The 54,456-nt window shown below is 64.7% G+C and carries 60 protein-coding genes and 1 pseudogene (1 of these 61 only partly in view); 41 read left to right on the top strand and 20 right to left on the bottom strand.

All coding sequences use genetic code 11. The features are described 5' to 3' along the window. A protein-coding gene (gene gap, locus ACE3OV_RS17480) for a type I glyceraldehyde-3-phosphate dehydrogenase (protein WP_374328777.1) crosses the window boundary here: on the bottom strand, positions 1–28 show its start. 1,001 nt of this gene lie to the left of the window's left edge; the window shows 28 of its 1,029 coding nt (coding positions 1–28); it begins with the start codon at positions 26–28; its stop codon lies off the left edge, out of view. A 35-nt stretch (positions 29–63) separates the two neighbouring features. Further along, positions 64–2,067 carry a transketolase gene (gene tkt / locus ACE3OV_RS17475; RefSeq protein WP_374328776.1) on the bottom strand — a complete coding sequence of 668 codons (2,004 nt, stop codon included), beginning with the start codon at positions 2,065–2,067 and terminating at the stop codon, positions 64–66. A 207-nt stretch (positions 2,068–2,274) separates the two neighbouring features. Here tkt and ACE3OV_RS17470 point away from each other — a divergent pair, with 207 nt between their 5' ends. Next, the gene (locus ACE3OV_RS17470; protein WP_374328775.1) at positions 2,275–2,877 is read left to right on the top strand and encodes a TRAP transporter small permease subunit; all 603 of its coding nucleotides are present in this window, start codon (positions 2,275–2,277) and stop codon (positions 2,875–2,877) included. Further along, the gene (locus tag ACE3OV_RS17465) at positions 2,877–4,625 is read left to right on the top strand and encodes a TRAP transporter large permease subunit (RefSeq protein ID WP_374328774.1); all 1,749 of its coding nucleotides are present in this window, start codon (positions 2,877–2,879) and stop codon (positions 4,623–4,625) included. Before ACE3OV_RS17470 ends, ACE3OV_RS17465 begins: the two co-directional genes overlap by 1 nt. Positions 4,626–4,742: 117 nt before the next feature. Here ACE3OV_RS17465 and ACE3OV_RS17460 read toward each other — a convergent pair whose 3' ends face one another. The 3 genes from ACE3OV_RS17460 to ACE3OV_RS17450 all read right to left on the bottom strand — a co-directional run bounded on the left by ACE3OV_RS17460 (position 4,743) and on the right by ACE3OV_RS17450 (position 9,574). Continuing rightward, positions 4,743–5,882, bottom strand: coding sequence for a TRAP transporter substrate-binding protein (locus ACE3OV_RS17460; RefSeq protein ID WP_374328773.1), 1,140 nt, complete (start codon positions 5,880–5,882; stop codon positions 4,743–4,745). A 144-nt stretch (positions 5,883–6,026) separates the two neighbouring features. Then, positions 6,027–7,040, bottom strand: a complete 1,014-nt coding sequence (locus tag ACE3OV_RS17455; RefSeq protein ID WP_374328772.1) for a class 1 fructose-bisphosphatase — start codon at positions 7,038–7,040, stop codon at positions 6,027–6,029. A gap of 32 nt (positions 7,041–7,072) precedes the next feature. Then, positions 7,073–9,574, bottom strand: coding sequence for an EAL domain-containing protein (locus ACE3OV_RS17450; RefSeq protein WP_374328771.1), 2,502 nt, complete (start codon positions 9,572–9,574; stop codon positions 7,073–7,075). Between the two features lie 128 nt (positions 9,575–9,702). Here ACE3OV_RS17450 and ACE3OV_RS17445 point away from each other — a divergent pair, with 128 nt between their 5' ends. Genes ACE3OV_RS17445 through ACE3OV_RS17430 form a run of 4 tightly spaced genes read left to right on the top strand, consistent with a single transcriptional unit; the run spans position 9,703 to position 13,565 of the window. Next, on the top strand, positions 9,703–10,440 hold the full coding sequence (locus ACE3OV_RS17445; RefSeq protein WP_374328770.1) for a 16S rRNA (uracil(1498)-N(3))-methyltransferase: 738 nt from the start codon (positions 9,703–9,705) through the stop codon (positions 10,438–10,440). Positions 10,441–10,443: 3 nt separating this feature from the next. Continuing rightward, positions 10,444–11,946, top strand: coding sequence for a polyphosphate:AMP phosphotransferase (gene pap / locus ACE3OV_RS17440; RefSeq protein ID WP_374328769.1), 1,503 nt, complete (start codon positions 10,444–10,446; stop codon positions 11,944–11,946). Beyond that, positions 11,943–13,262, top strand: coding sequence for an amino-acid N-acetyltransferase (gene argA / locus ACE3OV_RS17435; protein WP_374328768.1), 1,320 nt, complete (start codon positions 11,943–11,945; stop codon positions 13,260–13,262). Before pap ends, argA begins: the two co-directional genes overlap by 4 nt. A 30-nt stretch (positions 13,263–13,292) precedes the next feature. After that, a complete protein-coding gene (locus tag ACE3OV_RS17430) occupies positions 13,293–13,565 on the top strand; it encodes an oxidative damage protection protein (protein ID WP_374328767.1) in 273 nt (90 codons plus the stop codon). Between the two features lie 45 nt (positions 13,566–13,610). On the opposite strand, the gene ACE3OV_RS17425 is transcribed toward ACE3OV_RS17430, so the two are convergent. Next, positions 13,611–13,748: a hypothetical protein gene (locus ACE3OV_RS17425; RefSeq protein WP_374328766.1), complete on the bottom strand. Its 138-nt coding sequence runs from the start codon at positions 13,746–13,748 to the stop codon at positions 13,611–13,613. Between the two features lie 176 nt (positions 13,749–13,924). Between ACE3OV_RS17425 and ACE3OV_RS17420 the strand changes: the two genes are divergently transcribed. Next, a complete protein-coding gene (locus tag ACE3OV_RS17420) occupies positions 13,925–15,709 on the top strand; it encodes a GGDEF domain-containing protein (RefSeq protein WP_374328765.1) in 1,785 nt (594 codons plus the stop codon). 24 nt (positions 15,710–15,733) lie between these two features. Here ACE3OV_RS17420 and ACE3OV_RS17415 read toward each other — a convergent pair whose 3' ends face one another. From ACE3OV_RS17415 to ACE3OV_RS17370, 10 genes are read right to left on the bottom strand one after another with little or no spacing between them, the layout of a single operon-like run. After that, a complete protein-coding gene (locus ACE3OV_RS17415) occupies positions 15,734–16,366 on the bottom strand; it encodes a type II secretion system protein (RefSeq protein WP_374328764.1) in 633 nt (210 codons plus the stop codon). 28 nt (positions 16,367–16,394) lie between these two features. After that, on the bottom strand, positions 16,395–17,084 hold the full coding sequence (locus ACE3OV_RS17410) for a type II secretion system protein (protein WP_374328762.1): 690 nt from the start codon (positions 17,082–17,084) through the stop codon (positions 16,395–16,397). Further along, the gene (locus tag ACE3OV_RS17405) at positions 17,065–18,969 is read right to left on the bottom strand and encodes a hypothetical protein (protein ID WP_374328761.1); all 1,905 of its coding nucleotides are present in this window, start codon (positions 18,967–18,969) and stop codon (positions 17,065–17,067) included. The genes ACE3OV_RS17410 and ACE3OV_RS17405 overlap by 20 nt, the downstream gene beginning before the upstream one ends. Next, complete coding sequence (locus tag ACE3OV_RS17400) at positions 18,966–19,277, bottom strand: hypothetical protein (RefSeq protein WP_374328760.1); 312 nt, start codon at positions 19,275–19,277, stop codon at positions 18,966–18,968. Before ACE3OV_RS17400 ends, ACE3OV_RS17405 begins: the two co-directional genes overlap by 4 nt. Beyond that, the gene (locus ACE3OV_RS17395) at positions 19,274–19,777 is read right to left on the bottom strand and encodes a hypothetical protein (RefSeq protein WP_374328759.1); all 504 of its coding nucleotides are present in this window, start codon (positions 19,775–19,777) and stop codon (positions 19,274–19,276) included. Before ACE3OV_RS17395 ends, ACE3OV_RS17400 begins: the two co-directional genes overlap by 4 nt. Then, positions 19,774–21,111 (bottom strand): hypothetical protein, encoded by a 1,338-nt coding sequence (locus tag ACE3OV_RS17390; RefSeq protein WP_374328758.1) that lies wholly within the window; start codon positions 21,109–21,111, stop codon positions 19,774–19,776. The genes ACE3OV_RS17395 and ACE3OV_RS17390 overlap by 4 nt, the downstream gene beginning before the upstream one ends. After that, complete coding sequence (locus ACE3OV_RS17385) at positions 21,108–22,304, bottom strand: type II secretion system F family protein (protein ID WP_374328757.1); 1,197 nt, start codon at positions 22,302–22,304, stop codon at positions 21,108–21,110. The genes ACE3OV_RS17390 and ACE3OV_RS17385 overlap by 4 nt, the downstream gene beginning before the upstream one ends. After that, a complete protein-coding gene (locus ACE3OV_RS17380) occupies positions 22,301–23,920 on the bottom strand; it encodes a GspE/PulE family protein (RefSeq protein ID WP_374328756.1) in 1,620 nt (539 codons plus the stop codon). The genes ACE3OV_RS17385 and ACE3OV_RS17380 overlap by 4 nt, the downstream gene beginning before the upstream one ends. Then, positions 23,917–24,357, bottom strand: coding sequence for a tetratricopeptide repeat protein (locus ACE3OV_RS17375; protein ID WP_374328755.1), 441 nt, complete (start codon positions 24,355–24,357; stop codon positions 23,917–23,919). Before ACE3OV_RS17375 ends, ACE3OV_RS17380 begins: the two co-directional genes overlap by 4 nt. Then, positions 24,354–25,928, bottom strand: a complete 1,575-nt coding sequence (locus tag ACE3OV_RS17370; RefSeq protein WP_374328754.1) for a type II secretion system protein GspD — start codon at positions 25,926–25,928, stop codon at positions 24,354–24,356. The genes ACE3OV_RS17375 and ACE3OV_RS17370 overlap by 4 nt, the downstream gene beginning before the upstream one ends. A gap of 144 nt (positions 25,929–26,072) precedes the next feature. On the opposite strand from ACE3OV_RS17370, the gene ACE3OV_RS17365 reads away from it, so the two are divergent. The 19 genes and pseudogenes from ACE3OV_RS17365 to ACE3OV_RS17275 all read left to right on the top strand — a co-directional run bounded on the left by ACE3OV_RS17365 (position 26,073) and on the right by ACE3OV_RS17275 (position 40,224). Further along, on the top strand, positions 26,073–26,894 hold the full coding sequence (locus ACE3OV_RS17365; protein WP_374328753.1) for an ABC transporter ATP-binding protein: 822 nt from the start codon (positions 26,073–26,075) through the stop codon (positions 26,892–26,894). Next, complete coding sequence (gene mlaE, locus ACE3OV_RS17360; RefSeq protein WP_374328752.1) at positions 26,878–27,672, top strand: lipid asymmetry maintenance ABC transporter permease subunit MlaE; 795 nt, start codon at positions 26,878–26,880, stop codon at positions 27,670–27,672. Before ACE3OV_RS17365 ends, mlaE begins: the two co-directional genes overlap by 17 nt. Further along, the gene (mlaD, locus tag ACE3OV_RS17355) at positions 27,669–28,139 is read left to right on the top strand and encodes an outer membrane lipid asymmetry maintenance protein MlaD (protein WP_374328751.1); all 471 of its coding nucleotides are present in this window, start codon (positions 27,669–27,671) and stop codon (positions 28,137–28,139) included. The genes mlaE and mlaD overlap by 4 nt, the downstream gene beginning before the upstream one ends. Next, positions 28,136–28,858: a VacJ family lipoprotein gene (locus ACE3OV_RS17350; protein WP_374328750.1), complete on the top strand. Its 723-nt coding sequence runs from the start codon at positions 28,136–28,138 to the stop codon at positions 28,856–28,858. Before mlaD ends, ACE3OV_RS17350 begins: the two co-directional genes overlap by 4 nt. Positions 28,859–28,873: 15 nt before the next feature. Continuing rightward, a complete protein-coding gene (locus tag ACE3OV_RS17345; protein ID WP_374328749.1) occupies positions 28,874–29,503 on the top strand; it encodes a phospholipid-binding protein MlaC in 630 nt (209 codons plus the stop codon). Continuing rightward, a complete protein-coding gene (locus ACE3OV_RS17340) occupies positions 29,500–29,778 on the top strand; it encodes a lipid asymmetry maintenance protein MlaB (RefSeq protein ID WP_374328748.1) in 279 nt (92 codons plus the stop codon). Before ACE3OV_RS17345 ends, ACE3OV_RS17340 begins: the two co-directional genes overlap by 4 nt. An 11-nt stretch (positions 29,779–29,789) precedes the next feature. Beyond that, positions 29,790–30,476, top strand: a pseudogene (locus tag ACE3OV_RS17335) (ABC transporter ATP-binding protein); the annotation flags it as partial. Positions 30,477–30,505: 29 nt separating this feature from the next. Continuing rightward, a complete protein-coding gene (locus ACE3OV_RS17330) occupies positions 30,506–31,276 on the top strand; it encodes an ABC transporter permease (RefSeq protein WP_374328746.1) in 771 nt (256 codons plus the stop codon). Between the two features lie 6 nt (positions 31,277–31,282). Then, a complete protein-coding gene (locus ACE3OV_RS17325) occupies positions 31,283–31,525 on the top strand; it encodes a BolA family protein (RefSeq protein WP_374328745.1) in 243 nt (80 codons plus the stop codon). Continuing rightward, positions 31,518–32,771 (top strand): UDP-N-acetylglucosamine 1-carboxyvinyltransferase, encoded by a 1,254-nt coding sequence (murA, locus tag ACE3OV_RS17320; protein ID WP_374328744.1) that lies wholly within the window; start codon positions 31,518–31,520, stop codon positions 32,769–32,771. The genes ACE3OV_RS17325 and murA overlap by 8 nt, the downstream gene beginning before the upstream one ends. 211 nt (positions 32,772–32,982) lie before the next feature. Next, on the top strand, positions 32,983–33,189 hold the full coding sequence (locus ACE3OV_RS17315) for a cold-shock protein (RefSeq protein WP_374328743.1): 207 nt from the start codon (positions 32,983–32,985) through the stop codon (positions 33,187–33,189). A 124-nt stretch (positions 33,190–33,313) separates the two neighbouring features. Continuing rightward, complete coding sequence (locus ACE3OV_RS17310; RefSeq protein ID WP_374328742.1) at positions 33,314–34,336, top strand: DctP family TRAP transporter solute-binding subunit; 1,023 nt, start codon at positions 33,314–33,316, stop codon at positions 34,334–34,336. 57 nt (positions 34,337–34,393) lie between these two features. Further along, a complete protein-coding gene (locus ACE3OV_RS17305) occupies positions 34,394–34,876 on the top strand; it encodes a TRAP transporter small permease (protein WP_374328741.1) in 483 nt (160 codons plus the stop codon). After that, on the top strand, positions 34,873–36,156 hold the full coding sequence (locus ACE3OV_RS17300; RefSeq protein ID WP_374328740.1) for a TRAP transporter large permease: 1,284 nt from the start codon (positions 34,873–34,875) through the stop codon (positions 36,154–36,156). Before ACE3OV_RS17305 ends, ACE3OV_RS17300 begins: the two co-directional genes overlap by 4 nt. A gap of 90 nt (positions 36,157–36,246) precedes the next feature. Beyond that, entirely contained in the window at positions 36,247–36,891 is a 645-nt protein-coding gene (gene hisG, locus ACE3OV_RS17295) for an ATP phosphoribosyltransferase (RefSeq protein WP_374328738.1), read from the top strand. Then, positions 36,892–38,196, top strand: coding sequence for a histidinol dehydrogenase (gene hisD / locus ACE3OV_RS17290; protein ID WP_374328737.1), 1,305 nt, complete (start codon positions 36,892–36,894; stop codon positions 38,194–38,196). Between the two features lie 24 nt (positions 38,197–38,220). Next, positions 38,221–38,778 (top strand): chromate transporter, encoded by a 558-nt coding sequence (locus ACE3OV_RS17285; RefSeq protein WP_374328736.1) that lies wholly within the window; start codon positions 38,221–38,223, stop codon positions 38,776–38,778. Continuing rightward, positions 38,775–39,293 carry a chromate transporter gene (locus ACE3OV_RS17280; protein ID WP_374328735.1) on the top strand — a complete coding sequence of 173 codons (519 nt, stop codon included), beginning with the start codon at positions 38,775–38,777 and terminating at the stop codon, positions 39,291–39,293. Before ACE3OV_RS17285 ends, ACE3OV_RS17280 begins: the two co-directional genes overlap by 4 nt. 37 nt (positions 39,294–39,330) lie before the next feature. Then, positions 39,331–40,224, top strand: a complete 894-nt coding sequence (locus ACE3OV_RS17275; RefSeq protein ID WP_374328734.1) for an HDOD domain-containing protein — start codon at positions 39,331–39,333, stop codon at positions 40,222–40,224. Here the strand turns inward: ACE3OV_RS17275 and hisC are convergent. Beyond that, positions 40,186–41,262, bottom strand: coding sequence for a histidinol-phosphate transaminase (gene hisC / locus ACE3OV_RS17270; RefSeq protein WP_374328733.1), 1,077 nt, complete (start codon positions 41,260–41,262; stop codon positions 40,186–40,188). The genes ACE3OV_RS17275 and hisC overlap by 39 nt on opposite strands. A 78-nt stretch (positions 41,263–41,340) precedes the next feature. Between hisC and hisB the strand changes: the two genes are divergently transcribed. From hisB to tatC, 10 genes are read left to right on the top strand one after another with little or no spacing between them, the layout of a single operon-like run. Continuing rightward, positions 41,341–41,928 carry an imidazoleglycerol-phosphate dehydratase HisB gene (hisB, locus tag ACE3OV_RS17265; RefSeq protein WP_374328731.1) on the top strand — a complete coding sequence of 196 codons (588 nt, stop codon included), beginning with the start codon at positions 41,341–41,343 and terminating at the stop codon, positions 41,926–41,928. Continuing rightward, the gene (gene hisH / locus ACE3OV_RS17260) at positions 41,928–42,569 is read left to right on the top strand and encodes an imidazole glycerol phosphate synthase subunit HisH (protein WP_374328730.1); all 642 of its coding nucleotides are present in this window, start codon (positions 41,928–41,930) and stop codon (positions 42,567–42,569) included. The genes hisB and hisH overlap by 1 nt, the downstream gene beginning before the upstream one ends. Positions 42,570–42,609: 40 nt before the next feature. Then, on the top strand, positions 42,610–43,350 hold the full coding sequence (gene hisA, locus ACE3OV_RS17255) for a 1-(5-phosphoribosyl)-5-[(5-phosphoribosylamino)methylideneamino]imidazole-4-carboxamide isomerase (RefSeq protein ID WP_374328729.1): 741 nt from the start codon (positions 42,610–42,612) through the stop codon (positions 43,348–43,350). Beyond that, entirely contained in the window at positions 43,347–44,108 is a 762-nt protein-coding gene (gene hisF / locus ACE3OV_RS17250) for an imidazole glycerol phosphate synthase subunit HisF (RefSeq protein WP_374328801.1), read from the top strand. The genes hisA and hisF overlap by 4 nt, the downstream gene beginning before the upstream one ends. Continuing rightward, positions 44,108–44,506, top strand: a complete 399-nt coding sequence (gene hisI, locus ACE3OV_RS17245; protein ID WP_374328728.1) for a phosphoribosyl-AMP cyclohydrolase — start codon at positions 44,108–44,110, stop codon at positions 44,504–44,506. The genes hisF and hisI overlap by 1 nt, the downstream gene beginning before the upstream one ends. Beyond that, positions 44,503–44,832, top strand: coding sequence for a phosphoribosyl-ATP diphosphatase (locus tag ACE3OV_RS17240; protein WP_028994443.1), 330 nt, complete (start codon positions 44,503–44,505; stop codon positions 44,830–44,832). The genes hisI and ACE3OV_RS17240 overlap by 4 nt, the downstream gene beginning before the upstream one ends. After that, on the top strand, positions 44,829–45,179 hold the full coding sequence (locus ACE3OV_RS17235) for a histidine triad nucleotide-binding protein (RefSeq protein ID WP_374328727.1): 351 nt from the start codon (positions 44,829–44,831) through the stop codon (positions 45,177–45,179). The genes ACE3OV_RS17240 and ACE3OV_RS17235 overlap by 4 nt, the downstream gene beginning before the upstream one ends. A 9-nt stretch (positions 45,180–45,188) precedes the next feature. After that, positions 45,189–45,419 (top strand): Sec-independent protein translocase subunit TatA, encoded by a 231-nt coding sequence (tatA, locus tag ACE3OV_RS17230; protein ID WP_374328726.1) that lies wholly within the window; start codon positions 45,189–45,191, stop codon positions 45,417–45,419. A gap of 54 nt (positions 45,420–45,473) precedes the next feature. Then, positions 45,474–45,848 (top strand): Sec-independent protein translocase protein TatB, encoded by a 375-nt coding sequence (gene tatB / locus ACE3OV_RS17225; protein WP_374328725.1) that lies wholly within the window; start codon positions 45,474–45,476, stop codon positions 45,846–45,848. Continuing rightward, positions 45,845–46,675, top strand: coding sequence for a twin-arginine translocase subunit TatC (gene tatC / locus ACE3OV_RS17220; RefSeq protein ID WP_374328724.1), 831 nt, complete (start codon positions 45,845–45,847; stop codon positions 46,673–46,675). Before tatB ends, tatC begins: the two co-directional genes overlap by 4 nt. Positions 46,676–46,678: 3 nt before the next feature. Here tatC and ACE3OV_RS17215 read toward each other — a convergent pair whose 3' ends face one another. Further along, positions 46,679–47,479, bottom strand: coding sequence for a class II glutamine amidotransferase (locus ACE3OV_RS17215; RefSeq protein ID WP_374328723.1), 801 nt, complete (start codon positions 47,477–47,479; stop codon positions 46,679–46,681). A gap of 5 nt (positions 47,480–47,484) precedes the next feature. Further along, on the bottom strand, positions 47,485–48,636 hold the full coding sequence (locus ACE3OV_RS17210) for a Do family serine endopeptidase (RefSeq protein ID WP_374328800.1): 1,152 nt from the start codon (positions 48,634–48,636) through the stop codon (positions 47,485–47,487). 14 nt (positions 48,637–48,650) lie between these two features. Here ACE3OV_RS17210 and ACE3OV_RS17205 point away from each other — a divergent pair, with 14 nt between their 5' ends. Next, positions 48,651–49,397, top strand: a complete 747-nt coding sequence (locus tag ACE3OV_RS17205; protein ID WP_374328722.1) for a Nif3-like dinuclear metal center hexameric protein — start codon at positions 48,651–48,653, stop codon at positions 49,395–49,397. Here ACE3OV_RS17205 and ACE3OV_RS17200 read toward each other — a convergent pair. Further along, on the bottom strand, positions 49,372–50,289 hold the full coding sequence (locus ACE3OV_RS17200) for a FimV family protein (protein ID WP_374328721.1): 918 nt from the start codon (positions 50,287–50,289) through the stop codon (positions 49,372–49,374). The two genes, ACE3OV_RS17205 and ACE3OV_RS17200, sit on opposite strands and share 26 nt — an antisense overlap. Positions 50,290–50,407: 118 nt before the next feature. Between ACE3OV_RS17200 and ACE3OV_RS17195 the strand changes: the two genes are divergently transcribed. The 4 genes from ACE3OV_RS17195 to sucD all read left to right on the top strand — a co-directional run. Beyond that, complete coding sequence (locus ACE3OV_RS17195; protein ID WP_374328720.1) at positions 50,408–51,067, top strand: fumarylacetoacetate hydrolase family protein; 660 nt, start codon at positions 50,408–50,410, stop codon at positions 51,065–51,067. A 10-nt stretch (positions 51,068–51,077) separates the two neighbouring features. Continuing rightward, positions 51,078–52,424, top strand: a complete 1,347-nt coding sequence (locus ACE3OV_RS17190; protein WP_374328719.1) for an MATE family efflux transporter — start codon at positions 51,078–51,080, stop codon at positions 52,422–52,424. A gap of 141 nt (positions 52,425–52,565) precedes the next feature. Continuing rightward, complete coding sequence (gene sucC, locus ACE3OV_RS17185) at positions 52,566–53,726, top strand: ADP-forming succinate--CoA ligase subunit beta (protein ID WP_374328718.1); 1,161 nt, start codon at positions 52,566–52,568, stop codon at positions 53,724–53,726. Between the two features lie 11 nt (positions 53,727–53,737). Continuing rightward, on the top strand, positions 53,738–54,456 hold a 719-nt coding region (gene sucD, locus ACE3OV_RS17180; RefSeq protein ID WP_374328717.1), incomplete at its 3' end, for a succinate--CoA ligase subunit alpha.

The following is a 54,456-nucleotide window of genomic DNA, read 5'->3' as shown; positions in this document are numbered from 1 at the left end:
AACCGTTGATTGCAACCTTGATAGCCATGGATCTATTTCCTCTCTGCATTGACGTTTTTGAAATCAGGACAACAGGCTTTTCGCCGTGGCGACGACGTTGCCGACGGTGAAGCCGAACATTTCGAACAACTGGCCGGCCGGTGCCGATTCGCCGAAGCGGTCGATGCCGATCACCGCACCGTGCAGGCCGACGTACTTGCGCCAGAAATCGGGATGCGCCGCTTCAATGGCGATGCGCTTCCTGCAGGCACCGAGTACCGAAGTCTTGTAGTCGTCGCTCTGGCGGTCGAAGACATTGCTGCAGGGCATCGACACGACGCGCGCGGCGATGCCTTCGCCGGCCAGCGCGGCCTGGGCGTCGAGCGCCAGCTTGACTTCGGAACCGGTGGCGATCAGGGTGATCTGCGCGTCGGCGTTTTCGGCCAGCACGTAGCCGCCACGGGCGATGTCGGCGTCAGCGGCATTCTGCGTCACCGTCGGCAGGTTCTGCCGTGACAGGGCGAGAAGGGTCGGGCCGTCCGCGCGTTCGACGCCCGAGATCCAGGCGATGGCAGTTTCGGTCGCGTCGGCCGGGCGCCAGACATCCAGATTCGGGATGATGCGCATCGACGGGATGTGCTCGACCGGCTGGTGGGTCGGGCCGTCCTCGCCGAGACCGATGGAGTCATGGGTGTAGACCATGATCTGGCGCTGCTTCATCAGCGCCGCCATGCGGATGCCGTTGCGCGCGTAATCCGAGAAGACCAGGAAGGTGGCGGTGTAGGGAATCAGGCCGCCGTGCAACGCCAGGCCGTTGGCGATCGCAGTCATGCCGAATTCACGGACGCCGTAGTAGCAGTAGTTGCCGCCGGCAGTCTTGGTGACGCCCTTGCTGCCCTTGACGAAGGTCAGGTTGGAACCGGCCAGGTCGGCCGAGCCGCCGAAGATTTCCGGCACCGCCGGGACCAGCGCGGCGATCGCGTTCTGCGAGGCCTTGCGGGTGGCGATGTTCTCGGCTTTCTCGCGGCAGGCGGCGAGGTAGCTGGCCTTGGTGTCTTCCCAGCTGGCCGGCAGTTGGCGCTGCATGACGCGGCGTTCGAACTCGGCGGCGAGTTCCGGGAATTCGGCCTGGTACTTGGCGAAACGACGCTGCCAGTTTTCCTCGAAGGCTGCGCCGCGCACCTTGCCGTTCCAGGCGGCGTAGACGTCGCCCGGGATTTCGAAGGGCGGGAAGTTCCAGCCGATGTAGGCGCGGGCAGCGGCGATCTCGTCCTTGCCGAGCGGCGCGCCGTGGCAGTCGTGGCTGCCCTGCTTGTTCGGCGAGCCGGCGCCGATCACGGTGCGGCAGCAGATCAGGCTGGGTTTGTCATGCACCGCCTTGGCGGCGAGCAAGGCGCGTTCGATGGCTTCCGGGTCGTGGCCGTCGACATTGGCGACGACGTGCCAGCCGTAGGCTTCGAAACGCTTCGGCGTGTCGTCGGTGAACCAGCCTTCGACGTGGCCGTCGATCGAAATGCCGTTGTCGTCCCAGAAAGCGATCAGCTTGCCCAGGCCGAGCGTGCCAGCGAGCGAGCAGGCTTCGTGCGAGACGCCTTCCATCAGGCAGCCGTCGCCGAGGAAGGTGTAGGTGTAGTGATTGACGATTTCGTGGCCGGGGCGGTTGAACTCGGCGGCCAGCACCTTTTCGGCCAGCGCGAAGCCGACGGCGTTGGTGATGCCCTGGCCGAGCGGCCCGGTGGTGGTTTCGACGCCCGGCGTGTAGCCGTATTCCGGGTGGCCCGGGGTCCTGGCGTGGAGCTGGCGGAAGTTCTTCAGGTCGTCAATGCTGAGGTCGTAGCCGGTCAGGTGCAGCAGCGCGTAAACCAGCATCGAGCCGTGGCCGTTCGACAGGATGAAGCGGTCGCGGTCGGGCCACGCCGGATTGGCCGGATTGTGGCGCAGGTGGCGCCGCCACAGGACTTCGGCGATTTCGGCCATGCCCATCGGCGCGCCCGGGTGACCGGAGTTGGCCTGCTGGACGGCGTCCATGGCGAGGGCGCGGATGGCGCCGGTCAGGGGGTTGAACTTGGGAGGAATGCTCACGCTCATGATCCGGAATCCAGCCTGCTGAAAAGCCGTAATTATCGGCGAAAAGCCGGCTTTTGGATAGCTGGCCAGCGGTTTACCGGTGCTTGTGGGGGCTATTCGCCGATCATCAACCCGCCTCTCAGGGCTATCCCTAATTTTTGCCCAGTCGGCCGACGGGTAGACTGCAGCGCAGTGATGCCGCCCTTCGTGCGGCGGAGGAGGATGACAATGCAGCTATTACTCGGACTGTCGCGTTTGATCGACGCGTTCAGCGAGCGTCTGGGAAAACTGATCTACTGGCTGGTCCTGTTCGCCGTATTGATTTCTGCCGGTAACGCGGTCGTGCGCAAGACGCTGAACATCGGTTCCAATGCCTTCCTGGAAATCCAGTGGTACCTGTTCTCGGCAGTGTTCCTGCTCGGGGCGGGTTATGTGTTCATGAAGAATGCCCACGTCCGTATCGATTTCCTGTCCAACCGTTTTTCGCCCAGGGTGCGCAATGTCATCGACATCATCGGCATCCTGCTCATCCTCTGGCCCTTTTGTGTGGTTTTCATCGACCTTTCCTGGCCGCTGTTCACCGGCGCCTGGGTGAGCGGGGAAATGTCGCAGAATGCCGGTGGCCTGATCCGCTGGCCGGTGTACCTGATGATGCCGGTCGGGTTTGCCCTGCTGATGCTGCAATCGGTTTCCGAACTGATCAAGCGCTTCGCCTTTCTCGCCGGGCTGATTCCCGATCCGATCGGCCACAATCCCCATTCACCGGAGGAAGAGGTGCTTTCCTACGAAATCGAAGAGCACGCCGGTCGTGCCCGTGAGGAGCAACGCTAATGGCTTTCATCGCGGAATACTTCGTCCCCCTGATGTTCGTGGGCTTGATCTTTTTCCTCATCTCCGGTTTTCCGGTGGCCTTCGCGCTGGCTGCCACCGGCCTGCTGTTCGGTACCATCGGCATGGAGGCCGGGCTGTTCCCGGCCACCCTGTTCCAGGCCCTGCCGTTACGCCTGTTCGGCATCATGCAGAACGATACCCTGCTGGCCATTCCCTTCTTCACGCTGATGGGCATCATCCTGCAGAAGAGTGGCATGGCCGAGGATCTGCTGGAGTCGATCGGTCAGGTCTTCGGTCCGCTACGCGGCGGGCTGGCGCTGGCGGTGATCATCGTCGGCGCCCTGCTGGCGGCGACCACCGGGGTGGTCGCCGCGTCGGTGATTGCAATGGGGCTGATCTCGCTGCCGATCATGCTGCGCTACGGCTACAACCGCGCCATCGCCGCCGGCACGATCACCGCCTCAGGTACCCTGGCGCAGGCGATTCCGCCTTCGCTGGTGCTGATCGTGATGGCCGACCAGCTTGGTCGCTCGGTCGGCGACATGTACGCCGGGGCGATGATTCCGGCCTTCATGCTGGTCGGGTTGTACGTGATCTTCCTCGTCGGCCTGGCGATTTTCAAGCCGGACTGGGTACCGGCGCTGCCCCCTGAAGCTCGCATCTACCGTCAGCCGAACGGCAGCAGCGGACAACTGTCACTGTGGCTGCTGTCGGCCGGCTCGTGGTCGATCGGTCTGGTGCTCTTCTTCAATTACGACGCGGTCGCCGCCAGCCTGTTCGGCAGGAACGGGGCAGCGCCGTTCGACGAGCGCGCCATCTTCACCCTGTCGGTGATCGGCATCACTGCCCTGCTGCTGGCGATCATCAACAAGCAATTGAAACTCGGCCTGCTCTCGGTTCTCGCCGAGCGCGTCACCTTCGCCCTGATCCCGCCGCTGGTGCTGATCTTCCTGGTGCTTGGCACGATCTTTCTCGGCATTGCCACGCCGACCGAAGGCGGGGCGATGGGCGCGGTGGGGGCGCTGATCATGGCGCTGGCCCGGCGTCAGCTGTCGCTGGTCTTGCTCAAGGAGGCGCTCGACAACAGCGCCCGCTTGTCCTGCTTCGTGTTGTTCATCCTGATCGGCTCGACGGTGTTCTCCTTCACCTTCAACGCCGCCGACGGTCACATCTGGGTCGAGCATCTGTTCGACAAGCTGCCGGGGGGGCAGATCGGTTTCCTGGTGTTCGTGAACCTGCTGGTCTTCGTTCTCGGCATGTTCATCGACTTCTTCGAGATTGCCTTCATCGTCGTCCCGCTGCTGGCGCCAGTGGCGGAGAAGATGGACATCAACCTGATCTGGTTCGGCGTCTTGATCGCGATGAACCTGCAGACCTCCTTCCTCACCCCGCCTTTCGGTTTCGCCCTGTTCTACCTGCGTAGCGTCGCCGCTCGCACGGCCTACAAGGATGTGGTGACCGGCAAGCAGATCGAACCGCTGACGACGCCACAGATTTACAAGGGGGCGGTCGCCTTCATCATCCTGCAGTTGATCATGGTGGCGGTGCTGATCATGTACCCCGGCCTGGTGACCGGCAGCCTGGAGGAAAAGGTCAAGGTCGATCTCAATACCATCGAACTCGATGCCGGCAGCAGTTCCTGGGGCGATCAGCCCGCGCTGCCGGACCCGGTTGCGCCACCGAGCGATCCTGCGGCCGACCCGGCGGCGGCGCTGATGGAGGAGATGCGTCGGGAAGGCAAGCGCTGACGAGCTGGTCTGCGACACAAGAAAAACGCCCGGATTGTCCGGGCGTTTTTCTTTGCGCGCAGCGAGCGCCCATAAAAAACCCGCAGACTGGCTGCGGGTTGCTGGGCGGGAATTGCCTCAGAGTTTCTGCGACTGCATGTAGCTGTCGAAGCCGGCTTCCGAGAAACGGAACCACTGGTGCTGTTCGCGGCGGAAGACTTCGTAGTCGGCGTAGATCTTCTTCCAGTTCGGGTTCTTCGCCGACAGTTCGGCGTAGTGTTCCTGCGAGAACTTGAAGGCGGCGTCCATGACGTCCTTCGGCAGGCGGAACAGCTTGGTGCCGCCGGCAACCAGTTCCTTCAGCGCGGTCGGGTTGCGGGCGTCGTACTTGGCCTGCATGTCGACGTGGGCAAAGGCTGAGGCGCACTCGATGATCGCCTTGTATTCGGCGGACAGCGAGTTGTAGGCCTTGTCGCTGACGTACAGGGTCAGTTGCGGGCCGCCTTCCCACCAGGCCGGGTAGGCGTAGTAGCCGGCGACCTTGTTGAGGCCGAGCTTCTGGTCGTCGTAGGGACCGATCCATTCGGTGGCGTCGATCGTGCCCTTTTCCAGCGACTGGTAGATTTCACCGGCCGGGATGTTCTGCGGCACGCCGCCGATACCGGCGAGGATGCGGCCACCAAAGCCGCCGATGCGCATCTTCAGGCCGTTGATGTCGGCCAGCGACTTGATCTCCTTGCGGTACCAGCCGCCCATCTGGGCGCCGGTGTTGCCCATCGGGAAATTGACGATGTTGTACTGGGCGTAGAGTTCGCGCAGCAGCTTGAGGCCGTTGCCCTGGAACATCCAGGCCGTGGTCTGGCGGGAGTTGAGGCCGAACGGGATGGTGCAGTCCATCGCGAAGCTCTCGTCCTTGCCGAAGAAGTAATACGGGGCGGTGTGGGCGCATTCGACGGTGCCCTGCTGCACGGCGTCGAGAACGCCGAACGGGGGAACCAGTTCGCCGCCGGGGTGGACGGAAATTTCAAACTTGCCACCGGACAGTTCCTTGACCTTGGCGGAGAAGGTTTCGGCCGCACCGTAGATGGTGTCGAGTGCTTTCGGGAAGCTGGAGGCGAGGCGCCAGCGGATCGTCTCGCCGCCGGTGACGACGGCGGGGGCGGCCGGGGCGGCGGTCTGCGGGGCGGCTTCTTCCTTCTTGCCGCAAGCGCTGAGCAGCATGCCGGCGCCGGCAGCGGCGCCCAGTGAAGCGGTGGTCAGAAATTTGCGTCTTTCCATGAATGGTCTCCTCGTTTTGATGCCCCGCCGAAGCGGGGCGGATGGATGCACTATCGATCTATTCGGGGTCGATAGTCCTCATGGTCGGCCCATTTGCCGGAATGCCGAATTAGGAGAATCCCTAATCGCCAGACGGCCGTCGCTTCATTCGGCGTGGTAGGCGGTGACGCGGTCGACTTCGTTCTGCGAACCGAGGATCACCGGCACGCGCTGGTGCAGGCCGTCCGGGGCGATGTCGAGGATGCGCTGGCGGCCGGTGGTGGCGGCGCCGCCGGCCTGCTCGACGAGGAAGGCCATCGGGTTGGCTTCATACATCAGGCGCAGCTTGCCGCCCTTGCTGCGCAGTTTTTCGTCGATCGGATACATGAAGATGCCGCCGCGCGTCATGATGCGATGCACGTCGGCCACCATCGAGGCCACCCAGCGCATGTTGTAGTCCTTGCCCAGCGGGCCTTCGCGGCCGGCAGTCATTTCCTCGACGTAACGTTGCACCGGCGCTTCCCAGAAGCGGCGATTCGACATGTTGATGGCGAATTCCCTGGTGTCTGCCGGGATGCGGACGTTTTCCTGGGTCAGCACGAACTGCCCCTGCTCGCGGTCGAGGGTGAACACGGCGACGCCGTCGCCGACGGTCAGCACCAGCAGCGTCGTCGGGCCATAGACGGCGTAGCCGGCGGCGACCTGCGCGGTGCCGGGTTGCAGGAAGGCGGCCTGGGCGGCTTCCGGGGTGGACAGGTCGGCGCCTTCCGGGCACTTGAGGACCGAGAAGATGGTGCCGATCGAGACGTTGACGTCGATGTTCGACGAGCCGTCGAGCGGGTCAAAAGTAAGCAGGTATTCGCCCTTCGGGAAACGGTGCGGCACCAGGTGCGGCAGGTCCATTTCCTCGGAGGCCATGGCGGCAAGGTGGCCGCCCCATTCGTTGGCTTCGAGCAGGATTTCGTTGGACAGCACGTCGAGCTTCTTCTGTGCTTCGCCCTGCACGTTGTCGCTGCCGGCTTCGCCGAGCACGCCGCCAAGACCGCCCTTGCCGATGGCGATCGAGATGGCCTGGCAGGCGCGGGCGACGACTTCGATCAGGAACTTGAGATTGGCCGGGATGCGGCCCTTGTTGCGGTGCTCTTCGGTCAGGTAGCGGGAAAGGGTGCGCTGGGCCATGGCAATTCCAGAAGAAAATAAAAAAGCGGATTTTACGCCGGGCGATCCTTGGCGTGCAGGAAGGCGAAGGCGGCGGCGCTCGACAGCGGTTTGCTGAACAGGTAGCCCTGCACTTCGTCGCAGCCGTTGCTGCGCAGCAGTTCGAGCTGGTCTTCGGTTTCGACGCCTTCGGCGATCACGTTGAGACCGAGCGAATGGGCCAGGGCGATGGTGCCGAAGGCGATCGCCCGGTCGTTGAGGTCGTGCTCGATGTCGCGGACGAAGGAGCGGTCGATCTTCAGGTGGTCGATCGGGAACAGCTTGAGGTAGGCGAGCGAGGAATAGCCGGTGCCGAAATCGTCGATCGCCAGGCTGACGCCCATGCGGCCGAGGCGTTCGAGGATGTGGATGGCTTCCTGCGGGTTTTCCATCACCGAGCTTTCGGTGATTTCCAGTTCCAGCAGTTCGGCCGGCAGGCCGGATTCGGCGAGCGCGCCGGCGACCGTTTCGCAGAAGTCGCGGCGGCGCAACTGACGGGCCGAGACGTTGACGGCGACGCGCAGGGGGGCGAGACCGCCGTCGATCCAGTGCTTCATGTCGCGGCAGGCGGTGAGCATGACCCAGTCGCCGATTTCGACGATCATGCCGGTTTCTTCGGCGATCGGGATGAAACGGTCGGGGGCAATCAGTCCGTCGACCGGGTGGTGCCAGCGCAGCAGGGCCTCGACGCCGGTCGGCTGGCCGCTGGCGCTGAACTGGGGCTGGTAGACCAGCGCCAGCTCGTTGCGGCCGATGGCGTGGCGCAGCTTGCGTTCGATGTCCAGGCGCTCGGTCGCCTGCTGGTTCATGTCGGCGGCGAAGAACTGGTAGTTGTTGCGACCGGCCGATTTGGCGTGATACATCGCGGTGTCGGCGTTCTTCAGGATGGCGTCGCCGTCCGGCCCGTCGTCGGGGAAGAGGCTGATGCCGATCGACGGGCTGGTGTGCAGTTCGTGGCCTTCGGCCTCGATTGGCGCGGCCAGCGCATTGACGATCTTGCTGGCGACCAGTGCCGCGTCGGCCGGCGAGTTGATGCCGGGCAGGATGACGACGAATTCGTCACCGCCCAGACGGGCAACGAAATCAGTCTCGCGGACGACGCCGGAGAGGCGGCAGGCGACTTCGCGCAGCATTTCGTCACCGACCTGATGGCCGAGGGTGTCGTTGATGATCTTGAAGCGGTCGAGGTCGATGAACATCATGCCGACCTTCCAGCCATGGCGACGCGCTTCCGGCAGCAACTGGCCGAGGCGCATGAGCAGCGCCAGGCGGTTGGGCAGGCCGGTCAGCGAGTCGTGCTGGGCGATGTGGCGCATGCGCGCCTCGGCTTCCTTGCGCTCGGTGATGTCGGCGAAGATCCAGATGTAATGGCAGGGCAGGTTGCCAGTGTTTTCCTCGACCCGGTTGATGCGCAGGCTGGCCGGGAAGCTGCCCTGTTCGCCACGTCGCACCGCCACCTCGCCGCGCCAGGCGCCGTGCAGGCCGAGGCTGGCGAGCAGTTGTTCGCGCGACCAGCTGTCGTCGGCGTGGATCAGGTCAAAGACGCTGGTTTCGAGCAGGGCGGCCGGAGCCAGCCCGGTCATTGCCGAAACCGCCGGGTTTACCGAGAGCAGGCGGTGCGCCTCGTCGGTGACGGCGATGCCGGCCGGCGTGTGATCGAAGACCACCTGCGCCAGCTTTTCCCGTTCGGCGGAGGCGAGCCGTTCGCTGACGTCGCTGTAGATGGTGACGAAGCTGCCGTCGGCTAGCGGCACGCCGCGCACGTCGATGGTCCTGCCGTTCGGCCGGGTGCGCTCGAAATGATGCGGCACCGGGTGGCGGGCACGCGCCATCAGCGCGCGGACGATTGATTCCGGCTCGCCGGGGCCGTATTCGCCGCGTTCGGCATTGAAGCGGTAGATGCGTTCGATCGGCACCGGCGGTTCGGCGAACAGGCTGTCCGGCAGGTCGAGCAGACGCTGGAATTCGCGGTTGTGCAGCAGCAGGTCGAGGTTCTTGTCGAACATCGTGACGGCGCTGGGAATCGCTTCGACGACGGTTTCCAGCAAGGCGTGCTGGTGACGCAGTTCCTCCTCGGCCTGCTTGCGTTCGGTGATGTCGGTGTAGGTGGTGATGAAGCCGGCCAGCTTGCCGTTGATCAGCAGTGGTTCGCTGTCGACCAGGCGGGTGCGGCCGTCCGGGCGAGTCCGTTCGAAGCGGTGCGGGCTGAACTGGCTGGCCTGCTCGGTGATGCGTTTGACATGCTCCTCGGCGTCGCCGGGGCCGTACTCGCCGCGTTGTGCCGGGATGCGGATGATGTCCGAAAAGTGTGCGCCTTCCCTGACAAGAGGCGGCGGCAGGTCGAGCAGTTCGATGAACCCCCGGTTCCACACGCGCAGCTGCAGATGTTCGTCGAACACGCTGATGCCTTGCGGCAGGCTGGAGACGACCGCCTGCAGGTAGGCTAGGCGCAGCCGCGAGTCTTCGGCGGAGGAGGGGGGCGTGTCGATGTTCAAGGCGCGGGCGGGGAACTTCACAGTATTGCCGGATGATACTCCATGCCTTGCCTGCGTCACGCCAGCGTTTGGCCCGATTCGCCGCCTGGCGGTTGGCGTGCGCCCATGAGGCTCCCTGTGACGACAGGTTTCACCGCATAATAGCGCCGATGAATCTGCCCCGTTTTTATTGCCGGGAGGCCCTGTCGCCGGGCGCCCACGTCGATCTGCCCGAGCCGGTGGCCCGCCATGCCGTGCGCGTCCTGCGCCTGCCGCCGGGGGCGCCGATGGTCCTGTTCGACGGTCGCGGTGGCGAATATCTGGCCCATATCCAGCGCATCGAGCGCGACCGGGTGGTGGCCGAGCTGGCGTCGTGGACCGAGGTCGAGCGCGAATCGCCGCTGCAGGTGACCTTGGTGCAGGCGCTGCAGGCCGGCGACAAGATGGATTTCACGATCCAGAAGGCGGTCGAGCTTGGCGTCAGCGGCATCGTCCCGGTGGATAGCCGGCGCAGCGTGCTGAAGCTGGCTGGCGAGCGCGCCGCCCGGCGCGTCGCTCACTGGCAGGGCGTGGCCGCTTCGGCTTGCGAGCAGTGCGGGCGCAACCAGGTGCCGATCGTTGCGCCGCTCGAGCGCCTCGATCAGTGGCTGGCGCGGCCGGCGGACGGCGTGCTGCGCCTGATGCTGGCGCCCGATGCCGAAATGACGCTGGCCGATCTGGTGCCGGCGCAGCAGGTGCAGTTGCTGATCGGTGCCGAAGGGGGGCTCGATCCGCAGGAGGTGATCGCCGCGCGCCAGGCAGGCTTCCAGGCAGTGCGCCTGGGGCCACGGGTGTTGCGCACGGAAACGGCAGGGCTGGCGGCGCTGGCCGCGCTGCAGGCCCTTTGGGGAGATTTCAGGGAGGGATAGGCGATGTTCGAATCGGCGGAACTCGGTCACAAGATCGACAAGGAAGTTTTCAAGAAGGAAGTGCCGAAGCTGCGTGCGGAACTGCTTGATGTCCAGTACGACGTGCTGCAGAGGAAGGAGTTTCCTGTCGTCATCCTGATTTCCGGGGTCGACGGCAGCGGCAAGGGCGAAACCATCAACCTGCTCTACTCGTGGATGGACCCGCGCCACATCTCGACGCTGGCGTTTTCCGCGCCGAGCGACGAGGAAGCGGCCCGCCCCTACATGTGGCGCTACTGGCGCGCGCTGCCGGCCAAGGGCAAGGTCGGCATCTTCGCCGGCTCCTGGTATTCGCAGCCGATCACCGACCGCATCACCGGCGCCATGCGCCGTGCCGAACTCGACGAGCGGCTCGACGACATCAACCGTTTCGAGGCGATGCTGGTCAACGAGGGGGCGCTGGTTCTCAAGTTCTGGTTTCACCTGTCCAAGGACGCCCAGAAGAAACGCCTGAAGGCGCTGGAAAAGGACCCGCGTACCGCCTGGCGGGTGACGCCAGCCAGTTATGACCGCCTGAAGACCTACGACAAGCTGCAGGAAGTCGCCGGCCACGTGCTGCGCGTCACCAATACCGCCAAGGCACCGTGGATCATCGTCGAGGGTACCGACGACGCCTACCGCTCGCTGACCGTTGGCCGCATTGTTCTCGACGCCATGCGCCGCCGCCTGCAGCAGCCCTTGCAGCAGGTGCCGGTGGCACCGCCGATCGTTCATCCGATCGATGAGAAGAATGTGCTGACCACGCTCGACCTGACGCAGAAGCTGGGCAAGAAGGATTACGAGAGCCAGCTCGCCAAGTACCAGTCGCGCCTTTCCGAACTGGTACGCGATCCGCGTTTCACCGGCCGGCATTCGCTGGTGCTGGTCTTCGAAGGTGCGGATGCCGCCGGCAAGGGCGGCAGCATCCGCCGCGTCGGCGCGGCGATGGATGCCCGTCAGTACCAGATCGTGCCGATTGCCGCGCCGACCGAGGAAGAGCGCGCCCAGCCCTACCTCTGGCGCTTCTGGCGCCATCTGCCGCGCACCGGCCGGGCCACCATCTTCGACCGTTCCTGGTATGGGCGTGTCCTGGTCGAGCGGGTCGAGGGTTTCTGCAGCGAGGCCGACTGGTTGCGCGCCTACGCCGAGATCAACGATTTCGAGCACCAGCTAGTGGCCTCGGGAACGATCGTCGTCAAGTTCTGGCTGCAGATTTCCGCCGAGGAGCAGTTGCGCCGTTTCAAGGAACGCCAGGACACCGAATTCAAGCGTTTCAAGATCACCGACGAGGACTGGCGCAACCGGGAAAAGTGGGACACCTACGTCACCGCAGTTTGTGACATGGTCGATCGCACCTCGACCGGACTGACACCGTGGACGCTGGTCGAAGCCAATGACAAGAACTTCGCCCGCGTCAAGGTCCTGAAGACCGTCTGCGAGCGCCTCGAAACTGCCCTCAAGGGCGAAGGAAAATCCGAAACAAGATGAGCGACACCGCCTACGACGAAAATTTCGTCTCCTGGTTCCGGGCCGTCACGCCCTATATCAATGCCTTCCGCGGCAAGACCTTCGTCCTCGCCTTCGGCGGCAAGGCAATCGCCAGCGAGTTCATCCGTACCCTGGCCTACGACGTGAACCTGCTGGCCAGCCTGGGCATCCGCCTGGTGCTGGTGCACGGGGCGCGGCCGCAGATCGAGGAGGAGTTGCGCGAGAAGAACATCGAGTCGAAGTATCACCGTGGCTACCGGGTCACCGATGCGGCAGCGCTCGACTGCGTGCTCGATGCCGTCGGCAGCGTCTATCTCGAGATCGAGGCGCTACTCTCGCAGGGCCTGCCCAACACGCCGATGGCCAACAGCCGGATTCGCGTGATCGGCGGCAACTTCATCACCGGCCAGCCGATCGGTGTGCTCGACGGCATCGACATGCACTACGCCGGCAAGGTGCGCAAGGTCGATGCCGAAGGGATCAACGCCCAGCTCGGCCTCGGCAACATCCTGCTGCTCAACTGCGAAGGGCCGTCGCCGACCGGCGAAATCTTCAACCTGCAGATGGAGGAAGTTGCCGAGGCCGTTGCCAATGCGATCAAGGCCGACAAGCTGGTCTATCTCACCGACAGCCGCGGCGTTACCGACCAGTCGGGCGAGTTGCTCGACGCGATGACCGCCGACGAAGCCTCGCAACTGCTGCGCGATGCCGACTGGCTGACCAGCGACATGATGCGTTACCTGCCGTGCGCGGTACGCGCCAGCCGCGCCGGTGTCGGCCGGGTGCACCTGATCGGCTACGAGCAGGACGGCGCGCTGCTGCGCGAATTGTTCACCCATGATGGCGTCGGCACCGTGGTCACCCGCGAATCGCTGGAAAACATCCGCGAAGCCAAGCCCGACGACATCGCCGCGCTGATCGCGCTGATCGAGCCGATGGAGCAGGAAGGCATTTTGGTGCATCGGCCGCGCGAACTGCTCGAACGCGAGATCGAGCGCTTCTCGATCATGCTGCACGACGGCATCATCGTCGGCTGCGCGGCGCTTTACCCGCACTCCGACGACGAGGCCGAACTGGCCTGCCTGGCGGTCAATCCCGATCACCGCGAATGGGGCTACGGCGAGCAACTGATGGAGCGCATCGTGCGCCGGGCAAAGAAGGCCGGCATCAAGCGCCTGTTCGTTCTGACCACGCGCACCGAGCACTGGTTCGTCGAGCGCGGTTTCAAGCTTGGCACCGTCGACGATCTGCCGACGGCGAAAAAGGAAATGTACAACTACCAACGGCGTTCGAAGGTTCTGTTCAAGCCTTTATAATCCGCTCCATCAATCCCCAAGGAGAAGCGCATGGCAAGGATGGTCAATTGCATCAAACTCGGTCGCGAAGCCGAAGGCCTCGATATGCCGCCCTACCCGGGCGAGCTGGGCAAGCGGATTTTCGAGAGCGTCTCGAAGGAAGCCTGGCAGCAGTGGATCCGGCTGCAGACGATGATCATCAACGAAAACCGTCTCAACCTGGTCGACGCGCGGCATCGCAAGTATCTGTCCGAGCAGGTCGAGAAGCACTTCTTCGGCGACGGTGCCGACCAAATCCAGGGCTATGTGCCGCCACCGGCCTGAGCCGGCATGCAACGAGCAACCCCGCTGCGGCGGGGTTTTTTGTTCCTAAAACAGGACGAAAGCGATCGCCAGGGCGGCGGCGATGCCGGCCAGCCAGCGAACCCGGCTCAGTTGCTCCGAGCAGAAGGCTTCCAGGTCGTCGAACAGCGGGGGGAAACTGGCGATGTCGGCGGGGCGGTTCATGGTTCGCGTTCCTCGGTGGGGTTGCGGCGAGGATGCCCAGCGTTGATTACAGGCGGATGACGCGAAACGACGCCGCATCGTTTCACCGAACTGCAACACGCGCTCCCTAGACTGGCTGGCCCGACTATCCCGCTAGCCCGTTTATGCTGCCCGTGACCGACGACGAAATATCCGAATTGAGGCGAGTCCTGACAGACGGCCTGCTGCTGCCCGTTTTTCAGCCGATTGTCGATTTACGGGCGCGGGCGATCCTCGGCTACGAAGCGCTGATCCGCGGCCCGCGCGACAGTGCGCTGCACCTGCCGGACCGCCTGTTCGCCGCGGCCAAGGCGGCCGGCCTGGCGCTGGAACTGGAGCGTGCCTGCCGGGAAGCCAGCCTGCGCCGCTTTGCCGGACTCGGGCTGGGCGGTCGGCTGTTCCTCAACGTCACGCCAAGCTGTCTGCTCGACCCGCAACTGATGAACGGACAGACCCAGTCGCTGCTCCAGGAACTGGGCCTGCCGGCCAACCGTCTGGTGCTCGAACTGACGGAAAACCAGCGGGTGACCAACCTGCCCGGCATCCACGAGGCGCTGCAGCACTATCGCGGGCGCGGTTTCCAGATTGCGATCGACGACCTCGGCGAGGGCTTCGCCAACCTGCGCATGTGGTCGGAGTTGCGCCCGGAGTTCGTCAAGATCGACAAGCACTTCGTGCATGGCATCGCCGACGACCGCATCAAGTACCACTTCGTGCGGGCGATGCAGGACCTGGCGGAAATCTGCAATGCCTCGCTGGTCGCCGAAGGCATCGAGCGGCGCGAGGATTTCGACTGCATCCGCGACATGGGCATCGCCTGCGGCCAGGGTTACTTCATCGCCCGGCCGGCGGTCGAGCCGCCGCGCTACCTGCCGCCGGCGGTGGTGCTGGCACTCGATCGGCAGCAGATATCGCTGGCCCCGGCACTGGCCGGCGCCACTCGTCCGCAGAGCGCGCGCACCCTGCTGCGGGTGATCGAGCCGCTGCCCTGCGGGGCCTCCAACGATCAGGCGATTGCCCGTTTCGAGGCCGATCCGGCGCTCTATGTGCTGCCGGTGGTCAATGGTGTACACCCGGTCGGCATGATCAACCGGCATAGCCTGATCGACCGTTTCGCCCGGCCGTTCCGGCGCGAACTCTACGGTAGCAAGAGTTGCGAGATGTTCATGGACCACGCGCCGCTGATCGTCGACCAGGCGGCGAGCATCCAGGAACTGGCGATGATGCTGGCGCTGGCGCCCAAGCATTACCTGTACGACGGCTTCATCGTCACCGGCGAGGGGCGCTATCTCGGCGTCGGCAACAGCCAGGATCTGATGGCGAAGATCACCGAGATGCAGATCAGCGCCGCCCGCTACGCCAATCCGCTGACCCAGTTGCCGGGCAACGTGCCGATCAACGAGCACATCGACCGCATGCTGCTGGCCGGCATCGACTTCGTTGCTGCCTACATCGATATCGACAATTTCAAGCCCTTCAACGACAACTTCGGCTACCGCCGCGGCGACGACGTGATCCAGATGCTCGGCCGCTTGATCGGCGAAGCGGTCGAAGCGCGCCAGGATTTCGTCGGCCACATCGGCGGCGACGACTTCTTCGTCGTCTTCCAGAGCCCGGACTGGGAAATGCGTTGCTGGCAGATGGTCGCCAGCTTTGCCGAACGTGTTGACGCGATGATCGGTCCGGACGAGCCGGGGCGACAGGGTTATCTGGCCGAGAACCGGCGCGGCGAGATGGTCTTTCATGCGCTGCCCACCCTGTCGGTCGGTGCGGTAAGGATCAGGGCCGGCAGCTTCGAATCGCATCGCGAGGTGGCAGCAGCCGCTTCGGTGGCAAAGAAACAGGCCAAGAAGCGGGGGCGCGAGCCGGGCACGCCCGGCGGCGGCAACGTCTTCGTCGAGCGGCGCGGCGCCGCCGAGCTGGCGGCGAATCAGCTCAACTGAAGGCCGCCGGGCGGGTCTGTCGGCTTAGATCTGCTTGCACAGGGTGTAGAGGGTTTTGCCGTCATCGACGTAGGCGGTGAGATTGCTCGAATAGTCCGGGGTGTTGCTGGAAGTCTGCGGGAAACCACGCACGCTGCCCTTGTCCGGCAGGCCCTCGTCCTGGGCGGCGTCGATGGCGTTGGCGACCGAGGCTGCGAGGTTGGTGGTGCAAACGACCGTACCTTCGAGCAGCTTGCTCCCGCCGTTGCTGATTTCCGTCTGGACGCCGATGATGCCACCGGCGGCGTTGGTCGGTTGCTGCGTGGGCTCTCTGTGAGCGGTGATTAAACCGGCGGCGCGCAGGTGTTGCCAGAGCAGCCGGCTTTCGTCGGTTGCCGTGGTCGAGTTGAAGTCGTCGTCGATTTTGCCGTTGCCGTTGCCTTTTCCCGAGTTGACCCAGCGCGCCTCGGTTTGCGAGTCGTCGCCGGGTAGCGCCTTGTAACGGTCGCGGTAGTTGAGGACGGCGACGGTGACGCCGTCGAACTCCTTTTCGATGCTGCGGATCTTGCTCTGCGTGATCAGTTCCTGTCCCTTCATGACGCCACCGAGCAGGAGGCCGATGATGACGAGGACGATGGCGATTTCGATCAGGGTGAAGCCTTTCTGCGAGGTTTTCATGCTTGTCTCCTTGGTGGTGGTTGGGAAATCAGGGCAGGCGGCCGGCGCTGAGCATCCGCGTGGCCAGGATGGCCGGGGGTAGCCAGCGCACCAGGTCGTCGTAGTCGGCGTCCGGTGGGTGGTCGACGAATTTGCTGTCGTTGTTGGCGTTTTCCGTTTCGTCGGGCGAGCCGCCGGCGACCTGCCTGCCGTCTTGGCGAAAGCCGAGGTGGCCGTTGGCGCCGTGGCTGACGATGACCGCCGGCAGGGCAGTGGCCACTGTGGCGCTGCTGCCGTGGCTGCTGTGGATGTTGGCGCTGCCCGGGTCGCTCAGGGTGAAGGCGGCGCGGGCGCCGCTTGCTGGCTCGGTGCTGAACAGGCGGTCGGCGAAATAGCTCAGGCGCTGTCCCCAGGGGTCGAGCTCGGCGAGGCCGAGCGTCCGCCAGGGCAGGACACCGTGTTCGAGCGGGCAGCTCTCCTGGCCTGCAGCGGCCTCGCTGCTGGCGAGAGTGGCTGTGGCAGGGCAGGGCAGGCGACCGTGGATGATGGCGAAACCGTACAGGGCCTCGAGCGCCTGCTCCAGTTGCTGCTGCGCCTTTCGCTCGTCGGCGAGGCGACGCTGGCCGCTGAGCGAGCCAACCATGCCGCTGGCCAGCAGTGCGAAGACGATCAGGACGATGCTCAGTTCGAGCAGCGAGAATCCGTGCTCGGTCGGCCGTTCAGTAGGCGATCCGGTCATTGCCCTGGCCTGTCGAAAAGGCGGGTGAAGGCGCCAGCGCTTCGCCATTGCGGCTGGCCGCGGCATTGGCCCCTTCGAGGTAATCCTCGACCCGGGTGCTGGGTCGGTTTTGTCCCTGCAGCGGACGGCCGGCGGCAATCACCGCGAGCGCCCGCCCCGTCTTGCCGTCGATGCTCAGATTCCGGGCCTGCGGGTTGAGCGGATCGCTGACCTGGTAGAACAGCGTGTCGTGCCAGGCATTGCGTTGCCACCAGCCGCTCTCGTCAGTCAGAAATGCGCAGGCGTCGGCTGCCCAGACCATCGGCCAGGCGCTGGCTGCCTGGGCCCCGTTCAGGCTGGTGATGGCGTCGAGGGCACTTGCCAGTTGTCGGGCATCAGCGATGGCGCTGGTCAGCGCCTGCGCGGCGAGTTGCTGTTGTTTCGTGCCGGGCTGCGGGCGAAGGCCAGCCAGCACTCTGGCGGCTGCGGCGATGCTTTGCTGGCTCAACTGGGGGGCGATGGCGCCGGCTTCCTCGTCCAGGGCCCGTCCATGGGCCGCAATCAGGCGGGCGAGGTCGAGGTTGGCGGCTACGGGCGACAGGATGGCTGCGGCGGCGGTCAGCAGTTGTTCGACGGGCGGGCGGGGCTGAGCGCTGTCGAGGCTGGCGAATTCGCTACTGCGCTGCTGCAGGGCCGCCATCGTAGTGCTCAGGACAAGGGGCAAGCCTTCGCTGGGAAGCGGTTTGCCTGTGCTCAGGGCATCCCAGGCGAGAGCGTCGAGCCCATAGCGGGGAAGGGTTTCAGCGAGGGCGGCCAGCAGTGGCTGGGTGGTGGTGGCGGCCCGGCGGATTGCCGCGCCGTCGCTGGCGGGGAGCTTGCCGCTGCTCAGCACGCGGTTGATCTTTTCGGCGAGTTCGCTCAGCGCTTCTGCCGTCGCCTGACTCCGCTCGCCGAGGCTGGCGGCGACCTGGCGGTGGCTGTGCAGCCGGTTGGCGATCCAGGTGTTGCTTGCCGCCAGCCGGGTCAGTGCTGTCTGGCGCTCTGCCGTGCTGCCGGCGGCGGCGAGTGCAGCGATGGCGTCCCGGTGGCGTTCCCTGAGTTCAGTCAGGCGTCTTGCCGCACTGTCTTCCGGCTGGCTCTGCGGGATGCGCCCGAAGCGCGTTTCCTGCCGGCCTTCCGCCGTCGCTGCAGCGAGCGGGGCCGGCCAGGGGAAACGGCCGCTGCTGGCGCCATGGCTTTGCAGGCAATGCCGGAGCATCTGGGCAACGCGGGTCATGGCCGCCGCCATCAGTTCGTCGCGGTAAATGATGAGGATCTGGTCGTTGCCCGCCGCGGCGTTGTTCCAGTAAGTCCGCGCCGGGCCGTTGTCCAGCCAGCCTTCGAGATAGTCGTCCGGCCGGGACGACGGCCGCTGTTGTTGCGCCAGCGGCGTGCCCGGGGCGATCAGCAGGGCGGCAACTTCAGCGTGTCCGGCGTGACTCAGCCCGGTCGGGGTGGCGGGAGTGACCGGTTCGGCGCTGTTGTCGTCGCGCAGGCCGGGGGCGGCGACGTACCACAGGGTTTCCAGCGCGCGGTCGCGCGGTTGTGGTAGATCCAGCGTGATCCAGGGCAGGCGCCCGAGGTAGCTGGGGCAGTGATTGCCGACCAGCATGTCGGCCCTGCCGTCGCCGGGATGGTTGGCCCAGCCGGCGCTGTCCATGCTCTGGTCGGGGCAGGGAAGGCTGCCGGGGCGATTGGCGTCGTTCGCGGCGCGGGCAATCAGGGCCTCACGGGCAGTGGCGAGGGCGCGGGCCTGGCGGGGCGCGTCGCTCAGCCGCGTTGGGGTTTGATTCAGCAACCAGCCGGCCGCGCCAAAGGCCCCCAGCAGCAGGGGGGCGAACAGCGCGAAGCCGGATTGGCGGATCATTTGCCGTCTCCGGCGCGGCTGCCGCCAATACTCAGACTGCCCGGTGGCAGCAAGGGCTGCTGCCAGCTGTCGCCGACCGCCTGGCCATCGCTCTGCCCCGGTTCGAGTTGGCCGTCCACCCAGCGCAGGCGCAGTCCGGTGCTGGCGGTGAGCGTGCCGTCGAGGCGTCGCGCTGCGCTCGGCGCAGCTGTGCTGGCCGGCTGCTCCAGCTGGCGGCGCTGCTCGGGCGTGAAGAACAGGCGCCCCAGCGGTTCGGCTGCGGCGCTCAGGGCAAGGCCCGGCAGGAGGAAACAGAGCAGCTGTTTCATTGCCCTGGGGAGGTTGGCAGCAGCAGAGCCAGCCGGCAGTCGGCCAACAGTTCTGCCGTCTGCCGCTGCAGCTTGCAGTGACGAAGCTGGTGCTGGAATGCTGATTGGCGGCGCCAGCGATCGAGGATGTCGAGCAGGATTTCTTCGTGCAGCAACGGCCCCTGCAGGCGGAATCTGCGCTCGCGCCAGTGTCCGGATGGCGTTTCCTGTTCGCCTTCGAGCGCGAGGCGCAGGCCATGGGGGGCGGCGATACCGGCCAGCACTTGGTCGGTCTCTGGGGCGGCGACCAGCAGTCCGTCGAGGGCGCTGCTGGCGCGGCGCAATGCATCCAGGCGCTGCTGCATGCGGCTGGCCTGCTGCTGTAGCGCGGCAAGTTCGGCTTGGCTGGCGTGCAGCCGTTGTGTCGCGTAGAACTGGATCGCGCCGCCGGCCAGCAGGGCGCAGCCGCAGAAGAGCAAGGGCAAGCGGTGGGAGAGGAGGATGCCGAGCCAGTGCCTCATTGCCGGGCTGCCGTCAGGTTCAGCGAAAGGGCAGGGTTGCCGGGGCTGCTGCTGATTTCCGCCCGGATGTCGGTGTGGCGGCGCAGTTGCTCACCGAGTTGCTGCAGTGCTGGTGGCTGCATATCCGTCGCGGTTGGTGACAAGTGAGCACTGACTTGTATCTGCCAGCTGTCTGCTGTTGCCGTGTTGTTGTCCGGTGTCGTCCAGTGCACTGCGTCGAGTTCGACGTCTGGCGTGGCGTCGAGTGCCCTGCTCAATTGCTGCAGGCGTTCGGCGAACGCGGCGCTGCGGGCGGCGAGGCCAGGGCGGTCGGCTGCCAGTTGTGGCAGTTGCGCCGCTGTCGTGCCGAGTCGGACGGCACTGGCTTCCATTTTCCGCATTTCCCGTTCGAGGGCGCGCAGCTGGCCATGGCTGCGCTCGATTGCGGCGTTCACTGCCTCCTGGCGGGATTGTGAGGCCAGGGCGAGGCTCAGGCCGCCGAGGCTGGCGGCGGCGCCGGCCAGCCACAAGCCGCGGGCGATTGTTCGCTGGCTCTGGTGCGGCAGTGGCGGTTTCGGGAAGCGGAGGCGGGGCCAGCGCCAGGCTGGCAGCGCCAGCAGGTCGAGACTGCTGTTGCTGTGCCCGGTGATGATCCGGAGTGCCGGTTCCGGCAGCGTCAGGTGCGCTTGCCAGTCGGCGCTGCCGAGCAGGCAGAGCGGGTCTGGCGTGTATTCTCCGGCACCGGGCGGCGGATTGAAACGCTGGCAGCCAGCGATCGCTGCCGGGATTTGCTCGCTCGGCATTGCCGGCGCGAGTGCTGCCGGGCGGCCATGCTGCAGCAGACAGAGCTGCGCCCCCCGGTCGTGCTGGCTGATCACCAGCAGGCGGGCCGGCAGGCGGTGGCGGCGGGCAATGAATGCCGCCAGCAGGAGCGGGGGGCAGTGGATGCCGCGTAGCCTGATCGACGCGTCAGCGAGACAGTTCAGCCAGCCTTGCAGGCCCGGGCTTTCCGCTAACGCCAGGAAGGCGAAGCGACGGCCGGCGCCGGCGGAGCCCGGCAAGGGATAGCTGCACCGCCAGCGGGTATCTGGGTGAAGGCGCTCGAGGCGCAGGTCGAGTATCCGGCGCTGGGTCAGGAAGCCGGTGGCTGGCAGGCTTTCGGCAAGCAGTTGCGGTTCGCCGTGGTCGAGCAGCAGGAGATGGCCGGATGCCGCCTGGCGGGACAGGAAGCGGGCAAAATCGGCTGTTCCGGCAGCGGTTTCGGGAAACAACCCGAGCTGCCGCAATTGCCCGCCCTGGACGATCCAGGCGGCAAGCGCGCCTTCGCCGAGCAGGAGGCGGAGCACGGGTTTCACCGCGCCACCTGCTCGACGATGTCGTAGATCGGCTGCAGGGTGGCCAGCATCATCCAGCCGAGGAGGATGCCGATGCTCAGCGTCATGGCCGGTTCGAGCAGTGCCTGCAGGGCGTCGATCATGGCGTGCGCTTCCTGTTCGTAGATGCCGGCGAGATTGTTCAGCGAGGTGTCGAGCCGGCCGGTGCGTTCGCCGGTGGCGAGCATCCGGGTCAGCAGCGCCGGAAAGATCGTTTGCCGGGCAAAGGCGGCGGATAGTGCGGCGCCTTGTTCGACCTGGCGATGGATTTGGGTTACTGCCCGGGCGGCGGCGCGATTGCCGATCGTGCCGGGGAGCAGGGCAAGTGCTTCGAGCAGTGGAATGCCACTGGCGTAGAGCATGGCCAGCAGGTCGGCAAGACGGGCGACCAGTAGCTTGCGCTGGATTTCGCCGACGACGGGGAGACGCAGCAGCAGGCGGTGCCAGGCGTCGTGCCAGGCGGGGCGCTGACGGATTGCGACGGCACCGGCGAGGGCAAGGAGGGCGGGGGCGCCAAGCAGGATCGGCCAGTATTCCTGTAGCAGCGTCGATAGGGCGAAGAGCAGGCGGCTATGCCAGGGAAGGTCGGTGACGGCACTGCCGAGGAAGGCGCGGATTTGCGGGACCAGGAAGAACATCAGGAAGAGGGCGGCGCCGAGGACGAGCGTGCCGGCAAGCAGCGGGTAAGTGAGGAGCTTGCGGCTGGCGCTGGCCAGGGCTTCGGCCTGGCGCAGGCTGTGGCCGAGGCGGCTGAGGGTTTCGCTGAGCCGGCCGCTGAGTTCGCCAGCGCGGATCATGCCGGCGAAGGCTGCGTCGCAGCGGGTGATTGCCGCCGGCAGGGCGGCGGAGAAGGCCTTGCCACTGCGTAATTCGTCGGCAATACCGCGGTAGATCGGGCGCAAGGCTTTGCTTGAACCGCCGTCAGCCAGGTCGTCGAGCGCGTCGAGCAGGGGGATGCCCGCGCTCAACAGTTGTTCGAGATGAAAGCAGAAATCGATCAGCTCGCGGCGCGCCAGCTTGCGTTGTCCGAAGAGCGACAGGCGCCGGGCCTGGAGCAGGTCGAGGTCATGCTGGCGCAGCAGCTGCGCCAGTTCGCCCGGGTCGCTGGCGTTCATCTGTCCATTCACCAGCTGCTGCCGGGCGTCGAGCGCCAGGAAGCGATAAGTGCGGCTCATCGATATTCGCTCAGGTCTACGACGCGCGCCACTTCCTCGCGCGTCGTGATGCCAGCCTGGACCAGTTGCAATCCGTTTTCGGCGAGACTGGAGAAGCCCCGCTGCCGGGCCTCGGCGAGCAGTTGCGCCGGACTGGCGGCGTCGGCGAGCAGCAGGTCGAGCCCGGCGTCGATGCGCAGTATTTCCAGCAGGGCGAGGCGGCCGCTGTAGCCGCTGCCGTTGCAACGCGGACAGTTTTCCTGGCGGGCGGCAGCCGGCGTCGCCCGCCGGCAGTCTGGGCAGCTGCGGCGTAGCAGGCGCTGGGCGACGATGCCGGAGAGATTGCCATGCAACTGGCGGGGGTCGATGCCCAGTTCGCGCAGTCGGGAAAGCGCGGAGATCGCACTGCCGGCATGCAGGGTGGCGAAAACCCGGTGGCCGGTCAGGCTGGCGCGCAGCGCCATGGCGGCGGTTTCGGCGTCGCGGATTTCGCCGATCAGGACGATGTCCGGATCCTGGCGCAGCATGGAGCGGACGCCCCCGGCAAAGTCGAGCTTGACGTTGTCGGAGAGCGAGGTCTGGCGTAGCAGCGGGAGCGGGTATTCGACCGGGTCCTCAAGCGTCATGATATTGACGCCATCGTGGTTGAGACGCTTGATCAGCGAATAGAGGGTGGTCGTCTTGCCACTGCCGGTCGGGCCGGTGACCAGGAGCAGACCTTCCGGGCGGGCCAGCATGATTTCGATCTGCTGTCGTTGCGTCTCGCCGATGCCGAGCGATTCGAGCGGGACGATGCCTTTTTGCCGGTCGAGGATGCGCAGGACGATGTTTTCGCCGTCGATGGTCGGCTGGCTGGCCACCCGGAAGTCGATTTCCCGACCGCCGAGCGGCCGGCAAAAGTGCCCATCCTGCGGCGCCCGGCTCTCGGCGATGTTCATTCCGGCAAGAATCTTCAGCCGGCTGGCCAGTGGCGGCCAGGTCGATTTGTGCAGGATGCGGATCGTCTGCAGGATGCCGTCGATACGGTAGCGGATGCGCAGGCAGGCTTTTTCCGGCGCGAAATGGAGATCCGACGCATGCCGGCGGACGGCGTCGGCCAGCAGTGCATCGACCAGCCGCACCGCCGGCGAGTCGCCGTGCAGCGAGGCGATCCGGTCGCTGCCTTCGAATTCGCCGAGGATGTGTTCGATGGCCAGCGCGTGGCCGTAATGCTGATCGATGGCGCTTTCGATTTCGCCTTCGCTGGCAAGCAGGATGTCCGCCGCCAGACCGGGCGGCGTGTGGCGGCGGACGCTGTCGAGCGTGCCGGGGTCTTGCGGCGAGGCCAGTGCCAGGCGCCAGCGCTTGTGTTCCGGCTCGACGGCGATCGGCAACAGGCGTTGCCGTCTGGCGGTTTCCGGAGGGACGAGTTGTATGGCTTCGTGGCTGACCGGATGCCGCCCGGGATCGTAACGCTCGACGCCAAGCTGGATTGCCAGCAGATCGTGGATTTCGCCCTCGGCGGCAAATCCCAGTGCGGCCAGCTGCTTGCCCAGGCGACAGCCGCTTTTCCTTTGCTCAAGGAGGGCGATGCGCAGCTGGTCGTCATTGATGAGGCCGGCCTTGAGCAGGTGTTTGCCGATCGGCTGGCGTGTCATGGTCGTGCGGCCTCCAGTTTGTGCAGGCGCTGTTGCAGCGGCGGTAGCGCAAAGCGGTACTCGCCGTGAGCAGCGCCTGCGAGCGCGGCGCGGTAATGCTGGCTGGCCTCGCCGTATTGTTCGAGATGGTCGAGGGCGATCGCCAGGTTGTGATGGATGTCCGGGTGTCCGGGGGCGAGCCGGTTGGCCTGGGCGTAGGCGAAACGGGCTTCCGGCCAGCGCCGCTGGGCGGCCAGCAGGTTGCCGAGCCGGAAGTGCAGGGCGGCGTCGCCGGGGAGCTCGGCGATCATCGAACGCAGGTGGCTTTCGCGTTCGTTCAGGGGCAGCAGCGCCAGTTGGCGCTTGCCGTGTTCGATGAAGCCCTGGTGGAGCGCATCGCCAGCTGCGGCGTCATGCAGCGCGAACAGGGCGAGCAGGGGAAGCAGACGGGAGTTCACTGGATTGTCAGCGGTGCTGGCGCTGTCGGGCGGGGCGGCGGAAAGAAACCCTGGGTCGGCAGGGCGTCGGCTGAGCCGGAGTAATCACCGCTCAGGCTGGCTTCGCGGATGACCGTCGGACGCAGGAAGATGACCAGCTCCGTTTTGTGTGCCCGGTTGTCGCGGTTGGTGAAGACTTCTCCGGCGCCGGGGATTTCGCCCAGCAGCGGTATGCGCTGGTTGCGGTGGTCGATGCCGTCTTCCATCAGTCCGCCAAGGACGGCGATCTGGCCGTTGGCAACGCGCATCACCGATTCGATTTCGCGGGTCCGGATCACCGGTACCAGATTCTCGATGCCGTTACGTCGCAGGTCGGGGTTGGGATCGGGGATTTCCCGGCCGACGCTGGTGATGGTCGGCCTGATGTTGAGGATCACCGAATCGTCGGCCGCAACCTGCGGCGTGACGCCCATCACCAGGCCAACCGATACCGTTTGCGGCGTGGTCGTGTAGGTGACGCTGGTGCCAACGTTGGCGGTGGTCGTGGTGTCCGCCTTGACGGTGAAATAGACGTAGTTTTCGACGACCTTGAGCAGCGCGGTCTGGTTGTTGAGGACCGAAAGGCGAGGGCTGGAGAGAACCCGGCTGTCGCCGAATCGGTCGAGCAGGCTGATCAGTGCCTTCGGGTTGGCGTTGCGGTCGTAGCGCAGGTTGATGCCAGTCTTCAAGGGGTTGCCGGCCAGTTCGAAAATGCCGCCGCTGATCAGTGAACTCCAGTCAATCCCTTGTTCATGTCCCTCGCTCAATGCGACCTCGACGATCGTCGCTTCGATCAGCACCTGGCGGCGGACGGCATTGCTCAACTGATCGATGAAACTGCGGATCTGCCGGTGCTGGCGGCGGGTGGCGATGGCCGAGACCAGTCCGCCTTCGCCGTTGATGATCAGGCGCTGCGGGTTGGCCGCCTTGCCGCCGCCCGCCGGGTTTGATTCAAGCAATTGTTCGAGGCCGGCTTTCAGGTTCTCCCAGAAATGATGGCGGCTGACGTTTTCGATTCGTGTTGCCGAGAGGTTGCCGGCATTGGTGCTGCCGGTCGAAGCGCCAATCTGCATGTTGTTGGCGACGGAGGTCGTGACGCTGCGCTCAAGGTTCACGTAATCGACCGGGTAATGCGCAAGATAGGGCTTGTCCGGCACGATCAGCAGGCTGTCCCCGGAAAATTCGAAGTTCAGCGGGATCTGTCGGGCGATCCGTTCAAGGATCACCTCCAGCGGCTGGTGCAATGCGTTGAGGGTGACCTTGCCTTCGATTTCCGGAGCGATGTCGATGTCGATGCGGGCGTCGCGGGCCAGCGCAAACAACAGGTCGCGGACCGGGATGCGATCGACGCTGACGCTGTAATCGGCGGGGCGGGGGGTGGCCGGGCTGCTTGTCGGTAGCGGGCTCATCTGCTCGACGATGGCGGGTATGTCCTCGCTGCCGGGGGCGGGGCGCGCATGCAGGTGTCCGGCCAGCGCTTGCCGGGGAACGGGGGCACTGCAGGCGGTGAGCAGTGGAAACGTGGCAAACAGGAGCGACATGAGTTTGAACATGGCATTCCGGATGGGGTGATGCGTTTATGCTAGATGCAATTTACTCATTTGTCATCATGTTTTTCCGTGCCGGTTCGTGTTTCAGGGAAATGACGATAGCGAGTTCTGCTAGAATGCGCGCCATCTATAGCGGGGAAGCGGGCGTTGGCGGAAAACATCCTGGTCGATATCGAAGACCTTCATTTCACCTATGACGGGCGGCCGGTGCTGCAGGGGATCAACATGCGCATCCCGCGCGGCAAGGTGGTCGCCATCATGGGCGGTTCCGGCTGCGGCAAAACCACCTTGCTGCGCTGCATCGGTGGCCAGTTGCGGCCGAGCGCTGGAACGGTGCGGCTGGCCGACGCCGTGGTCAGCAAGATGTCGGAAGCGGAGCTGTATCGGCTGCGCCGGCGGATGGGCATGTTGTTCCAGTTCGGCGCCTTGTTCACCGATCTCTCGGTGTTCGAGAATGTGGCCTTTCCGCTGCGCGAGCATACCGATCTTTCCGACGAGATGATCCGCGACCTGGTGCTGATGAAGCTGGAAGCCGTTGGTCTGCGGGGCGCCCATGCCCTGATGCCGGGCTCCCTGTCCGGTGGCATGGCGCGGCGGGTGGCGCTGGCCCGGGCGATCGCTCTGGACCCGATGCTGGTCATGTACGACGAGCCCTTCACCGGACTTGACCCGATCGCGCTTGGCGTCATCGGTCGCCTGATCCGGACCCTGAATGACGCGCTGGGGGCAACCTCGATCATGGTCACGCACGATGTGCAGGAGTCGCTGCAGATCGTCGATTACATCTATTTCCTGAACGGTGGCCGGGTGGTTGCCGAAGGAACGCCGGACGAAATTCGTGCCTCGCGCGACCCGTTCGTGCACCAGTTCGTGCATGCCGAGCCGGATGGGCCGGTGCATTTCGACTATCCGGCAGCGTCGATGCAGGCTGATTTCTTCCTGGAGGGCGGACATGCCGGGGCCGCTTGACCTGCTGCGCAAGATCGGCGCGCCGACCGTCGATCGGATCTGGCGCCTCGGCTTCGCTGCGCGCTTCTTCTTCGCCATCCTGACCCATTCCGGAACGGCCTTCCGTCGCCTGCCGCTGACCTTGCGCGAAATCTACTTCAGTGGCGTGCTGTCGCTGTTGATCATCCTGGTTTCCGGCTTGTTTGTCGGCCTGGTGCTGGGCCTCCAGGGCTATGAAACCCTGCAGCGCTACGGTTCGACCGAGGCGCTGGGGATACTGGTTGCGCTGTCGCTGGTGCGCGAACTGGGGCCGGTGGTCGCCGGTCTGTTGTTTGCCTCGCGGGCTGGTTCGTCGATCACCGCCGAGATCGGTCTGATGAAGACGACCGAGCAGTTGAAGGCGATGGACATGATGGCGGTCAACCCGCTGGCCCGCGTCGTGGCGCCGCGCTTCTGGGGTGGGGTGATTTCGATGCCGCTGCTGGCGGCGATGTTTTCGGCGATGGGTGTGTTCGGCGGCTGGCTGATCGGGGTGGTTTTCATCGGCGTCGATGATGGTGCCTTCTGGTCGCAGATGCAGTCGAGCGTCGATTTCCGCTACGACATTCTCAACGGCATCATCAAGAGTGTCGTTTTTGGTTTTGCTGTTTCGCTGATTGCAGTGTTCGAGGGGTACGACGCGGTCCCGACGGCGGAGGGGGTGTCGCGAGCGATCACCCGCACCGTCGTGACGTCGGCGATGACCATTCTGGCGCTGGATTTCATTCTGACTTCGTTCATGTTTCGGGGAACATCATGAACCGTACCGTAATCGACCTCTGGGTCGGCTTCTTCGTCGCTTTGGGCGTCGCTGCAGTGTTGTTTTTGGCGCTCAAGGTGGGCAATCTTTCGGCGGCGCACCTGTCCGAGACCTATGTCCTGCAAGCCAAGTTTGATAACATCGGCGGCCTGAAGGTGCGCGGTCCGGTTCGTAGCGCCGGCGTTCTGGTGGGCAGGATCGCGGATATCCGCTTCGATCCCGAGAGCTACCAGGCGGTGGTGACGATGAATATCGACGGGCGTTACCGTTTCCCGCGGGATACCTTCGCATCGATTTATACGGCGGGTCTGCTGGGCGAGCAGTACATCGGTTTCGACGTCGGTGGCGACGAGAAGATGCTGCAACCGGGCGACACGGTGAAAATGACCCAGTCAGCGGTAGTCTTGGAAAAACTGATCAGCCAGTTCCTTTTCAACAAGGCGGCTGAAGGACAGGATAGCAAATGACATTGAAGGCAGGATTTTCGATTCGGCGACTGGTTCGCCTGCTGGCTCTCGGTGGCGCACTGTTCGTGTCGACCGCCCAGGCGAGTGCTCAGGAAAGCCAGCGCGATCCTTACGAAAACTTCAATCGTTCGATGTTCTCGGTGAATGAAGCCCTGGACAAGTACGCTGCCCGTCCGGTCGCCCAGGCCTACGATGCGGCCGTTCCGCTGCCGGTCAAGGCCAGTGTCGGCAATTTCTTCGGCAATGTCGGCGAAGTCTGGGGCGGTGCCAACAACGCGCTGCAAGGCAAGCCGGCCGACGCCGGTCTGGGGCTGACCCGCTTCCTGATCAATTCGACGGTCGGTATCCTGGGGCTCTTCGATGTCGCCAGCGAACTCGGCTTAGAGCGCTACAACGAGGATTTCGGCCAGACCATGGCGGTCTGGGGGGTCGGCAACGGTCCCTTCGTCTTCCTGCCGGTGGTCGGTCCGCGCACCTCGCGCGACCTGCTGGGCTGGGCGGTCGATACCTATGTCGATCCGGTGTCGGCGATTCAGCCCGAATCGGTGCGCATCGGCACCTCGGTCCTGCGCTTCGTCGATATCCGCGCCGGCCTGCTGCCCGCCGACAAGGTGGTCGAGGAAGCCGCGCTCGACAAATATGCCTATGTGCGTGATGCCTATCTGCAGCGTCGCCGCAACCTGATTTACGATGGCCGCCCGCCGCGCCAGGACGATTGAGTTGAGGATTCTCTGATGATCAAGCGCTTGCTTGCCGTTTGCCTGGCCTGTTTCCTCAATGCTCCGCTGTTTGCCGCCGAAGCGCCGGATGCGCTGGTGCGCCGGGTTTCCGACGAGGTTCTGGAAATCGTCCGTCAGGACAAGGACATCCGCAACGGGGATCTCCACAAGGTCAATGCGCTGGTCGACGCCAAGGTGCTGCCGCATTTCAACTTCCAGCGCATGACCGCGCTGGCGCTTGGCCGTGACTGGCGTAGCGCCAGTCCGGCGCAGAAGAATCGCCTGGCCGAGGAGTTCAAGAACCTGCTCGTGCGCACCTACGCCAACGCGCTGACCGGCTACAGCAATCAGCGCATCGTCTTCAAGCCGTTCAAGATGAAGAGCGGCGAAACCGAAGTCCTGGTGCGCTCCGAAGTGACGCAGCCCGGCGCGCAGCCGGTGCAGATCGATTACTGGCTGGAGCAGGCTGGCGACAACTGGAAGGTGTACGACGTCGTCGTCGCCGGCATCAGCCTGGTCACCAATTACCGCGAGCAGTTCGCCAGCGAAGTACGGAACGGCGGCATTGACGGCCTGATCGCCAGCCTGGCGGCCAAGAACAAGTCGCTGGAAGTCGCCGCGGCGGCCAAGACCGGCAAGAAATGATCGAACGTGGCAACGGGGCCCTTGTCGTTCGCGGCGCCATGGTGATGGCGAACGCCAGGGCCTTGCTGGCGGCCGGTTGCGCCGAGATGGGGGGCGATTCGGTGGTCGATCTTTCCGCCGTCGACGAAGCCGATTCCTCGGCGCTGGCGGTCATGCTGGGCTGGCAGCGCCACGCCCAGGCAGCCAGGCAGCGCCTTTCATTTGTCGGCGTTCCCGCCGGCGTGCTTTCCCTGGCCGAACTCTACGGCATTTCCGACCTGTTGCCCCTGGCCTGAGCGGCCTGTCCATGCCTGCAGCCGTTTCCGTCGTCGACGTCGTCAAGTCTTTTGCTTCCCTCAAGGCCCTGGCCGGAATATCGCTGCGTATCGAGCCCGGCGAATTTTTTGGCCTGCTCGGCCCCAACGGCGCCGGCAAGACAACGCTGATTTCCAGCCTGGCCGGGCTGACCCGGCTCGACAGCGGTTCGATCAGCGTGCTCGGCCATGATGTCGTGCGTGACTTCCGCCAGGCGCGGCGCCTGCTCGGCGTGGTGCCGCAGGAGTTGGTGTTCGATCCCTTCTTCAGCGTGCGCGAGACCTTGCGCATCCAGTCGGGCTACTTCGGCATCCGCAACAACGATGACTGGATTGACGAAATCCTCCATCACCTCGATCTGACCAACAAGGCCGACGCCAACATGCGGCGCCTGTCGGGTGGCATGAAGCGGCGCGTCCTGGTTGCCCAGGCGCTGGTGCACAAACCGCCGGTGATCGTCCTCGACGAGCCGACAGCCGGGGTCGATGTCGAATTGCGCCAAGGCCTGTGGCAGTTCGTTCGTCGCCTCAACGGCGAGGGGCATACTATCATCCTGACCACGCATTACCTCGAGGAAGCCGAAGCCTTGTGCAACCGCATCGCCTTGATGAAGCAGGGGCAGTTGATTGCGCTCGACAGTACGGCCAACCTGATGGCGGCGCATCCCGGCGCTTCGCTGGAAGAGGTTTTCATGCGGACGCTGCGGCAATGACCATCAATGAGTTGCTGATCGGTTTCTGGACCCTGTTTTACAAGGAAGTCCTGCGCTTCTGGAAGGTTGCCTTCCAGACCGTTGCCGCGCCGGTACTGACGGCGATGCTCTACCTGATGATCTTCGGTCATGTGCTCGAGGACCATGTCCGGGTGCATGGCGTTGGCTACACCAGTTTCCTGATTCCCGGCCTGGTGATGATGCAGGTGCTGCAGAACGCCTTCGCCAATTCCTCGTCGAGCCTGATCCAGGCCAAGATCACCGGTTCCATCGTGTTCGTCCTGCTGCCGCCGATACCCTATGGCGCGTTCTTCGCCGCCTACGTGCTGGCGGCCTTGTTGCGCGGCCTTATGGTCGGTGTCGGCGTGCTGCTGGCGACCGTCGCATTTGTCGACCTGCAAGTGGCGGCGCCGCTCTGGATCTTCGCTTTCGCTTTCCTGAGTGGGGCACTGTTCGGCGCGCTCGGCATGGTGGCAGGGATCTGGGTCGAGAAATTCGATCAGCTCGCCGCTTTCCAGAACTTTCTGATCATGCCGCTGACCATGTTGTCCGGCGTCTTTTATTCGATTCACAGCCTGCCGCCATTCTGGCGAGGCTTGTCCCATTACAATCCTGTTTTTTATATGATCGACGGCTTCCGCTACGGTTTCTTCGGCGTTTCCGACGTCGCGCCGGAGCTCAGTCTGGCAGTCGTTGCCACCTGTCTGCTGGCGGTTGCCGCGATCACGCTGGCGCTGCTGCGGCAGGGCTGGAAACTGAGAAACTGAAAGAACATGCATCCCGAACAGATCAAACAATACATTCTTGCCGGCATGAACTGCGCGTACCTGGAGCTTGATGGCGACGGCCAGCATTTCCAGGCGCTGGTGGTCAGCGCCGAATTCGCCGGCCTCAACCGCGTGCAGCGGCAGCAGCGGGTGTACCAGACCTTGCAGGAGAAACTGGCGACCGGCGAACTGCACGCCCTGTCGTTCAAGACCCTGACCCCCGAAGAATGGAGTGCCCAGCGTGGATAAGTTACTGATCCGGGGCGGTCATGCCCTGAACGGCGAAATCGCCATGTCCGGCGCCAAGAATGCGGCGCTGCCCATCCTCTGCGCCTCCTTGCTCAGCGCCGAGCCGATGGAATTTTCCAACGTGCCGCAACTCAACGACATTTCGACGATGTTGCGCCTGCTCGGCGACATGGGAATCGGCATCCGCCGCGACGGCGACGACGGCCTGACGCTTGACGGCAGCGGCCTGAACAATCCGGTCGCTTCCTACGAGATGGTCAAGACCATGCGTGCCTCCATCCTCGTGCTCGGGCCATTGCTTGCCCGCTGCGGCGAAGCCAAGGTGTCGCTGCCCGGCGGCTGCGCCATCGGAGCGCGGCCGGTCGATCAGCACATCAAGGGCCTGCAGGCGATGGGCGCCGAAGTCAAGGTCGAGCAGGGCTATGTGCACGCCCGGGCAAGTCGCCTCAAGGGCGCGCGCATCTGCACCGACATGGTTACCGTCACCGGCACCGAGAACCTGATGATGGCGGCCTGCCTGGCCGACGGCGAGACGATCATCGAGAATGCCGCCCGCGAACCCGAGGTGGTCGATCTGGCCAACTGCCTGGTGGCGATGGGCGCGCGCATCTCCGGCGCCGGTACCGACATCGTTCGTATCCAGGGTGTCGAAAAACTGCACGGCGCCCACCATGCGATCATGCCCGACCGCATCGAGACCGGCACTTACCTGTGCGCGGCCGCGGTGACCGGCGGCAAGGTGCGGCTGACCCGGACCTCGGCCGCCTATCTCGACTCCGTCGTCGACAAGCTGCTCGACGCTGGCTGCGAAATCGTCATCGAACGCGACGCGATCCAGTTGTCGGCGCCCGCCCGGCTCAAGGCGGTCAGTCTGCGGACGGCGCCCTATCCCGCTTTCCCGACTGACATGCAGGCGCAGTTCATGGCGATGAACTGCGTCGCCGACGGCGTCGCGACGATTCGCGAGACGATCTTCGAAAACCGCTTCATGCACGTCAACGAACTGATGCGTCTTGGAGCCAACATCCAGATCGAAGGCAACAACGCCGTCGTCCGCGGCGTCGACCGCTTGCAGGGGGCGACCGTGATGGCCACCGACCTGCGCGCCTCGGCATCGCTGATCATCGCCGGCCTGGTGGCGCAGGGCGAGACGCTGATCGATCGCATCTACCATCTCGACCGCGGTTACGAACGGATTGAGCAGAAGCTGTCGGCGCTCGGCGCTTCTGTCGAACGCCTGCGTTGACCAGCGGAATGTCGCTTCCCTGCTGAATTTCGGGCTTTTTGGCAGGGCGGCGAAAAAAATTCTGAAAAAGGCTTTGCATTCTTCGTCAGCTGCAGCATACTCGCGGGCACGGGATTTCCAGGCAGTGTGTTGTTCCTGCGCCGTTTTCGGTTTGTCAGCTCCTCGGTCTTGATTCTCGGTATTCATTTATTTTTTCCAAGGAAGCTTCAATATGGCAACTGGTACCGTCAAGTGGTTCAACGACTCCAAGGGTTTTGGTTTCATCACGCCGGAAGGCGGCGGTGAGGACCTCTTCGCCCATTTCTCCGCGATTCAGGGCAACGGTTTCAAGACCCTGGCTGAAAACCAGCGCGTTTCCTTCGACATCGTCACCGGTCCGAAGGGCAAGCAGGCAGCCAACATCAACAAGATCGACTGAGCCAGTCCTTCTTTATGATGCGAAAAGCCCGGGATGCCGGGCTTTTTTGCGTCTACGGCCGGTTGCGTGTGCGCGATGGCGGGTCGATAATCGACAGCTTATCCAACCAGACAGGGAGAGATCGATGTTGCGCAGAACCTTCATCGCGGCGGCCATCGCAGCCGGTTTGCTGGTCAGCGGGGCGGGCCAGGCCCAGACTTACCGTGCCGAGTACCGGCTGTCCACCACCCTTGGTCCGGCCTTTCCCTGGGGGCAGGCCGGCGAGCGCTGGATCGAACTGGTCAGGGAAAAAACCCAGGGCCGCATCAACATCAAGCTCTACGCCGGCAATTCGCTGGTTGGCGGCGAACAGACCCGCGAGTTCACGGCGATCCGTCAGGGCGTCATCGACATGTCGATCGGTTCGACGATCAACTGGTCGCCGCAGATCAAGGAACTCAACCTGTTCTCGCTGCCCTTCCTGATGCCCGATTACAAGGCGATGGACGCGCTGACTCAGGGTGAGGTCGGCAAGGACCTGTTCGCCATCCTCGACAAGCGCGGCGACGTCGTGCCGCTGGCCTGGGGCGAGAACGGTTTCCGCGAGATGTCGAACTCGAAGCGGGCGATCACTTCGCCGGCCGACATGAAGGGTATGAAGTTCCGCGTCGTCGGTTCGCCGCTGTACAACGAGACCTTCACCGCACTAGGCGCCAACCCGACCCAGATGAGCTGGGCCGACGCCCAGCCGGCGCTGGCCTCCGGCGCCGTCGACGGCCAGGAAAACCCGCTGTCGGTGTTCGTCGCCGCCAAGCTGACCAACGTTGGCCAGAAACACCTGACTTTGTGGCACTACGTTGCCGACCCGCTGATCTTCGTCGTCAACAAGCAGGTCTGGAATAGCTGGACGCCAGCCGATCGCGAGGCGGTCCGCCAGGCCGCGCTGCAGGCCGGGCGCGAGAACGTCGAAAAGGCGCGCAAGGGCATCGCCGGCAACGATAACGCGGTGCTCAAGCAGATCGAGGCTTCCGGCGTCACCGTGACCCAGTTGACGCCGGCGCAGCGCGACGCCTTTGTCCAGGCCACCCGGCCGGTCTACCAGAAGTGGGCGAAAACGATCGGTGCCGATCTGGTGAAGAAGGCCGAAGCCGCCATCGCCAAACGCTGATCCTTTGTTGCCTCCGCCACGCCGGCTTCGGTCGGTGTGGCCTCATTGCCTTTCCCCATGTCGCAATCCGAATCCGCCGCCGCGCGCGGCAAGCTGACGCTCGGCCGCGTCGAGCGTTTCCTGATGGGCGCCTCGATGGTGCTGCTCTGCCTGCTGACGATGGCCAACGTCGTCGTCCGCTATTTCACCGATTTCTCCTTCGCTTTCACCGAGGAGGTCTCTGTCGCCCTGCTCGTGGTGATGACTCTGGTTGGCGCCTCGCACGCCTTCAAGACCGGCCATCACATCGCCGTCGACTACCTGGTCGCCCGCGGACCGCGCCTGAAGGCTTTCGCCTATCGCTTCTCGATGGCCTGCAGCCTGCTGATGTTCGGTCTGCTCGCCTGGTATGGCGCGCGCATGGCCTGGGACGACTACACCTTCGAAGTCACCTCGCCGTCGCTCGGCGTGCCGCAGTGGTGGTACACGGTCTGGCTGCCGCTGCTCTCGCTGCTGATCACGCTGCGCGTGCTGGTTCTGCTGCTGCGGGGTGAGAAATGATGGACTGGTTGCTCTTCGGGCTGTTCATCGCGCTGATGCTGGCCGGCGTACCGATTGCCGTCGCCATGGGCCTGGCCGGCGTCGCCGTCGTCGCGGTTGCCGACTTCGGCATGCTGTCGCTGCCGACCAACGTCTATACCGGGGTCGCCAAGTATCCGCTGATGGCCATCCCGGTCTTCGTCATCGCCGGGCTGATCTTCGAGCGTGCCGGCGTTGCCGCCGGCATCGTCCGCTTCGTCTCGGCAGTCGTCGGCCAGCGCCGCGGCAGCCTGGCGATCGTCGCCATCCTGGTGGCGATGATCATGGGCGGCATTTCCGGCTCCGGGCCGGCCGATTCGGCGGCGGTCGGCGCGGTGATGCTGCCGTCGATGCTCAAGGCCGGTTACCCGCGCGCCTTCACCGCCTCGGTGATCGCTTCTGCCGGCTCGACCGGCATCCTGATCCCGCCGTCGATCGCGCTGATCATCTACAGCCTGCTGGTGCCGGCGGCGTCGGTGCCGGCGCTGTTCGCGGCCGGCATCATTCCCGGCATCCTGGTCGGCGTCGCGTTGATCCTGATGGCCTGGTGGCTGTCGGTGCGCAACGGTTTCGAGGCCGACGTCAGCGAGATGCGGCCGCCGTTCTGGCAGAGTCTGCGCGAGGCGGCGTGGGGGCTGGCGGCGCCGGTGATCATCCTCGGCGGCATGCGCAGCGGCCTGTTCACGCCGACCGAAGCGGCCGTCGTCGCGGTTTTCTACGGCATCTTCGTCGGTGCCGTGATCAATCGCCAGCTCGGCTGGAACGACATCTGGAAGGTCTTCGTCGAAGCCGCCGAGATTTCCTCGGTGATCATGATCATCATCGCCCTGGCCAGCGTCTTCGCCTGGGCCAGTTCGACGCTGAGCACCTTTGACCGGCTGGCGCAGACGGTGCTCGGCAGCGGGCTGAGCGAAACCGGCATGCTGCTGATGATCCAGGGACTGCTGTTGGTCGCCGGCATGTTCCTCGACGCGATCTCTATCTACTTCATCTTCCTGCCGCTGCTGGTGCCGATCGCCATGCACTTTCAGTGGGACCTGGTGTGGTTCGGCCTGATCATCACGATGAACCTGGCGCTCGGACAGTTCACGCCGCCGATGGGCGTCAACCTGATGGTGACGAGCCGGATGGCCGGGATCGGCATGGATAGCACGGTGCGCTGGGTGCTGTGGATGGTGCTGGCGATGGGCGGCGCGGTGCTGCTGGTGACCTTCGTGCCTGAACTGGCGCTGTGGTTGCCACGCCGCCTCGGTTACCTGTAGGCGCACGTAATCGCCCCGATAGCGCGTGTCGCGATCGGGGCGGCCGGCGCTTGCGGTAAAATGCCCTCTTTGTCTTCAGGCTGAACCCTCGTGACGACCATCACCATCGCCCTTTCGAAAGGCCGCATCTTCGACGAAACCCTGCCCCTACTGGCGGCGGCGGGGATCGTCCCGACCGAGAATCCGGAGACCTCGCGCAAGCTGATCATCGACACCAACCAGCCCAATGTGCGCGTTGTCATCGTCCGCGCCACCGACGTCCCGACCTACGTCCAGTACGGCGCGGCCGACATCGGCGTCGCCGGCAAGGACGTGCTGATCGAGCATGGCGGCGATGGTCTCTATGCGCCGCTCGATCTGAACATCGCCAAGTGCCGGATGATGGTTGCCGTGCCGGAAGGTTTCGACTACCAGAACGCCGTGCGCCAGGGCAATCGCCTGAAAGTGGCGTCCAAGTACATCAAGACGGCGCGCGAGCACTTCGCCGCCAAGGGCGTGCACGTCGACCTGATCAAGCTCTACGGCTCGATGGAACTGGCGCCGCTGGCCGGGCTGGCCGACGCCATCGTTGACCTGGTGTCGACCGGCGGCACGCTGAAGGCCAACAAGCTGGTTGCGGTCGAGCACATCCTCGACATTTCCTCGCGCCTGGTGGTTAATCAGGCGGCGCTCAAGGTCAAGCGCGAAATCCTGCAGCCGATCATCGACGCCTTCGCGCAGGCGGTGGAGAAGTAAATGACGATAGCCATCCAGCGTTTGTCCACGGTCGCCGCCGATTTCCCGGCGCAATTGAAGACGCTGCTCGCCTTCGAAGCGGCCGCCGACGACAACATCGAACGCACCGTTGCCGCTATCCTGGCCGACGTCAAGACGCGTGGCGATGCTGCCGTGGTCGATTACAGCAACCGCTTCGACCGCCTCACCGCTGCCTCGATGGCCGATCTCGAACTGTCGCGCGATGAGCTGGAAAAGGCGCTCGCCGGCCTGCCCGCCGACCGCCGTGCCGCGCTCGAAGCGGCCGCCGGCCGCGTGCGTGCCTACCACGAGAAGCAGAAGCTCGACGGCTGGTCCTACACCGAAGCCGATGGCACCTTGCTCGGCCAGATGATCACCCCGCTCGACCGCGTCGGCCTCTACGTGCCGGGTGGCAAGGCGGCCTATCCGTCGTCGGTGCTGATGAACGCGATTCCGGCCAAAGTCGCCGGCGTCAAGGAACTGATCATGGTCGTGCCGACGCCGGGCGGCGAACACAACCAGCTGGTGCTGGCGGCGGCCTGCCTGGCCGGCGTCGACCGCGTGTTCACCATCGGCGGTGCGCAGGCGGTCGGCGCGCTGGCCTACGGCACCGAGAGCGTGCCGCAGGTGGACAAGATCGTCGGTCCGGGCAACGCCTACGTGGCGACGGCCAAGCGCCGGGTGTTCGGCATCGTCGGCATCGACATGGTCGCCGGCCCGTCGGAAATCCTGGTCGTCTCGGACGGTACCGGCAACCCCGACTGGGTAGCGATGGACCTCTTTTCGCAGGCCGAGCACGACGAACTGGCGCAATCGATCCTGATCTGCACCGACGCCGCCTTCATCGAGCGCGTGCAGGCGAGCATCGAGAAACTGCTGCCGACGATGCCGCGCCAGGAAGTGATCCGCACCTCGCTGACCAATCGCGGCGCTTTCATCCTGGTCCGTGACATGGACGAGGCGGTGGCGATCGCCAACCGCGTTGCGCCGGAACACCTCGAACTGGCGCTCGACAACCCGGATCCCTGGGTCGAGAAGATCCACCACGCCGGGGCGATTTTCATCGGCCACTACACATCGGAATCGCTCGGCGACTACTGTGCCGGGCCGAACCACGTGCTGCCGACTTCCGGCTCGGCACGTTTCTCGTCGCCGCTCGGCGTCTACGACTTCCAGAAGCGGACCAGCCTGATCAAGGTGTCGCAGGCCGGCGCGCAGACCCTGGGTCGCATCGCATCCACGCTGGCGCACGGCGAAGGCCTGCCGGCGCACGCCAAGTCGGCCGAGTTCCGGCTCGAAGACTGATTCACGTCGATTCTGCGGCCGACCGTGGATCACCCACCAAATCCCCCGCGCCCGGATCTCCGGGCGCTTTTTTTCGCCTTCGCGGCGGTCGGCCTGTCCGGCTTCGGTGGCGTGCTGCCGTTCGCCCGGCGCATGCTGGTCGAGCAGCGCGGCTGGTTGAGCGCCGAGGAATTCAACGCCCAGCTCGGTCTCTGCCAGTTCCTGCCCGGGCCAAACGTGGTGAACCTGTCGATCGTCGTCGGCAAGCGCTTCCACGGCTGGCGCGGCGCCATCGTCGCGCCGCTCGGCATGTTGCTGGCGCCGATGCTGGTCGTCCTGCTACTCGGCATGGCCTACGACCGCTGGGGGCAGTTGCCGCTCGCCCAGGAAATGCTGCGCGGCATCGCCGCCGCCGGTTGTGGCCTGCTTTTCGCGATGGCCTGGCGGATGGGCGCGGCACTGCGCGACAAGGCGCTGTTCCTGCCGTTCACGGTGTTGACTGTGGCCGCCATCGCCTGGCTGCGCTGGCCGCTGCCGGCGGTGATGCTGGGCGGGCTGGCGGCGGCTGGCGCGGTGGCCTGGTGGCGCTTGGGCCGGCCATGATCGTCGTCCAGCTCTTCCTCGAATTCACGCTGCTTTCCTTCGTCGCCTTTGGCGGCGCCACCGCGCTACTGCCGGAAATGCACCGGGTCGTCGTCGAGCAGCAGCACTGGCTCGATGCCAGCACCTTCACCCATCTCTACGCCATCGCCCAGGCGGCGCCCGGGCCGAACGTGCTGGTGGTGACGCTGATCGGCTGGGAGATCGCCGGGCTGGCCGGGGCGCTGGCGACGACGCTGGCGATGTGTCTGCCGATGAGCGTGCTGATCTACCTGCTGATCGACCGCTGGGAAAGTTTTGCCGGCCGCCGCTGGCAGAAGGCGGTCAGCCTCGGCGTGGCGCCGCTGGCGGTCGGTCTGATCTTTTCCGGGGCGACGCTGATCGCCCAGGCGGCCGGGCTGGGCTGGCGCGGCGGCTTGCTGGTGGTGGCGATCATGGTGTTGAATCTGCGTACGCGCTGGCATCCGTTGTGGTTCATTGCCGCTGGCGCGCTTCTCGGTTTGTCCGGCTGGTTGTGACGGCCGGCGTTTGCAGGAGGGCTTGAGGGCGATGGTGATGCAGGCGCATCAGTGGACCTGGGGCATTAACCAGTGGGTGGAATACCTGCGCGACAAGGAATTGCCGGTGCTGCCGACGACCGCGGCGCGCTTGGCCGCCTTGCGCGACGGCGGCGAGGCGGCGCGCGAAAACCTCTCGGCGCGGGATCTGGTCGATATCGTCTATGGCGATCCCTATCTGGCGCTGAAGCTGCTACGCCGGGCCGAGGAGCGGCGTACCCGGCAACTGGGGCACGACACGACGACGCCGCTGGCGGCTGTGCTACAAACCGGTTACGACGAGTTGCAGGCGCTGGTCGCCAACAGCCGGCAGTCGGTGGATCTGCTGCCTGGTTGCCACGCTTGCGAGCAGCGCGCGGTCCTTGCTGCCGTCCTGGCGCGGGCCTGGGCAACGCGCCGGGTGGACGTGCTGCCCGACGAAGTGGCGATGGCGGCGCTGCTGGCGGAAATCGGCGAACTGCTGCTGTGGCATTTCGCGCCGGAAATGACCGACAAGGAAGTTGCCATCTACCAGTGGAACGAGCGTTATTGGGCGCTCCAGCAGCGTACCTCGGAGATGGATTTCAGCTTCCGCCAGCTGACCATGGCGCTAGCCCAGTCCTGGGGGCTGCCGACGCTGATCGTCGCCCTGATCAAGGGCGTCGACAGTCCGCGCGCCAATCTCGCCCGGCTCGGCCACGAGGCGGTCAAGGCGGTGATCGGCGAAGCCAGCACGCCGGAACTGCTGGTGCTGCTGCAGGAGGTCGGCGCCTTGTTGCCGGCGGTTGATCTGCTGGCGATCGCCGAACCGCTGCCGCTTGCCGATGAAGCGCGCACCGCCTTGCAGGCGGCGATTGCCGCCGCCCGGGCAGGGTCAGGCGAGCAGTCGGTGCAGGGTGTTGATCAGGCTTGAACACTGGGCGTCGCTGCCGACCGTGATGCGCAGGAACTGATCGATGCGCGGCTGCCGGAAATGGCGGACGATGATGTGTTCGGCACGCAGCGCCTGCGCCAGTTCGCCGGCATCGCGTTGCGGGTGGCGGGCAAAGATGAAGTTGGCGGCGGACGGCAGGACGTCGAAACCGAGTTCGGCCAATTGACCGACCAGCGACTCGCGGCTGGCGATGACTGCGGCGCAGCACTGCTGGAAGTAGGCCTCATCCTCGATCGCGGCGACGGCGCCGACGATCGCCAGGCGGTCGAGCGGGTAGGAGTTGAAGCTGTTCTTGACCCGCTCCAGCGCTTCGATCAGGTCCGGGTGGCCGACCGCGAAGCCGACGCGCAGGCCGGCCAGCGAACGCGACTTGGACAGCGTGTGGATGACCAGCAGGTTGTCGTGTTTCTGCGTCAGCGGGATGGCGCTTTCCCCACCGAAATCGATGTAGGCTTCATCAACGACGACGACGCAGTCCGCATTGGCGGTGACGATGCGCTCGACGGCATCCACTGTCAGCAGGCGGCCGGTCGGCGCGTTCGGATTGGGGAAGATGATGCCGCCGGGCTTCACCTCGCGGTCGATGTAGTCAGCCGGGTCGATCGAGAAATCGGCGGCGAGCGGCACGGCGACGTGGTCGACGCCATAGAGCCCGCAATACACCGGGTAAAAGCTGTAGGTGATGTCCGGGAAGAGGATGGGCGCGTCGTGTTTCAACAGTGCCAGGAAAGCGTGCGCCAGCACCTCGTCGGAGCCATTGCCGACGAAAACTTCGCGCGCGCTGACGCCGTAACGCGCGGCAATCGCGTTCTTCAGCAGGTCGGCGTTGGGGTCCGGGTAAAGGCGCAGGCGGGCGCCGTCGTCGCCGAGTTCGGCGCGGATCGCCTCGACCACCCGCGGCGACGGCGGGAACGGGTGCTCGTTGGTATTGAGCTTGATCAGTTTGGCGATCTTCGGCTGTTCGCCGGGGACGTAGGGGGTGAGGTCGCGGACGACCGGGCTCCAGAAGCGGCTCATCGGTATTTCACGCAAGTGTAAAAGATGGGCGAAATGGTATCATGCCCCTCCAGTTCATCGTTTTTCAGCCAATTTTCCATGCGGCAAGCCGAAGTTACTCGCAATACCCTGGAAACGCAGATCACCGTCAAGGTCAATCTCGACGGTAGCGGCCAGGGCAAGTTCGCCACCGGCGTTCCCTTCCTCGATCACATGCTCGACCAGATTGCCCGGCACGGCCTGATCGACCTCGACATCGACGCCAAGGGCGACCTGCACATCGACGCGCACCACACGGTCGAGGACATCGGCATCACCCTCGGTCAGGCGCTGGCGAAAGCCTGGGGCGACAAGAAGGGGCTGACCCGTTACGGGCACAGCTACGTGCCGCTCGACGAGGCGTTGTCGCGCGTCGTCATCGACCTTTCCGGTCGTCCGGGGCTCGAATTCAACGTCGATTTCACGCGCGCCGTGATCGGCCAGTTCGACGTCGATCTGGTGTCCGAATTCTTCCACGGCCTGGTCAACCATGCCGGCATGACGCTGCATATCGACAACCTGCGCGGCAAGAACGCGCACCATCAGGCGGAGACCGTGTTCAAGGCCTTCGGCCGGGCGCTGCGCATGGCGGTGACGCCGGATGCGCGGATGGCTGGCTGCATGCCGTCGACCAAGGGCACGCTGTGATGGCCGGCCGGACGATCGCCGTCATCGACTACGGCATGGGCAACCTGCGTTCGGCCGCCAAGGCGGTCGAGCATGTTGCCGCCGGCGCCAACGTCGTTGTCACCGCTGACCCGGCCGTGGTTGCTGCTGCCGAGCGCGTCGTTTTTCCGGGCCAGGGGGCGATGCCCGACTGCATGCGCGAACTCGACGCCCGCGGCCTGCGCGAGGCGGTGCTGCAGGCGGCGCGCGAAAAGCCCTTCCTCGGCATCTGCGTCGGCGAACAGATGCTGTTCGAAAAGAGCGAGGAAGGCAATGTCGCTGGCCTTGGCATTTTTCCCGGTGTAGTCCGGCGTTTCCCCGAGGCGCGCATGGTCGATGCCAGCGGCCAGCGCCTGAAAGTCCCGCACATGGGCTGGAACGAAGTCCACCAGCGGCCGCATGCGCTGTGGGCGGGAATCGCCGACGCATCGCGCTTCTACTTCGTGCACAGCTACTGCGTGCAGGACATCGACCCGGCGCTGACCGCCGGTGTTACCGACTATGGCCTGCCCTTTACCTGTGCAGTGGCGCGGGATAATATCTTCGCGGTCCAGTTCCATCCTGAAAAAAGCGCCCGCGACGGTTTGCAGCTCCTGAAGAACTTCGTCGAATGGCGCCCCTGAACGGCACCCTCCGGAAATTCCCCCTCGCAGATATCTTCCCATGCTGATCATTCCCGCAATTGACCTGAAGGACGGACAATGTGTCCGCCTCAAACAGGGCCTGATGGAAGAGGCCACCGTCTTCTCCGAGAGCCCGGCCGAACAGGCCCGGCACTGGCTTGAACAGGGCGCGCGGCGCCTGCATCTGGTCGATCTCAATGGCGCCTTCGCCGGCAAGCCGAAGAACGCCGCGGCGATCAAGGCCATCCTGGCCGAAGTCGGCGACGAAATCCCGGTCCAGCTCGGTGGCGGCATCCGCGATCTCGACACCATCGAAGCCTGTCTTGACGGCGGTCTCTCCTACGTCATCATCGGCACCGCGGCGGTGAAGAATCCAGGTTTCCTGCACGATGCCTGCACCGCTTTCCCCGGCCACATCATCGTCGGCCTCGACGCCAAGGACGGCAAGGTGGCGACCGACGGCTGGTCGAAGCTGACCGGCCATGATGTCGTAGACCTCGGCAAGAAGTACGAGGACTACGGCGTCGAGTCGATCATCTACACCGACATCGGCCGCGACGGCATGCTTTCCGGCATCAACATCGAAGCCACCGTGCGCCTGGCGCAGGCGCTGACCATTCCGGTGATCGCCTCGGGTGGCCTGTCCAACCTCGACGACATCCGCAAGCTGTGCGCGGTCGAAGGCGAGGGCGTCGTCGGCACCATCGCCGGTCGTGCCGTCTATGATGGCTCGCTCGACTTCAAGGCCGCCCAGGAACTCGCCGACGAGCTGGGCGCCTGATGCTCGCCAAACGCATCATTCCCTGTCTCGACGTCACCGCCGGTCGGGTCGTCAAGGGCACCAATTTCGTCGGCCTGCGCGATGCCGGCGATCCGATCGAGATCGCCCGCCGCTATAACGAGCAGGGTGCCGACGAAGTCACCTTCCTCGACATCACGGCGTCGTCCGACCAGCGCGACATCATCCTGCACATCGTCGAAGCCTGCGCCGAGCAGGTCTTCATTCCGCTCACCGTCGGTGGCGGCGTGCGCAAGGTCGAGGACGTGCGTCGCCTGCTCAACGCCGGCGCCGACAAGGTGTCGATGAACACCGCCGCGGTGCAGAACCCGGACCTGGTCTTCGATGCGTCGAGCAAGGTCGGTTCGCAATGCATCGTTGTCGCCATCGACGCCAAGCAGGTCGCACCCGGCCAGTGGCACGTGTTCACGCACGGCGGCCGCAACGACACCGGGCTCGATGCGATTGAATGGGCGAAGAAGGTCGAAGCACTGGGCGCCGGCGAAATCCTGCTGACCAGCATGGACCGCGACGGCACCAAGAATGGTTTCGACCTGCCGCTGACGCGCGGCGTATCCGACGCGGTGAGGATTCCGGTCATTGCCTCCGGCGGCGTCGGCAACCTGCAACACCTCGCCGACGGCGTTTCCGAAGGCCGCGCCGATGCGGTTCTGGCTGCTTCCATCTTCCACTTCGGCGAATACACGGTGCGTCAGGCCAAGGAATACATGGCTGCGCGTGGCATCGAAGTGCGACTGTAATGGCCGATCTCGATCACACCCTTGACTGGCTTGAGGCGCTCAAATGGGACGCCGACGGCATGATCCCGGCGATTGCCCAGGATGCCGCCGGGCGTATCGTCATGTTCGCGTACATGAACCGCGAATCGCTGCAGGAAACGGTGCGCAGCGGCAACGCGGTATACTGGTCGCGCTCGAGAAAACGACTGTGGCGCAAGGGCGAGGAATCTGGCCACTTCCAGAAGATTCGTTCGCTGCGCACCGATTGCGATGGCGACGTGCTGTTGCTGACGGTCGAGCAGGTTGGCGGCATTGCCTGCCATACCGGTCGCGAAAGCTGTTTTTTCAACGAGTTGCAAGGGGAACGCTGGGTTCCCGTCGATCCGGTTCTGAAAGATCCGAAGGATATCTATAAATGAGCACGCACGACATTCTGCATCGTCTGTCCGAAACCCTGGCGTCGCGCCGTCACGCCGACCCGGAGAAGTCCTACACCGCCAAGTTGTTTGCGGATGGGCCGGATTCGATCCTGAAGAAGATCGGCGAGGAATGTGCCGAACTGATCATGGCCGGCAAGGATGGCAAACGCCTGAACATCGTCCGCGAATCGACCGACGTCGTCTATCACATTCTGGTCCTGCTCGCCTTCTACGGCCTGTCGATCGAGGATGTGTCGCAGGAAATGCGGCGCCGTGAAGGGATTTCCGGCATCGACGAAAAGGCCTCGCGGAGCGCCGGCAAGTGAGCGACTGCCTGTTCTGCAAGATCGTCGCCGGGCAGATTCCGGCGCAGAAGGTGTACGAGGATGAACTGATCCTGGCTTTCCGCGACATCCATCCGCAGCGCCCGGTTCATATTCTCGTCATCCCGAAAAAGCACATTACGTCATTGGCCACTGCTGCCGCCGAGGATGTCGACATCCTCGGCCGGATGCTGCTCAAGGCCAACGAGATCGCGGTTGCCGAAGGCAGTCCCAACGGTTTTCGTGTCATCATCAACACTGGCGAGGTGGGGCAACAGGAAGTGCCGCACCTGCACATGCACATCGTGGGCGGTCCCGATCCGGTCGGCCCGATGCTCAAGCGAATCTAGGAGACAACTATGGGTAGCTTTTCCATCTGGCACTGGCTGATCGTTCTGGTCATCGTCATGCTCGTTTTCGGCACCAAGAAACTGCGCAACGTCGGTCAGGATCTGGGCGGCGCGGTCAAGGGCTTCAAGGACGGCATGAAGGAGGCCAATGCCGACAAGCCGGCGGAAGGCGCGCAGCCGACGCAACAGGTTGGCGGGCAGACGATCGACGTCGAAGTCAAGGAAAAGACCCGGAGCTAAGCGGGCTGGTGATGGCGCGGAATTGACGCGGCATCGCCTGGCACCCATCTTCCCATGTTCGATATCGGCTTTTCCGAACTGATGGTGATCGGCATCGTGGCCTTGCTGGTCATCGGTCCTGAACGCCTGCCCAAGGTGGCGCGCACGCTCGGGCATCTGCTCGGCCGCGCCCAGCGTTACGTCAACGACGTCAAGTCGGACATCAACCGCGAAATGCAGCTCGACGAGTTGCGCAAGCTGCAGGCTCAGGTCAGTGAATCGGCACGCTCGCTGGAAAGCTCGGTACGCCAGGAGTTCGACGCCGTCGAGCGCAGCGTGTCGACGCCGGTGCAGGCAGCGATCGACGATCTGCAGGCGGGGGCAAGCAAGCTCGAGCCGGCGGTTGCCGCGCCGGCCGCTGCTGCTGACAGGAGCGACAAGGCGGCATGAGCGAAACCCTGCAGGAAGAATCCTTCATCTCGCATCTGGTCGAGTTGCGCGACCGTCTGTTGCGCAGCCTGATTGCGATTGCCGTCGTGATGGGCGCACTGGCCCTCTATCCCGGTCCCGGCGCCATCTACGACTTTCTCGCCGCGCCGCTGACCAGCGCTCTGCCGGAAGGCACCAAGATGGTGGCGATCGGCGTCGTCACCCCCTTCATGGTGCCGCTCAAGGTCACCGCCATGGTGGCTTTCGTCGTTGCCCTCCCGTTCATCCTCTTTCAGGCCTGGGGCTTTGTCTCGCCCGGGTTGTACGAACATGAGCGCCGGCTGGGCATTCCGCTGATCGTTTCGAGCACGCTGCTGTTCCTGCTCGGCATGGCGTTCTGCTACTACTTCGTGTTCGGTCAGGTCTTTCATTTCATTGCCGGTTTTGCGCCGAAAAGCATCACGCCGGCGCCGGATATCGAAGCCTACCTGTCCTTCGTCATGACCATGTTCCTCGCCTTCGGCCTCGCTTTCGAGGTGCCGGTGGCGCTGGTCGTGCTGGTCAAACTGCGTGTCGTCAGCGTCGAGAAACTCAAGGAATGGCGTTCCTATTTCATCGTCGGTGCTTTTGTCGTCGCCGCCGTGGTCACGCCGCCGGACGTCGTGTCGCAACTGGCGCTGGCGGTCCCGATGTGCCTGCTTTACGAACTGGGCCTGCTGGCGGCCCGTCTGGTTTCCAAGCCGGCACCGGAGAGTGCCGACGACGAAGCCGCAGCCAAGGTCGAAGCCGAACTCGACGCCGAAATGGCGCAGGCCGAAGCGGAATTCCGCAAACTGACCGAGAAGTAAGCGTCAGCGACGTGCTGGCCCGGGCTGGGTCGGGCAATGCCCGACCACCGTGCCATCGTGAAAACGCCACAGGCTGCCGGGCGGCATCTCCGTCCAGGCTTCGTTGTCGGTTAGCGGCTGGGTAGCGATTACCGCCACGCGATCCTTCTCCGTTGTTACCTCGCGGAAATCGACCGTGAGGTCCTGGTCCTTCAGGTGGGCTTCGGCGAAAGGCGCCTGGCGCACGATGTAGCTGAGCCGCGTCGAGGCATGAGCGAACAGGCAGTCCCCGTTGGAGAGCAGGAAATTGCATTCGCCGTGTGCGGCGAGAATCAGCGTCAGTTCGCGCAATCTGTCGAACAGTGCGGCCGGCGCCACCGGGGCTTCACCGAAGCTGCGCCGGAATTCCTGCAGCAGCCAGCAAAAGGCGCGTTCGCTGTCGGTATCGCCGACCGGCAGGAAGCTGCCGTCCAGTTTCGGTGAAAAATCGAGCAGGTTGCCGTTGTGGGCAAAGATCCAGTAGCGTCCCCAGAGCTCGCGCATGAACGGGTGGGTGTTCTCGAGCCGTACTGTTCCCTGCGTTGCCTTGCGGATATGCGCGATCACGTTCTGCGAGCGGATCGGGTAGCGGGCGACCAGTTCGGCAATCGGCGAACGGGCCGAGGGCTGTGGGTCGAGGAAGAGGCGGGCGCCGCGCTGCTCGAAGAAGGCAATGCCCCAGCCGTCGGCGTGCACGTCAGTGGCGCCGCCGCGCGCCTGGAAGCCGGAAAAGGAAAAGCAGATGTCGGTCGGCACATTGCAGTTCATGCCGAGCAACTGGCACATCCGGCTTACTCCGCGTTGCGCAAGGGCGGGCGCTTGCCGATGCCGACCTGCAGTTCGAGGATGTTCTTGTCGCGGCGCAGGCGGAAGGCGGCGCGGCTCTCCGGCTTGAGTTCGGCGATCAGGTCGAGCATCACCTGCGGGTCGCTGACCGGCTTGCCGTCGATCGACAGCAGGACATCGCCAGGGCGGATACCCGCCTTGTCGGCCGGGCTGCCGCGCACGACGCCGGCAATCAGTGAGCCTTCGGTGCCTGGCAGGCCGAAGGACTCAGCCAGTTCGGCGGTGATTTCCTGGGCTTCGACGCCGATCCAGCCGCGCGTCACCGAGCCGTTCTCGATGATCTGCTCCATGATGCTGCGGGCGCTGGAGGCGGGGATCGCGAAGCCGATGCCGTGGTTGCCGCCGGTGCGCGAATAAATTGCGGTATTGACGCCGACCAGGTTGCCGGCGGCATCGACCAGTGCGCCGCCCGAGTTGCCAGGGTTGATCGCGGCGTCGGTCTGGATGAAGTTCTCGAAGGTATTGATGCCCAGATGCGAACGGCCGAGCGCGGAAACGATGCCCATCGTCACCGTCTGACCGACGCCGAAGGGATTGCCGATGGCGAGCACGACATCGCCGACGCGCAGCTTGTCTACCTGACCGAAGGTGATTGCCGGTAGATCCTTGGCGTCGATACGCAGGACGGCAAGATCGGATTCCGGGTCGCTGCCGACGATGCGGGCGCGGTAGGTCTTGCCGTCATTGAGTGAGACCTGGATGTCGTCGGCAGCTTCGATGACGTGGAAATTGGTCAGGATGTAGCCGTTCTGACTGACGATGACGCCCGAGCCAAGGCCGGAGTTGCGCTGGCTTTCGCCGTCCGGGCGGTCGCCGAAGAAGTGGCGGAAGATCGGGTCGTCGAACAGCGGATGGCGTTGCTGGCGCACCTGCTGCGTCGTGTAGATATGCACCACCGAGGGCAGCGCGGCACGCGCCGCATCACGGTAGGAACCGGCTGGCGCTTCCTGATCATCGTTGCTGGGCAGCACCGTCTGCAGGGCGACCACGCGCTGTCCGCGGCTGGGCAGCCACTCCGGCTTCAGCGTCGATAACGTGAAGAGGACAGCCACCGCAACGGTGACGGTTTGTGCAAAAATCAGCCACAACCTGTGCATGAGTGTGCGAGACAATGAGACTCGAAGAGTTGGCGCGGTATCTGGATGAGTTGTTGCAGGCCGCGAAGTTCCGGGATTATTGCCCAAACGGCCTGCAAGTGGAAGGTCGGGGCGAAGTGCGGCGTATCGTTGCCGGGGTGACGGCCAGCCAGAAATTGCTGGATCTGGCGGTTGCGCGCGGTGCCGATGCGCTGCTCGTTCACCACGGTTATTTCTGGAAAGGCGAGGACGCCCGCGTCACCGGCCTGCGCCGGCGCAGGCTGGCCACCCTGCTCGGGCACGACATCAGTCTGCTGGCCTATCACCTGCCGCTCGATGCACATCCCGAACTGGGCAACAACGCGCAACTCGCTGCCCGTTTCGGCTGGCAGCCGGAAGGGCATTTCGGCGAGCAGGAGATTGGCTGGTTCGGCAGCCTGCCGGCGCCGGCGCCGCTCGCCGAAGTGGCGGCCAGTGTCGCCGCGGCGCTCGGCCGGCAGCCGCTGGTGCTGGGCGATCCGGCGCGCCGTGTCAGGCGGGTGGCGTGGTGTTCCGGTGGGGCACAGGGGTATTTCGAGCAGGCGATCGCACTCGGCGTCGATCTGTATCTGTCCGGCGAAGTTTCCGAGCCGACCCTGCATCTGGCCGAGGAGAGCGGTGTCGCCTACCTGGGCGCCGGCCACCATGCCACGGAACGTTATGGGGTGCAGGCGCTGGCGGCGCACCTGACGCAGGCGCTGGGTCTCGAATGCGAGTTCATCGATCTTGATAACCCGGCATGAGGCGACCGATACGTTGCAGCAGCAGGGCGCTCAAGGCGCCGCCGATCAGCGTGCCGAAGATCAGCTCCAGCCACTGCCGCCAGAACGGCGTTTCCGCTTTAGGCAACTGCTCGCTGGCCATCGCGCCAACCGGGCCGGCTGCCGGCGGGTCGGTGAGGACCATGGCCAGTTGCAGTTCATGGCGGGCGTTCTGCGCTTCGTTTTGTAGTTCGATCGCCTGATCGAGGGCCTGCAGGCTGTCGTTGAGGCGGGCCAGGCTGGTTTCCATGCGCAGCAGGCGGTCTTCGGTGGCAGCAAGCTCGCTGTCGCCAGGCAGGCTGGACAGCTGGTCGCTGACCACCAGGCGGTCGGCCTGCCGCTGGTTTTCCTCGGCGAGTCGCTGCAGTGGGCTGGGGGCGCCGCTGGCGGCGTGCCGGGTTTTCTTGCCGCTACCGGCCGCGCGCTGTTTTTTTGCCGGGGGACTGGCAGCGTCGTTGGGGCGTGCCGCAGTGCCCGGCGTGCCGCCGCCGCTATCGTCCGCAATCTGGCTCGCTGGCAGCTGGGGCATGACGAAATAGTCTCGCTGCAGTTCCGTGCCGCAGTCGGCGCGTACCCTTAGCATGGCCAGCGGTTCCTTCAGCACGGCATCGCCGACGATGTGCAGGAGCAGGCCGTCGCGGCGCTTTTCCAGCAGCAGCCGGGCACGTGCAATGACCGGCAGTTCGGCGTCGTGAATCGCTGTCAGATGGAAGCAGTTGCTGTCGAGCGTTTCGCTGGCGCTGGCGGAGACCGGGATTTCCGCGCGTAGCGGTTCGCCGAGCTGGGAATGTACGGTCAGTTCTCCGAGTCCGGCGGCGAGGCCGGGCAGGGGAAGCATGAGCAGGCTGAGGAGCAGGGTCTGGCTGGGCTTCACGGGGAGAAACGGGCTAACATGGCAGGCTGTGATGGCGAAAGTATTGCACATTTGCCGCTGAATGACGGGATCATTTATGCCTTTTTTCTTTCCTCCTCATCCTCAGCCAAGCTTGCCGGTGGTCGGCAGCGAGCTGCGTTTTCCGGTCCGGCGGATCTTCTGCGTCGGTCGCAACTATGCCGAGCATGCCCGGGAAATGGGGGCGCTGGCCCAGGCCGAGGGGCTCGAGCCGCCCTTTTTCTTCACCAAGCCGGGCGACGCGCTGGTCGGTGGCGACGGCGAGTTAGCGGTGGCTTATCCGCCGCTGACCCGGAATCTGCATCATGAGGTCGAAATGGTCGTGGCGCTCGGTGCCGGCGGTGCCGATGTCGATGTTGCGGCGGCGCTCGGGCTGGTCTTCGCTTACGGCGTCGGGCTCGATCTGACGCGCCGCGACCTGCAGGCAATAGCCAAGGAAAAAGGCCATCCCTGGGACATGGGCAAGGGCTTCGACCAGTCGGCGGTGTGCGGGCCGCTGGCGCCGGTCGCCGAGGTCGGTCATCCGGCGAGCGGGGCGATCTGGCTCAAGGTCAATGGCGAGCTCCGGCAACGCGGCGATCTGGCGCAGATGGGCTGGCAGGTCGCCAACATCATCGCCAAGCTCTCCACGTTCGTGCGGCTGGAAGCCGGTGACCTGATCTACAGCGGCACGCCGGCTGGCGTCGGTCCGTTGCAGCGCGGCGATTGCCTGGAAGGTGGCGTGGACGGGCTGCCGGGTTTGCGCGCGCGCATCGTCTGAGCGGTTCCGCATGTCGCCGATGCTGAGCGCGATGCGCGACCTGGCGGCGCACGCCTTGCCGATCCTGATCGCCCAGCTGGCGTCGATCGGCATGATGGTGGTCGATACCGCGATCCTTGGTCACGTCTCTTCTGCCGATCTGGCGGCGGTGGCGATCGGCGGCGGCATTCATGTATCGCTGGTCTTCGGCCTGGTCGGCATCCTGCAGGCGGTGGCGCCAGTGGTCGCTCACTTGCATGGCGCGCGCCGGGATGACGAGGTGGCCGGTGTCCTGCAGCAGGGGTTCTGGCTGGCCTTGCTGCTTTCCCTGCCGGGAATTGCCTTCCTGCGTGCGCCGGATTTTGCGCTGGCGCCGTTTGCCATGGATGCCGATGTCGCAGCCAAGGTGCAGGACTATCTGGGCTGGCTCGCCTGGAGTCTGCCGGCAGCCCTGCTCTACCGGACCTTCTACGCCTTCTGCAATGCCTTGGGGCGGCCCCGGGTGCTGATGGGGATCGGCCTTGCGGCGCTGGCCTTGCACGCGTTGCTGGCCTGGGGGCTGGCTTTGGCGGGGTGGACGGGGACGGCGCTTGGCGTTGCCGGTTGCGCAATGTCGAACGTGGTGGTCGGCTGGCTGGCCTGTCTGGGAGCCGCTGTCTGGTTGCATTGCGGCGAACTGGGGCGGCGTTACCGGCCTTTCGCCGACTGGCAGGCGCCGCGCTGGAAAACCTGGCGCGAATTACTGCGCATCGGTTTGCCGATGGGCTTCTCCAATCTGGTTGAAATCACTGCCTTCACCTTGGTCAGCCTGTTCGTTGCCGGGCTCGGGGCAACCGTCGTTGCCGGCCATCGCATCGTCGCCAACCTGTCGGCGCTGACCTATATGCTGCCCCTGTCGCTGGCGATTGCGACGATGGCGGCGGTCGGTCAGGCGCTGGGCGCGCGCGATTTTCCGGGCGTCCGGGTGCTGGTCCGTGCCGGGATGGTGATGGCCGCCATCGGTTCGCTGGCGGTCGGGCTGCTCCTGTGGCTCGCTGCCGCGCCACTGGTCAACGCCTATACCGACGATCCGGCGGTGCGGGCGGTGGCTCTCGGCTTGATCGGCTATGTGGCGGTCTATCAGTTTTTCGACGCCCTGCAGACAATCGCCGGGCATGTCCTGCGTGCTTACCGAGTCACTTTTGCGCCGATGCTGATTCAGGCCTTCTGCTTCTGGGGTGTTGCGCTTGGCGGCGGGGCCTGGCTCTGTTACCGGGCGCCGACGCCGCTTGGCGTCGCCGGTTTCTGGCTGGCGGCGGTGGTCAGTTTGCTGGCGGCGGCCGTTTTGCTTCTGCCCTTGCTGGGGCGGGTGATGCGCTGGGCGGAAGAGGTTTCGTAATTATGAATTTTGGCGCGCAATAATTTGTTGCGCGCTGTGGTAAGATTTTCGGTTCAAAGAAGTAGAAAGTGGGCGACGCAGGGGGGAAGTCGACGTCGTCCAAATCTCACAACTCAACTCAACTCAACGCAAGGAAAGCGCATGAAAATTCACGAATATCAGGGCAAGCAAATCCTGAAGAAATTCGGCGTTACGGTTCCGCGCGGGATTCACTGCACGACCGTCGACGACGCAGTCAAGGCAGCTGAAACCCTGGGCGGCAAGGTCTGGGTCGTCAAGGCACAGATCCACGCAGGCGGCCGTGGCAAGGGCGGCGGCGTCAAGGTCGCAACCTCTCTGGAAAAAGTGCGCGAGTACGCCAGCCAGATTCTCGGCATGCAGCTGATCACTCACCAGACCGGCCCGGAAGGCCAGAAGGTCCGTCACCTGCTGATCGAAGAAGGCGCCGACATCCAGCACGAATACTACGTTGCCGCACTGACCGACCGCGCCACGCAATCGGTCGCCATGATGGCCTCGTACGAAGGCGGCATGGACATTGAAGAAGTTGCCCACAAGACCCCGGAAAAGATCGTCAAGGTCTTCATCAACCCGCTGGTCGGCATGACCGACGAGCAGGCCCTGACCCTGGCCAAGGGCATGGGCATGAACGAAGCCTCGATCCCGCAGTGTGTCGATACGCTGAAGAAGCTGTACACCTGCTACATGGAAACCGACGCTTCGCTGGCTGAAATCAACCCGCTGATCCACGAAGCCGACGGCACCGTCAAGGCGCTCGACGCCAAGTTCAACTTCGACTCCAACGCCCTGTACCGTCAGGAAGAGATCGTCGCCATGCGCGACCTGGACGAAGAAGACGCTGACGAAATCGAAGCTTCCAAGTTCGACCTGGCCTACATCTCGCTCGACGGCAACATCGGCTGCCTGGTGAACGGTGCCGGTCTGGCCATGGCCACGATGGACACGATCAAGCTGTTCGGCGCCGAGCCGGCCAACTTCCTCGACGTCGGCGGCGGCGCCACGACCGAGAAGGTCACCGAAGCGTTCAAGATCATGCTCAAGAACACCAAGGTCAAGGGCATCCTGGTCAACATCTTCGGCGGCATCATGAAGTGCGACACCATCGCCACCGGCGTCGTCGCTGCCGCCAAGGAAGTCAATCTGTCGGTACCGCTGGTCGTCCGCATGAAGGGCACCAACGAAGACCTGGGCAAGAAGATCCTCAAGGATTCCGGCCTGCCCATCATCTCTGCCGATTCCATGGCCGAGGCCGCCACCCAGATCGTTGCCGCGGTCAAGTAAGGAGCTAGCGAATGTCTATCCTGATCAACAAGAACACCAAGATCATCACCCAGGGCATCACCGGCAAGACCGGTCAGTTCCATACGGAAAAGTGCCAGGAGTATGCAAACGGCAAGGAATGCTTCGTTGCCGGCGTGAACCCGAAGAAGGCCGGCGAGTCGATCTTCAACATCCCCATCTACGCTTCGGTCAAGGAAGCCGCCGCTGAAACCGGCGCCACCGTGTCCGTCATCTACGTGCCGCCCGCCGGTGCCGCCGCCGCGATCTGGGAAGCTGTCGAAGCCGACCTCGATCTGGCCATCTGCATTACCGAAGGCATCCCCGTCCGCGACATGCTGATGGTGCGCAACAAGATGAAGGAAAAGGAAGCCAAGGGCGGCAAGAAGACCCTGCTGCTCGGCCCGAACTGCCCTGGCCTGATCACCCCGGACGAAGTGAAGATCGGCATCATGCCGGGTCACATCCACCGCAAGGGTCGTATCGGCGTCGTTTCCCGTTCCGGCACCCTGACCTACGAAGCCGTCGGTCAGCTGACCGAACTGGGCCTCGGCCAGTCTTCCGCTGTCGGTATCGGTGGTGACCCGATCAACGGTCTGAAGCACATCGACGTCATGAAGATGTTCAACGACGATCCGGATACCGACGCCGTCATCATGATCGGCGAAATCGGCGGTCCGGACGAAGCCGAAGCCGCCCAGTGGTGCAAGGCCAACATGAAGAAGCCGATCGT

Origin of the sequence: Azonexus sp. (genome assembly GCF_041909095.1) — a bacterium.
Lineage (GTDB): Bacteria > Pseudomonadota > Gammaproteobacteria > Burkholderiales > Rhodocyclaceae > Azonexus.
The sequence above is the reverse complement of the archived record's forward strand: the minus strand, read 5'-3'. Positions and strand labels throughout refer to the sequence as shown.

Coding starts and splice junctions, on each gene's coding strand:
- ACE3OV_RS17380 (WP_374328756.1), bottom strand. CDS start 23,920: ATGACACGCCAGCCGATCGGCAAACACCTGCTCAAGGCCGGCCTCATC.
- ACE3OV_RS17305 (WP_374328741.1), top strand. CDS start 34,394: ATGTCGCAATCCGAATCCGCCGCCGCGCGCGGCAAGCTGACGCTCGGC.
- ACE3OV_RS17400 (WP_374328760.1), bottom strand. CDS start 19,277: ATGAAACAGCTGCTCTGTTTCCTCCTGCCGGGCCTTGCCCTGAGCGCC.
- pap (WP_374328769.1), top strand. CDS start 10,444: ATGTTCGAATCGGCGGAACTCGGTCACAAGATCGACAAGGAAGTTTTC.
- ACE3OV_RS17350 (WP_374328750.1), top strand. CDS start 28,136: ATGACATTGAAGGCAGGATTTTCGATTCGGCGACTGGTTCGCCTGCTG.
- ACE3OV_RS17280 (WP_374328735.1), top strand. CDS start 38,775: ATGATCGTCGTCCAGCTCTTCCTCGAATTCACGCTGCTTTCCTTCGTC.
- mlaE (WP_374328752.1), top strand. CDS start 26,878: ATGCCGGGGCCGCTTGACCTGCTGCGCAAGATCGGCGCGCCGACCGTC.
- ACE3OV_RS17415 (WP_374328764.1), bottom strand. CDS start 16,366: ATGAAAACCTCGCAGAAAGGCTTCACCCTGATCGAAATCGCCATCGTC.
- ACE3OV_RS17205 (WP_374328722.1), top strand. CDS start 48,651: ATGAGACTCGAAGAGTTGGCGCGGTATCTGGATGAGTTGTTGCAGGCC.
- ACE3OV_RS17470 (WP_374328775.1), top strand. CDS start 2,275: ATGCAGCTATTACTCGGACTGTCGCGTTTGATCGACGCGTTCAGCGAG.
- ACE3OV_RS17240 (WP_028994443.1), top strand. CDS start 44,503: ATGAGCACGCACGACATTCTGCATCGTCTGTCCGAAACCCTGGCGTCG.
- ACE3OV_RS17445 (WP_374328770.1), top strand. CDS start 9,703: ATGAATCTGCCCCGTTTTTATTGCCGGGAGGCCCTGTCGCCGGGCGCC.
- ACE3OV_RS17325 (WP_374328745.1), top strand. CDS start 31,283: ATGCATCCCGAACAGATCAAACAATACATTCTTGCCGGCATGAACTGC.
- ACE3OV_RS17455 (WP_374328772.1), bottom strand. CDS start 7,040: ATGGCCCAGCGCACCCTTTCCCGCTACCTGACCGAAGAGCACCGCAAC.
- argA (WP_374328768.1), top strand. CDS start 11,943: ATGAGCGACACCGCCTACGACGAAAATTTCGTCTCCTGGTTCCGGGCC.
- ACE3OV_RS17210 (WP_374328800.1), bottom strand. CDS start 48,636: ATGCACAGGTTGTGGCTGATTTTTGCACAAACCGTCACCGTTGCGGTG.
- ACE3OV_RS17190 (WP_374328719.1), top strand. CDS start 51,078: ATGTCGCCGATGCTGAGCGCGATGCGCGACCTGGCGGCGCACGCCTTG.
- hisC (WP_374328733.1), bottom strand. CDS start 41,262: ATGAGCCGCTTCTGGAGCCCGGTCGTCCGCGACCTCACCCCCTACGTC.
- ACE3OV_RS17430 (WP_374328767.1), top strand. CDS start 13,293: ATGGCAAGGATGGTCAATTGCATCAAACTCGGTCGCGAAGCCGAAGGC.
- tkt (WP_374328776.1), bottom strand. CDS start 2,067: ATGAGCGTGAGCATTCCTCCCAAGTTCAACCCCCTGACCGGCGCCATC.
- hisD (WP_374328737.1), top strand. CDS start 36,892: ATGACGATAGCCATCCAGCGTTTGTCCACGGTCGCCGCCGATTTCCCG.
- hisB (WP_374328731.1), top strand. CDS start 41,341: ATGCGGCAAGCCGAAGTTACTCGCAATACCCTGGAAACGCAGATCACC.
- hisI (WP_374328728.1), top strand. CDS start 44,108: ATGGCCGATCTCGATCACACCCTTGACTGGCTTGAGGCGCTCAAATGG.
- ACE3OV_RS17330 (WP_374328746.1), top strand. CDS start 30,506: ATGACCATCAATGAGTTGCTGATCGGTTTCTGGACCCTGTTTTACAAG.
- ACE3OV_RS17345 (WP_374328749.1), top strand. CDS start 28,874: ATGATCAAGCGCTTGCTTGCCGTTTGCCTGGCCTGTTTCCTCAATGCT.
- tatC (WP_374328724.1), top strand. CDS start 45,845: ATGAGCGAAACCCTGCAGGAAGAATCCTTCATCTCGCATCTGGTCGAG.
- ACE3OV_RS17275 (WP_374328734.1), top strand. CDS start 39,331: ATGCAGGCGCATCAGTGGACCTGGGGCATTAACCAGTGGGTGGAATAC.
- ACE3OV_RS17465 (WP_374328774.1), top strand. CDS start 2,877: ATGGCTTTCATCGCGGAATACTTCGTCCCCCTGATGTTCGTGGGCTTG.
- ACE3OV_RS17460 (WP_374328773.1), bottom strand. CDS start 5,882: ATGGAAAGACGCAAATTTCTGACCACCGCTTCACTGGGCGCCGCTGCC.
- ACE3OV_RS17300 (WP_374328740.1), top strand. CDS start 34,873: ATGATGGACTGGTTGCTCTTCGGGCTGTTCATCGCGCTGATGCTGGCC.
- ACE3OV_RS17425 (WP_374328766.1), bottom strand. CDS start 13,748: ATGAACCGCCCCGCCGACATCGCCAGTTTCCCCCCGCTGTTCGACGAC.
- hisH (WP_374328730.1), top strand. CDS start 41,928: ATGGCCGGCCGGACGATCGCCGTCATCGACTACGGCATGGGCAACCTG.
- ACE3OV_RS17315 (WP_374328743.1), top strand. CDS start 32,983: ATGGCAACTGGTACCGTCAAGTGGTTCAACGACTCCAAGGGTTTTGGT.
- tatA (WP_374328726.1), top strand. CDS start 45,189: ATGGGTAGCTTTTCCATCTGGCACTGGCTGATCGTTCTGGTCATCGTC.
- ACE3OV_RS17395 (WP_374328759.1), bottom strand. CDS start 19,777: ATGAGGCACTGGCTCGGCATCCTCCTCTCCCACCGCTTGCCCTTGCTC.
- hisA (WP_374328729.1), top strand. CDS start 42,610: ATGCTGATCATTCCCGCAATTGACCTGAAGGACGGACAATGTGTCCGC.
- ACE3OV_RS17405 (WP_374328761.1), bottom strand. CDS start 18,969: ATGATCCGCCAATCCGGCTTCGCGCTGTTCGCCCCCCTGCTGCTGGGG.
- tatB (WP_374328725.1), top strand. CDS start 45,474: ATGTTCGATATCGGCTTTTCCGAACTGATGGTGATCGGCATCGTGGCC.
- ACE3OV_RS17310 (WP_374328742.1), top strand. CDS start 33,314: ATGTTGCGCAGAACCTTCATCGCGGCGGCCATCGCAGCCGGTTTGCTG.
- sucC (WP_374328718.1), top strand. CDS start 52,566: ATGAAAATTCACGAATATCAGGGCAAGCAAATCCTGAAGAAATTCGGC.
- ACE3OV_RS17370 (WP_374328754.1), bottom strand. CDS start 25,928: ATGTTCAAACTCATGTCGCTCCTGTTTGCCACGTTTCCACTGCTCACC.
- ACE3OV_RS17410 (WP_374328762.1), bottom strand. CDS start 17,084: ATGACCGGATCGCCTACTGAACGGCCGACCGAGCACGGATTCTCGCTG.
- mlaD (WP_374328751.1), top strand. CDS start 27,669: ATGAACCGTACCGTAATCGACCTCTGGGTCGGCTTCTTCGTCGCTTTG.
- ACE3OV_RS17385 (WP_374328757.1), bottom strand. CDS start 22,304: ATGAGCCGCACTTATCGCTTCCTGGCGCTCGACGCCCGGCAGCAGCTG.
- ACE3OV_RS17340 (WP_374328748.1), top strand. CDS start 29,500: ATGATCGAACGTGGCAACGGGGCCCTTGTCGTTCGCGGCGCCATGGTG.
- ACE3OV_RS17215 (WP_374328723.1), bottom strand. CDS start 47,479: ATGTGCCAGTTGCTCGGCATGAACTGCAATGTGCCGACCGACATCTGC.